Below are 47,193 nucleotides of genomic sequence, written 5' to 3'. Positions count from 1 at the left end.
TGTAGTCCGCTTCCGGCGTGTAGCTGAAATTGCCGTCGGGATACACCACCACACTACCGTGACTTGCGACACTGGCCAATTCCCAAACGTTTCCTCCGTCCGGACTTGGGGTGTCGTTACCGACTAAGGTGTCGTTCAACACGGCGTCTTCGTCCAACGTAAACTGGTCGTCTACCGCAACCGGTACGTCGTTGGCGGGATTGATCGTTAAGTTCACAACGGCTGTATCGCTGCCGCCATTACCGTCGACCATAACGTAGGTGAAGCTGTCAGTTCCGTTATAATTAGCGACTGGCGTATAGGTGACCGTACCGTCTGCATTGATCACTACGCTACCATTCTCCGGCTGAGTCACGCTTTGCACGCTTAGCGTATCGCCGTCCAGGTCGGTATCGTTCGCAAGCACTTCAATAACTGCGCTTGAATCTTCATCCAACGTGGCCACATCATCGACGGCGACCGGCGGATCGTTCTGAGGATTAACGGTTAAACTCACTAAGGCCGTGTCACTTCCTCCGTTTCCATCTACGACGGTGTAGGTAAAGCTATCCGTGCCATTAAAGTTCTCATACGGAGTATAAGTGACCGTACCGTCTTCATTAATCACCACAGTACCGTTTTCCGGCTGGGTAACGCCCTGTACGATCAACGTGTCCCCATCCAGATCGGTATCATTTGCAAGGATATCGATGACTTGACTGGCATCCTCATTAAGCACGGCCGAATCGTCGGCCGCAACCGGAGGAGCATTAACATCGGGTTCAACAACAAGGTCTCCGGCAGGAAATGTTCTGTCTGCTGTGGAACTGCTGATTCCCGCTGTATCGAATCCGCTGGTAACGGCACCTACCGAACCTAACCTCTCTACCAGGTTTTCGCCACCGGCATTGGCACTGGACGTTCCGCCGATATCCCCCGCTGCCGGTTCTTCCAGATTTTCAAGGTCAACATTGCCTTCAAGAATCGCCTGTTGCAGGGCTGCGACATCAGCTTCTTCTCCGCCCGCCGCTTGAATGCTGGAAGAGGCACCCAAGACATCTTCATCCAGAGCCATCTCGGAATCACGACCCAAGGTTAAAATTTCACCGTTATTCAAATCAATGGTCACCTGCCCATCCAATGAAGTATTGATGATTTCATTTGCAAACACTTCGTCACCGAGCAGCAATAAACGCACGCCCCCCGTTTCCGGATTAACTGCTTGCACTGTTCCGCTGACTGCGGCTACTTTTCCAGCTTGAATAGACATGATTCCACCCTCCTTAGCAAAACATGATTACCATTTAATATGAATGGTTATAGTTTTATATTACTCTTTTTAAGGGAATAAACCACTACCCCAAAGTACAACATAAAAAAATTCTATAAAACAAAGAGATAGTTTCTTTATAATTACTATAAATGAATCATTCCATTAGACGGACAGCCTTAACATGAGTACTCTAAATCCAGTTTTATCTTCTGCTTCTCTAAGCGCTCAGACCCAAGTTTCTCCGACCGTTGCTCAAGAAAACTTAAAAATGAACGACCAGACCAAAGCCAGTTCAAGTGCGGCAGGAAATAGTACCGTCACGCTGTCTGAACAAGCTCTAAAACTCAGTCAAGAGAGCCAAAATCTCGCCGCCACACAAACGGTACGCGAATCGGAATCAACTGAAAATGAGGGGATGGAAAGCAGACAAACCGATGCCGGCTTAACTTATGCCGATAGCTTAAATAACTCGTCCAACCGTTCCATGAGCAACGAAGAAGCTATTGAGCCGGCTTCGGATCGGTCATAAAATTTTTAATTGAACCCACGGCACAACAAGAAACCGTTTCGCAATGAAGCGCTTTGAACAAAACCAATGAACAAGTCCGCTTCATTTTTCTGAAAAAGTAGTTCAAGTGCTTCACAAACAACGAATTATCAATGGTCATTAATTTTTTTGATCTATGCATAAAAACTTCATACTTTCTCAATATTTCTTCAAGCATTGAAGATTGATTCTCTTGTTTCCTGACGTTAAACTAATCTCAACTTAAATAAATCGTTTATTTAAAGTTGGACTTAAATCCCTTTTAAGTCTTATTTAAGTTATTCATTGTCAAATAACTTAAATAGCTCCTCAGACATTCAGCACGGTACGGCCAATACCGTGCTTTTTTTTTCTCTAAAAAAAAGATTAGAATAGCTTTAACACTCTTCCCATATTGCCAGCCAATAATGATTTACATCATGGAGAAAGCATGCCAGATCATCAACAAAAAACCTATAAACACGGCCACGGCAGCGATGCACAGCATAAACAAGATCAAGCGCTTTTCAGTGAGCTTTTAGAAAAGCACTCTCAGCTCAAACGCGAAACTGTGAAATTGGAAAACGGTATTTGCAGCACCACCACGGCAACGACGCCCGAATTAGGCAAAATCATTCAACAGCATGTAGAAGGTATGGAAAAGCGCTTTGCCGGCGGGCGCGCAATTCGTTCATGGGATCCTTTATTTGCAGCCCTATTCGAATACAAAGACCAAATTAAAATGGAATACCGTAATGTCGAAAACGGCGTTGAAGCCACTCTGACCAGCGATGATCCGAAAATCATTGAATTGATTCACGCACACGACGACACCTTGCACGGTTTTGTCGATCGCGGCTATGAAGCCGGTAGAGAAGAAAGCCCAAAACCAAGTTGGCTATAAATAAAAAAGCTTGAATAGACGACAACACGACCCTATTAACTGCACACATTCAATCAAAACAGGAAGTGAAGCATGATTATTATGTGCCCTAGCTGCGGCGGACTGAACCGTGTAGCGGATGAAAAACTCAACAGTCATCCCACGTGCGGAAAATGTAAAAATCCACTGTTTTTAAACAAACCGATTGAAATGAACGGCCAGCAATTTATGCGTGCCTATCAAAAATCCGATCAACCTCTGGTGGTCGATTTCTGGGCGCCGTGGTGCGGACCCTGTAAAAGTTTTGCTCCCACGTTCACTCAAGCGGCGGCAAACTTTGAACCGCGAGCGCGTTTCGTTAAAATCAATACCGAAACCGAGCAGCAAATCGGCGCACAATTCGGCATACGCTCTATTCCAACCTTGGCAATATTCCAAGGCGGGAAAGAAATTACCCGTGTATCGGGCGCGATGGATCTCGGAAACTTCAGTCGCTGGCTGGAACAATATCTCTAAACCCAAACCTGATAAGGATGCACATGGAACTAGGCTCAAACGAACATAAACAAAAACTGGTCAACGGCATTCTAAAGGTCGCGATTAAAACGACGACACTGGGATTGATTATCGGCGTTCTGCTGATGGTACCGAGCCTTATCCGCGTCAATCTATTTTCGACCGGTCTGGCGTATGCCGGGAGCGCGGTGATTATCGGCTCTCTGCTTTGGTCCGGTTGGATTGCCTTTAAAAAATACCAACGAATCATCAAGCCGTTCGACAAAACTTTCAATCAGAACCGTTAACAAAAACGGGGGCATTAAGCCCCCGTTTTTTATCCACTTTTCGTATCTAAATCTTTATGGTTAAAACCCCTACCTCAACCCTTACGCCGATTTAAAGCGACTTAAAAGCCCTTTTAAATCCATTTTAGGTATTAACGGCAATCGTCTACTCCAGCTCCGCGCCGTTTGTCGCACGGCTTGCCAATTCACTTCGGAACGAAATTCCGGCTTCGCGTAAAGCCAGCTGTTTAATTGCTCAACAAGCTGATCCAATTCCGAGTCGGCAACAAATCGTTGTTGATACCAATCCGAAAACTGCGCCAGAGAACCAACACCAACCGGCCACGATTTCATATTGGATTCGCTACGCGAACCAGACCAAGCTTGCTGAGACTGCCACTGCCAAATAGCGGTACAGATCTGCCGGGCATCGTCAGCCTCACTGATCGCCCGACGTAATCGCCAATTAATGAACAACTGTTTCAACAACCATAATACGGCAAACATACTGAATAACAGTAACAACAATCCAACCCATTGCAACAACCAAATACTCCAAGGCGGAACGGCCAAGCCCGATTGCGCTGCAATCATTCGAGTCTGAATTTTGCCGCTTTGCGGATCAAAATAACGCAATTGCAACCCTGGGAGTGTAAACGGGCCGGAGTCCAAGATTCGATAAGGCACACTCACTGTCAGTTCGCTCATCAATCCTTGTTCCGTTATGGACTGCGAACCTTGGCGACTTTCGGTTAGCCATTCAATCTTAGGATCGTGGCCGATCTGCGAAATCAATTGATAAGCCACATTATTGAGTGACGTTTGATTCATTCCCAAACCGCGCAAATGCCAAATCCAATGAGCCAAATCCCCGGTTTGCTGCCCAAAACCGACACTGGACGCACTAAACTCAATTTTTCCCACCGATTGGGTAATCGGCAAAAAGCTCGGAAGCGGCGAAACCTCCATGTTTAACAATCGGTCAAAAAACAACCAACGTCGGTTACTGGTATTTTTTACGATCACCGTCGGCGAAGCGACCAACCACGCACTCTTTCTAGAATCATTAAAAAAGTCCTGTGACGAATCCAGATGATAATTGGCGGCCAATAAAACCATCTTTTGCTGATCCGACAAGATCGCTTCTTTCAACGGTTTCTCTGCCACCTCTGATTGCCAGCCATCGGTCTTACGGGCTTCGTAACTCACCAAATTGGCAGGATCATCCACCGTCACCTGTGCATTCCAGCTTAATTGTTGACTCGGATACGCCTGCTTGTCCGGTGTCTTCCATTCAATCGCAACATGGGGATTAGGCTTAACCTCAATCGTCGTATCGGGAATGCGAATCACCCCTAATCTTTGCGCCTTGATTTGAAACTGCCCTACGCCTAAAGGATATAAACGTAGACGAATTAAATCCGATTCCGTATCGACCTCATAAATAGCAAAATGCTCCCTCAGCGCATCCATATCCAACTTTTCAAAATCCCGAAACACGGTTGGACCCTGCATGGACAAGGTGATTTTTTCCCCTAGCATGACACTGGTTGGATAGATACGAACCTTGGGGGCTTCCGTCTCGGCATGGACCGCTGCTGCCAATAGAATCAAAAGCATCCCTGCAATACCGCTCAGCCATAATCGCGACTTTTCAAACCAAATCACAAAACCGCCTACCATGGTTGAACCCCCGGAATCGGATGCGCTTCTTCTTGCGCAGCCTGAAAGCCCTCTTCACGCTCGAAAAGTCGTTTCAACAATACGCCTTGTTGGTCGTCCAACTGCTGCAATTGATTTTCGAATGCCTGGGCGCGCTGTAATTGCTGTTGACGTTGCAAGATTGCCGAACCAGCCGCAACCTGGGCACGTTGATCAACGTTCAAGCGAGCGGAACCGGCTTGATTGTCAAACCGGTAATCGGTGATTTCTCCGGCTTGCGGCAAAATGACTTTGTCTTCTCCGCTGGAACCTTCGACATCATCCGCCCCAAAACCCGGGGTTTCAGACGAAGCACTCGGCTTTTGACCACCGTAAAAAGCGCCTTCGGAATCACGCCCCTCACCGCTGCCGTCGTCGTCTTCGCCTTTGGCATTTTTGCCGGCATCCTCGAACTGTTTGCGCTGTAAAGCCAATGCCAAGTTTTGTTCGGCCTTAACATAATGAGGGTGGTACAGCAAAGCTTGGCGATAAGCCTCGATTGCCTGCGGCAACAAATTCACCAAATAATAACCGTTACCTAAGTTAAACAACGCCTTAGCCCTTGAATCATCATCGTTAGCACTCAACGCAGCTTGCCTGAAGTACAACACGGCCGATTCCAGATCCCCGGCTTTATAGGCAGAGGTTCCCGCCCCTAAATAACCGTCATAATCGGCAACTTGATCATACAAAGAAGTGGCCAAATCGTACTGTTCCGCCTGAAATGCCTGATAAGCGCTCTGCTTAATGGATTGGGAACTCTCTGCGGCTTGTACGTCGGGAGACAGCGATACAGTTGAAAACAATATGGCAAATCCAAGCATAAATAACGAAGCAACACCGTTTTCGCTCTTTTTAACAGCGTCTTTATTTCCTTGACCCGTCAAACCAAACGCAAATGTCAGCGGATAAAACGCCCACAATAAAGCCAACAAACCCATCACCATGAACGGTTGTGAAAAATCCTGCCAAACCTGCTGACTACTAGGCAAACTTCGACTTTGCGCAGGCAGTGTCACTTCTTCCATCAATCTGGACATAAACGCTTGATCGGTCGAACCGTGCAGATAAATGCCATGCAACGTTTGCGCCCACTTTTTCATCACCGCTTCTTCCAAGCGACTCTGCACCAACATGCCATTGGCGTGTAAACGTCCGGTTTTATCCGTTTTGTCCGGCAAACTACTTGGTGTTGGCTTACCGATCCCAATCCAGATGGTTTTGACGTCGGTCTGCCCGCTTCTTAACGCTTGTGTTTCGGGCAATCCCTTAACCACTTCAGGTAAATTTTGCGGCTTCCAAAATGCCGGTGCGCCATTACTTAAAACCAGCATCACTTTCGCATTACCAGCGGTTTGTTGCAGATGGTGCAAGCCAGAAATCGCCGCCAGTTCCAACCAGCTTCCCTGTGTCGGTAACATATCCGGTTCCAATAAATTCAACGAATGCTGAAACAGATCGCGGTCAAAACTCAAGGGGCTGACCAGATGCGGCTGTCCGGCAAACCCCATCAATGCCACACGGTCATTCGGCTGTAATCCTTTGACCAAAGTTTCCACCAATGACTTCGCCTGTAAAAAACGGCTGGGATAGACATCCTCGGCGGTCATGGAGTGCGAAAGATCCATCATCACCATCACATCAACACCGGCACGACTCGTCTGATCCGGACTCGGCAACAAGCTCCGGGGACCGGCTAACGCAACAATCAGGCATAACCATCCGACGCTGAGCAATCGACTCGGCGAAACCAGTTGTTTAACCTTGTAATAAAAACCGACCGCCACGCTAAGCACACCCGTTTTAAAACCGGCAGACCTATCCAAATTTGATTTTGATTTCGATAATAAAGGATTCGCTTCCACCCACGGCCAAAGATGTGAATCCGCATAACTCTGTTTTTGAACTTTAATCCACCACTGTTTGAAAAACCATAACAACGGGGGTAACAATAAGGCCCACAACCACAACGGCGCACGCCACTGCAGGTCTCCACCGAACAAAACCGACCAGAATGCCATCATCGAATCCATTAGAGACCTCCTTGCGTGGCGGTCTTAACCGGCTTGGACAAATGCGAAGCCAATGCAATGCTCAACAACAGATAGACCAACAAACTTAACACACCGAACAACAACGGCCAGTGATACAGTGGAATCTTCTGTGGCGGACTGGGCGGTGCCAAATAAGGTACGCCTTCCGTTTGATCTATTTTATGCAACACTTTCTGTAAATCGTCTCCACTACCGATCTGATAATAGTGCCCGTTGGTCTCGGCGGCGATCCGTTTCAATGACTCCGACTCCAACGGCTGATAAAGCAAGCCGGAATAGAGACGTTGATCGGCCTCTTGACTGCTTGCACCGACACCCACTGTATAGATCGGCACATTCATCATCTGAGCGTAGTTAATCGCCTCGCTCACGTCGATTCGGCTAGGCTGTGCCTGGCCGTCACTAATCAACACCACCACACGCCTTAACGTATCTTCATCGCCTTTTTGCATGCCCTGTTCGGTCTGTTTTAAAGCCAGCCCCAACGCTTCGCCAAGCGCCTCATCGGTACGCCCCGCCAAATAAGGCTTGAGGCGCTTTAGATTCAATCTTGCAACCGTCTGATCGGCACTTAACGGCATCAAGGTATAAGCCTGCTGGGCATAAATCGTCAAGCCGAAGCGATTTCCGGCAAGGCCGCCAATGAATTGATCCAACACCGATCTCACCACATTCATACGCGTATCGTCCTTACCGTTTACCTGATAGTCAGGCAACAAAAAAGACGCCGAGCTTTCGATTACAAACACCACATCACGCACGGTTTTTTCTTGAGGTAACGGATCGGATGGTTGCATCTTTTGCGGTTGCGCCAAAGCCACGGCAAGACTGACGATTACCAAACCGCGCAACAATTGCAGAAACAATTTAAACCACGAAAAAATCGATTTGCCCGGCGACGTTTGAGACACGCGACTTTGCAAATGAATCAACGGGTGTCTGAACACAAACTGGCGTTGCGACTGCAACTGCGCCAAATCGTCTTCTTTAGCCTGAATCGGCCATAAACGTAGCGTTTGCAATAACCATAACAGAGGCCAAAGCAGAATCAGCCACAACCAAACCGGCGTTGCAAAGCTATCCACGTCTAAAGATAAGGCACTCAACCATGACATTACCAAGGATTCCATACTCAGCTATCCTTGCTCGTCATATTGGAATCAACAGGCGCGCTCAATCTCAAAAACGCACGCTTCTGCAACAACACCCGAGCTTGAATAACCAATTGTATGTAAGTTTCACGTGAAACATCCGCTTGCGAAAATCCAAGCTGGTTTAAGCGTTGCATAAAGGATTCCATCGAGACCATTTCGGCCTTTGTTTTACCCAAATGGCGCTGTAACAATTTCGCCCAACCATACAGACGCCACAACTGAGTTTTATCGATAATTAATTCGCCATCTGCCGATTCAGCTGCGGATTTAAGGGCTGAATGCTGTAATCGTTGCAGCTGCAACGACAACTGGAGCGGCAAGTAATAACGTCTGCCAATCCACAACAGCAAAACAATCATCAACAATCCAAGCACACTCCAACCCAATAACGTTGTCCAAAAACTCCAATCCACACCGGGCGGCGTTGGCATCTCGATATCCTGCAACGACAAACCCATCGTCGGCACGTTCGGCGTATTGGCCATTGAATCAGTCATCGAATCAGCCATTAACAGCCTCCACTTTCCCAGCGAGCTTGCTCAAAGGTTCGTGCGCCAGCAAGGTGGTCACAACTGCACCGGATTGCTGTAATAAGCTTTGAAGTTCTTCAAAATAACTTTCTGCCCAAGCATGGTATTGAGCGACCTGCTGAGAGCCGTGCAAATTGAACGTTTCCGCAGTCGCCACAGATTGAAGCTGCAACCCTTCGGTACTCGGCAAATTGCGTTCGGCGGCGTCCTCAATAAATACGGTTTTAACAAAACTGCGCTGTTGTAAGGCCGTCAAAATCGTCGTTGTCCGGGCATTGGCATCATGAAAGTCGCTGATTAAAATCACTCGGGAACCCGGCTGAATTCGCTGGGTAAGCTCCAGCAAAACATCATTAAGGTGAGGCTCTTGGCGGCTTTGCGATTGCGGCGGACAGGGTTGCGAAAAGATTTCCATCAAATGCTCGAAAGTACCGCGTCCTTCAAATATCGGCGTAGCCTGTAAATCTTCGGCTAAACGCGCTCCTTCGACGGGAATTGCGGATTGCTGCGCCATCCATAAATAATAACCGGCGACACGAAGTGCTTGTTCCGCCTTAAGGCGGGTTTTGGTGCCGAAGCGCATGCTTTGACGTTGATCGACGAGAATAAACCAATTTTCCTGGCGTTCTTCCTGAAACAGTTTGGTATAGGCTTGACCGCTACGCGCCATCAATCGCCAGTTGATACGGCGAATTTCATCACCGAGTTGATAAGGACGGCTCTCTTCATACTCCAAACCCGCCCCCATAAAACGGCTGGTCTGTTCACCCTGTCGCAAAGCCTCGCTTGGACGCAGGTTTCTCGGCAGGCGGCCGGCCAGATGCGACACTTCTTCGGCCAACTCATTGATCTGAACAGCGGACAGCAGTGGCTGTTGCAAGCGTTTTGAAGCGTCCATAGACGACTCCACTTGCTTAAACAAGCTCTGCAAGCCTAGCTTAACTAAACTTAACACCGACATATTTTCACGCGATCCCAATCGTCAATCCAATACAGTCAAGCGCAATTAAGCGTTCGCTTCCGTTAAAGGCACCGGTACTAACTCAATGATTTTCTCGATGATCGAATCGGCATTCCATTGCTGTGCGCGTCCGCTGAAACTCACGATCAAGCGGTGACGCAATACGTCCGGCAATAAAGTGATAACGTCATCCGGCGTCACAAAATCACGATCCTGCAACCAGGCATAGGCACTGGCAGCATGCAGCAATGCGATCGAAGCACGCGGCGAGGCCCCCACATCCAACACACCGGCTAAATTCGAATCCAACTCACCCAGTTTACGGGTCGCGCTGATCAGTGCGACCATGTATTTTTCAACCGGTTCGGACACATACTGTTCCGAAATCGCGTGACGCGCATGCAACACATTTTCCGGCGTTAGAAAAGCGGCGGGCTGCTCCTGATCTTCGCCAAAATGATGGGCGCGGTCACGGCGCAGAATCTCCAACTCTTCCACTTCGTCCGGATAATCCAACACAACATGCAGCATAAAGCGGTCAAGCTGCGCTTCCGGCAACGGATAAGTACCGCTCTGCTCTAATGGATTCTGCGTTGCCATAACCAGAAACATCTCCGGCAAAGCTCGAGTCTGCCCGCCAGCCGTCACTTGTTTCTCGGCCATTGCTTCCAACAAGGCCGACTGTACTTTAGGCGGTGCACGGTTAATCTCGTCGGCCAGTACAATCTCGTTGAAAATCGGACCCTTTACAAAATTCAACTGCCCACTGTTAACGTCCAACACCTCGGAACCCATAACATCGCCCGGCATCAAATCCGGCGTAAACTGAATTCGCTGAAAGCTGGCATGAACGCCCTTTGACAAAGCCTTGACGGCGGTGGTTTTCGCCAGGCCCGGCGGCCCTTCCAACAGAATATGTCCACCCGTCAACAAACCGATAATCATCTTATCCAATAAAGCTTCCTGACCGACAATCACTTTTTGCAAATGCTTTTTCAGCGCGTGAAATTCTGTTTGTGTAGACATGTTCCATTTCCTAGATAGGTAGTTTTTCTTATCATTATATTATGACATATTTCGCTTAATTGTTCTTAGTACACAAAAACAACAGCGATTAAATTGTTGTTACCGCACGTTGCCATTTGGCTCTTTGCCGCGCCTTATACCATTCGTGATTCAATACCAACAGCACGGGGAACGGAATCAGCAACCACAGATTTTCCAGAGGAACCGTAGCGGTATTAAAGACCGTCTGCACGGCAGGCACATACAGCACCGCCAAAATAAACAGGCCTTCGGTCGCCACCCCGAACCAGATCATCTTATTAATGCTTGTAATCTGCCAAATCCCGCCTTCCCACGAACGCAAGGTGAAAACGTTCGCCATCTGACAGGTGATCGCCCCCAACAGCGTCATCGTCATCGCCTGACGGTGAAACTCCGAATCGATCGACAGATCGCCGTACTGCCAACCATTCAAGAACAGAAAGCCGAGAAACGCGAACATCGCCGCCATCCCCTCAAACACACCGTTCATAAAATAGCCGCGCTTGAATACTTCCCAATCGAGGATCTTCTCGTCTTTGCTCATCGGCGGCCGTTGCATAATATGTTTTTCCGGCTTCTCCGATCCCAATCCCAACCCCGGCAGCTGATCCGAACCGAGGTCGATCAACAGGATTTGAATGACCGACAACGGCATCGGTATCTTCAAAAAGAACTGCAATACATAAGGCACGATTTCCGGCACGTTCGAGCTGAGGATGTAAGTCGTGAGCTTTTTGATGTTGAAATACACCGTACGCCCCTCTTCAACCGCCGCCACAATCGACTTAAAGTTATCGTCCAGCAATATCATATCCGCCGCTTCTTTGGCGACATCCGTACCCGATCCCATTGCGATCCCGATATCGGCCTGTTTCAATGCCGGCGAGTCGTTTACGCCGTCACCGGTCATTGCCACCACTTCGCCGTTCTCCTGCAATAGTCGGGCAATGCGCAGTTTCTGCGCCGACGCCATGCGTGCGAACAACAAATGATGATGTTTCAACTTGGTTTTTAAGGCCGTGTTCGACAAAGCATCCAACTCCTGCCCGGTCAGTACCTCGTCCACCCGTAAACCGATATTCTCGGCAATCGCTTTGGCGGTTACCGGATTATCGCCGGTAATCATCGTCACCTTGATATGCGCCGAATAACATTCGCCAATCGCCTGCTTGATTCCTTTTCGCGGCGGATCGATCATGCCGATCAAACCAAGGAAAATCAATTGATCTTCGCCGTCGCCCGATTTCATCGCCACCGCCAAAACCCGATACGCTTTCTCGGCCAGCATCCGGTTCTGCTCCACGATTTGTCCGCGACGCTCTTCCGTCATCGGCTCCAACGATTCGACTTGAATCTGGTTACACAAAGGCAGCACGCTTTCCAGGGCCCCTTTGACGAACAGTTGATTTTCATCGCCTTGCTTTACCAACGTCGACATCATCTTGCGTTCGGTCGAAAATGCATACTCGCGAATCTTTTCAAATTCCGGCATTTCAACATACTTTTTCGCGGCAACGACCAGAGCCGCTTCAGTCGGATCGCCGATCACTCTTTTCTCGGCTGCATCCACCGATGCATGCGTATTTACGGCGGCAACCGTCAAAAATTGCTGTAAATGCCGTTCACTTTGCGACGAACCCCGTTTCACAAATTGGCATTCACCCGAGCCGAAATAGCCGTTTCCGCTAATCTCGATCTCACTGCCGTCCGCCAAGTGAACCACTCTGGCGGTGATCTCGTTCTGGGTCAAAGTACCGGTTTTATCGGTACAAATTACCGTGGCCGAACCCAACGTCTGTACCGAGTTCAGGTTTTTAATCAACGCCTGGCGTCTCGCCATTCGTTGAGAAGCCAACGACAAGGATAAGGTGATGGTCGGTAATAACCCTTCCGGTACGTTCGCCACAATCAAAGACAGAGCGAAAATAGCCGAAATCAGCAAGCCCCGATCCGAAAACCACCCAAGGAAGAAGAACACCAATCCCGCCGCCAGCGCCAATAAAGTCAGCAGCTTTGTCATATGACGGATTTCTTTTTCTATCGGCGTCTGAATGGTGACCACTTCCGCCGTCATTCTGGCGATCTTACCGAATTCGGTGGCGTCTCCCGTGGTCACCACCACCGCATGTCCGTTGCCGTTGGTAATCGACGAACCGGCAAACACCATGTTTTTAGCATCCAGTTCGCGCTTCGCTCCGCCCGATTCCATTAAACGGGCGGAAGGGGTGGATTCCCCGTTTAACACCGACAAATTCAAATAAATGTCATTAGCGCTAAGCAGAATCGCATCCGCTGCGACCTTGTCTCCCTCTTCCAATTGAAGAATGTCACCCGGCACAATCTGACTGGCATCCACCGTCTGCACCTGCCCCTCACGAATCACATTGGCTTCCGACTTCACCAGTTTAAGCAGGGCTTCCATCGCCTTGTCTGCTTTGAATTTCTGCCAGAAGGTAAAGGTGGCGTTGAGGAACACCGCGCCAAATACAGCATAGGCCAAAACATCATTGCCTTGCCCGGGCTGAAAGTAATCAGCGATCAACGCCAAAATCGCCGCGACCTCCAGCAAAATCGGGAAGAAAGAGGTGTACTCTTTTAAATACTCGATGCGGTAATCTTTTTTAGCTTTTTGTTTAATCCGGTTTGGACCGAACGCTTCCAAACGCCGCATCACTTCTGCGTGCGATAAGCCGGATTCGCTGCTCTTAAGCGATCTTAATATCTCTTGAGGCGACTGTTCGAACAACATGGCTACGCTTTCCAGGGGTAGAAAATAATGCTGTTAACCGACGACTCGTCGGTTAACTGATTCAACATCTTCTGCGAATACGCGTTGGCGTCGTAGATCACCAAGTCCAGGCTGTTGGCGATCAAATAATTATTCATCTCTTCGGGATCAGCCGGTTGCATGGCATTCACCACTTCAACGTTTTGATGCAGCATCTTGGCAATCTGCACAAACGGTGCCGCCTCATACTTCAAACCCGACTTAGTAGACGCTTTAGCAGCCGAATGGCTATTTTGCAGATAGAGTTTTCCGAGCGAATCGCCGTCATTCAGCAATCCCAACCATAAAAGGTAGGCATGAGGGTTAATCGCCTTGCCCGCCGCCAACATCACGCGATGGTAAGAACGTACCTGAGGCACGTTTTTAACCTTAACCACCGCGACGGCGGTTTCCAAACCCGCCCGCACGATTTTTTCACTGAACGAGTGGCTCTGAGAAAGCTTTCGGGTCGCGCAAAACAAGGTATCAATCGCATAGAGCTGTTCGTAATGCTTCAACTGCGTCAGCATATCGCCTTGCAGAATGACGGTTTCAACCTCAACGCCCAGCGCGTCGGCCAATTCCTTCAAAGAAGCGACCGAGAGATGCAATTTCTCCACCGATTCGGCGCCATTATCGATGAAAAGAAGCGTCAGAGGGAGTTGCACCACCTGCGCATAAGTAATTGCATATAAACTGGCCGCTTCCGAAAGCAAAGAACCATTCACCAAAGATACAACGCGCATAAACTACCCCCTGCCAGACAACAAGTTTTAGAGGCTTTATCTTACTGCAAAAAAAGTCAATATCGACAATAACCTAATGGTCTTTATGTAAAAACTTTTAAACCACAATCTCCTCGCTTACGCAGCCCCCTATGAAGCCGTCTTTTTAGGCAGCACCCGCTGCACCCACAAACCGGATAACAACATAAGAATACCTACCAGCCAAAAGGCCATATCCATCGAATCAAACACTTGCACGATTGAACCCATCAACAAAGCGCCGATCGCATAGCCTAGATCGCGCCAAAACCGATAAATCCCAATCAGACTCGCACGATGTCTAACCGGGCTAAAATCCGAGATCGAGGCACCTAGATTCGGATATAGCATTGCCATTCCAACACCGATTAAAGCCGCCTCCATACTCCACAAAAAGCTACCTTGCGTCAGAGGAATCGCCAACACGCCCAAACCACACAACCACATTCCCCATACGACCAACCCTTTTCTACCGATCCTATCCGACAAAGGACCGGTCACCAACTGCAGAGCCCCCCAAACCACAGCGTAAATCATAATAACGGCACTGCCTTCCACTAAGCTGAGGCCTTGAGATAAAAAATAAACCGGAAGAAAAATCCAAATCAGCGCATCGGTAAATTTTTCCACTAGACCCGCCTGATTCAATGCCTGTAGATTGCCGTCCTGCCAACTAGCCGATTTAAACAACTGTCTAAGCGTTTGAGGCTCCACCGGTTCGGCGGCCTGCTGATGCCGTTCCATCCAGCTCATCGTATCTTTGATTAAAAACACTGCCATCATCAAACCTGTCAGAATCACCGCGCTACCGAAAATAAACAGGCCTTCACGCGCACCGTATAAATTCACAAAATAGGCGGTCACGACTCCGGCAATCCCTACGGCCGCATAACCGGAAAACTCATTTAACCCATTAACCAAACCTTTCTGCGTCGATCCAGCCAAATCCAACTTACTATTCAGTGCCATCGACCACGCCAAACCTTGATTCAACCCCAATAAAAAAGTCGCCGCAATCACCCAGTTCCAATCCGGTGCGTACAACAACATGAAAGGAATAGGTACCGCAACCAACCACCCCACCACCAAAACATTTTTACGACCATAGAGATCGGACAACTTACCCGCGAGCAGATTCATCACGGCCTTGACCAAACCAAACACCACCACAAATGAAGCCAATAAAAAGAACTGCTGCTTGGCTAAACCAAATTCGGTTTCCGCCAGACCCGGAATCACGATACGCATCGATCCGATTGTCAAACCGACCAGAAATACTTGCATCAACTGCAAAATGAATTGCATTTTATTGGCTCGAATACCGTGTTCGAGCAAGGCTTTAGTTGTCATTTTCAAAACTTGATGTATGTTATTAGGGCTGAAATAAAAACGAATGCTTAATCATTCACGGAATGCATTCTAATCAACCCAACATAACTATTCAATCAATTAATTGAATAGTTGAATACTATAATTTATACAGGTTTGCCTTGCTATGTCCTCGGTTAAGAAACAATTATTCGAACTTCTTGCACAAATCGCACAAGCTATCGCCTCACCTCAACGGCTTGAATTACTGGACTATTTAGCCCAAGCGGAGCGAAGCGTCGAAGAACTTAGTCAGCTAAGCGGTTTAAGCGTCGCCAATACATCAAGGCACCTGCAAGTTCTAAAGCAGAATGCTTTGGTAGAGGTCAGGAAAGAAGGTAATAAACGCCTGTATCTTTTAGCGGGCGACGATGTAATCAGTTTAATCGCCAGCTTAAGGAATACCGCCGAAACCCATCTGGCCCAAGTCGAAAATCTGGTGGACAGCTACCTGACTCAAAAAGATAAACTCGATCCTATCAGTGCCGATCAACTGATGAAAATGAGCCAAAACGGTGAAGTCATCGTTTTGGATGTCAGACCGGAAAAAGAATATCAACAAGGTCATATTCCCAATGCCGTCAACATACCGCCGGAAGATTTAAGTAAACGTCTTAGCGAGCTGGATAACAACAAAACAATCGTTGCCTACTGCCGCGGTCCTTATTGCCTGTTCTCTTTTGATGCGGTCGAAGCCTTGCAGAAAACGGGCGTTAAGGCACATCGTCTAGTTGACGGATTTCCGGAATGGAAAGCGGCGGGGTATCCGACTACGGTAGAAAACTGAACGACAACCAACAAATCCACTTAGTAAAAAGCCATCAAATCACTTTATTAACTGCGAAGAAAATACTTTTAGTAGAAGTAATTCGGCTCTGCTAATATAGCGATTCGACTGGGTTTGCAGTCATCCCGATTATTTTTGAGGAAACTAAAATGAAAACAAAATTCTCGATATTCGCTCTTTTCTGGTTCCTGCTGGCCACCGCGTTCAACGCGTCGGCAGAAGAGATTAAACAGACGTACAAAAACCTGACCGTCAACGCCAATCTAGTTATGGCAGAAGGCAAAACACTCGCCGATGACGTCGTACTGCTTACCCACGGCACCACCACTCATAATGGCCGCGAAACCTACCGCAGCATCCAGAAATTGTTGGCCGATCAAGGTATCAGCTCGCTGGCACCGAACTTAAGCCTGAACGTCAACGACCGTCACGGTGAAATCGACTGCGCCCTGCCGCAAACCCATAAACATGAAGATGCATTGGATGAAATCGGATTCTGGCTGGACTGGCTGAAATCGAAAGGCGCCAAATCCGTCACCCTAATGGGACACTCGCGCGGCGGTAACCAAACGGCTTGGTTCAGTATCGAACATGACGATCCGGTCATCAAAAAAGTCATCCTGATCGCCCCGCAAACCTGGAGCAAGGAAGCCGAGGAAAAAGACTACGCCAAAAAATATGACCTTCCTTTGGAACCCATCCTGAATTCGGCTGAAAAGCTGGTCAAAGAGGGCAAAGGCGATACCATGCTGGAAAATATCAACTTCATCTACTGTAAGGGCACTTCCGCCTCTGCCGATGCGTTTGTAAGCTACTACAAAAGCGAGCCTCGCATGGACACGCCGACCTTATTGAAAAAAGCGGTTAAGCCTACGCTCGTCATAATGGGATCAGCCGACACGGTTGTTGCCGATCTACCTAAAAAGATGGAATCGGTCGACAACGATTTGGTACAAACCTACACCATCGAAGATTCCGATCACTTTTTCCTAGACTTGTTTAGTGAAGAATTGGTCGAAAATGCAGCGGCATTTATTAAAGAATAAAAGCATCTTTACAGCAAATCGCATCATTTATTAATGATTTCTGTACAAAAGCCCGTGTTAACGGGCTTTTTTATTGCTTGAAAACGCCAAAACTTATGTCAAATAGGTCTAATGGTTTCGTCCTCCCTATTTCTATCCTTCACCGACCTTATTTTCCTTACCTCTTCCTGTGTATTTTCAGCCTGTTACCGTCAAATTCCGACTTTTTCTAGACAATACGCGAATTTACCGTTAACTTTACTATCAACAACCCACTAAAAAGGTAAAAGGCACGCTCATGGAATCGATCAATCAAATCCTATCCTCCGCAAGCAGTTGGGCATGGGGCCCGGCCATGTTAACCCTCTTGCTAGGCACCGGCGTCTATCTCACCATTCGTCTGCGCTTTTTACCTTTGCGCAACCTGTTTTACGCTTTCAGCCTGTTATGGAAAGAGCGCCACTCGAAACAGGAAGGGGATATCAGTCCGTTCAGCGCCTTGATGACGGCGATGTCTGCCACGGTCGGAACCGGAAACATTGCAGGGGTGGCCGCGGCCATTTTCATCGGCGGACCGGGAGCGATTTTTTGGATGTGGATTACGGCACTGGTGGGCATGGCAACCAAATACAGCGAAGCAGTACTAGCGGTGAAATACCGCGAAGTGGACGACGAAGGTCGCCACGTCGGCGGACCGATGTATTACATTAAAAACGGAATGGGCGAAAAGTGGAAGCCGATGGCGTTTGCCTTTGCCCTATTCGGCACCATCGCCGCCTTCGGTATCGGTAATATGGTACAAGCCAACGCGGTAGCCGGAGCCATGGAAACCGCCTTCGGATTCAATAACCAATACACCGGTATCGTACTCATGGTACTGGTCGGTCTAGTGCTGTTCGGCGGCATTCAACGTATCGCCAAAACGGCGACCGCCTTGGTGCCGTTGATGGCCGTACTCTATATCGGTTTCTCCTTCTACATTCTCGGAATCCACTATGATCAGCTGCCAAACGCACTGATGACCATTGTCGAAAGCGCCTTTACCGGTAGCGCGGCGGCGGGTGGATTTGCGGGAGCAAGCATCATTCTTGCGATTCAATTCGGCGTGGCGCGCGGCGTATTCTCAAACGAAGCCGGAATGGGTACAGCCCCCATCGCCCACGCAGCGGCCAAGACCAACGATCCGATCCATCAAGGGCATATCGCCATGCTGGGAACCTTCATCGACACCATCATTCTGTGCACCATGACCGCTTTGGTCATCATGGTCACCGGCGTTTGGCAAAGCGGCGAAACCGGGTCACCACTGACGGCTTTGGCATTCAGCACCGGCTTGGATTCCGATTTCGGTTCGGTGGTTGTCGCCATTGGTTTGGCCATCTTCGCATTCACCACTTTAATCGGTTGGAGTTACTATGGCGAACGTTGCGCCGAGTATCTGGCCGGCACCAAAGTCATCACGCCTTACCGTATGTTATGGGTGTTGGCGGTGTTTGCCGGGGCGGCGCTCTCCAACTATTTCAATACGGTGTTGATTCTAGCCGACGTACTCAACGCTCTGATGGCGGTTCCCAACCTGATTGCTTTACTGGTACTTTCGCCGATCATCATTAAGCTCAGCCAAGAACAAAAATGAACCAAGAGACCGTTCAGGCGGCGGCCGAATTTTTAGCAAAACGCCGCCTTAACCATCAAATCACGCCGCGCTTACCGGCGGAATTACGCCCGCAAAACAGCGAACAGGGCTGGTTGATCCAACAAGCGCAAACGATCTTACTTACGGCCGATAATCAGGACACAATCGGCGGCTGGAAGTGCTCCTTGCCGTTTGACGACAAACTCGTTGTCGCCCCCATTCTGGCGAGTACCATTTACACTCAATCGCCCTGTCCGATTCAGCTTGAAGACGGCATTTGCAAAATCGAACCGGAAATCGGATTTCGTCTTAAACGAGATCTTCCGGCACGAACTGAAGCCTATCGAGAATCCGAGATAATCGAAGCGCTAGAAGGGGCTTACCTCGCTTTAGAATTCATTCAAAACCGTTATTTAAGCGACGAAAAAGCATCTTTTTTTGAGCATCTAGCTGACTACCTGTTTAACCAGGGGGCCTATATCGGTCAATCAATTCCACTGGAAAAGGCTTTTACCGCCGAAGAGATCGACTTTACACTGAGCCAGAAACCCGAACCGAAAAAGGTCATCAAAGGCAAACACCCCAACGGTACGCCACAAGCGCCGCTATTTTGGCTGGTGAACTACTTAAGTCAACAAGGGATCGATCTCAAAGCGGGTCAGACCGTCATTACCGGTTCTTATGCGGGTGTGTTTGAAATCTTACCGCAACAGCCCTTCTCACTGGAATACCAAGGATTAGGGGAATTGAATTTACGTTTTGACGGGCAATAAAAAAGGCAAAAGAGAAACTCTTTTGCCTTTTTTACAATTAAAGCCTGATTTATCGCGTTTGAAAACGTTTAAATCAGCACTTACATTTCTACGTCGAAATAGACTTTTTGAACGTCGTCCAAGTCTTCAAGGCTGTCCAAAAACTTCTCGAACATTTCCAAATCTTCACCTTCAAGCTGTTTAAACATTTGCGGAATGAACTGAATTTCGTCTACTTCAAACTCGACGCCAGGGAAAGCTTCGGTCAAAGCCTGTCTGGTTTTGGCATACTCGGTGTTCGGAGCGAATACGCTGATTTTGCCATCTTCGCATTCGATATCGCTAACGTCCACATCGGCCATCATCAAAGCTTCCAATACCGCTTCTTCATCTTCCCCAGGGAAAACGAAAATCGCGCTGTGGTCGAACATATGAGTCACACTTCCCTGCGTACCAATCTTACATTTAGCTTTGGTAAAGCAGTGGCGTACGTCACCGAAAGTACGGTTTGGGTTATCGGTCAGACAGTCTATGATGACCATTGAGTTGCCCGGTCCGTAACCTTCATAGCGTGCCAGTGCAAAGTCTTCACCGCCGCCGCCTTTGGCTTTCTCAATTGCTTTCTCGATAACGTGGGCAGGAACCTGATCTTTTTTTGCACGTTCGATCAAACCGGCCAGAGCCAAGTTACTCTCGGTTTCGATACCGCCGTTCTTAGCGCACACATAAATTTCACGGCTGTATTTACTGTAAACTTTAGCCTTTTGATCAGACGTCTTCGCCATCGAATCTTTACGGTTTTGGTAGGCTCTACCCATTTCGCACTGCTCCGTTGAAAAATAATAAAACGTAAATTTTACACCATTACATTTGTTCATGGGGAGTTTGAATGTGCGCTTTTTCCGGATTTAAGCCAAAACAAAAATGAAGAGAGCTCTTCAAAATTATTTTTCAAACCAAGCGCTTATGAAAACCGAAATAAACACAATCACACGCTATTTACCGAGATTTTAGGCGGATACAAGGTGCAAAAGCGCTAGTCAAAGCGCTGTTTTGAACATAAAATAAATGAAATTGATTTTCATTTAAGGAATGGTCGAAATCATGCTGAAACCTTTAGCCCTGTTTCTGATTCATCTTATGGCGTTGGCCTATTCGGTGGGTGCCACGGCAAAACCGCCTGTAGAGGTCATTGCTTATCAAGTTACGAAGACATCGCAACCGCAGATGATTAAGGCGCTGGGTAATCTGCAAGCTAAACAGTCCATCGATATTTCCTCCAATGTCACCGAAATCATTAAGGCGATACACTTTACAGAAGGACAAGTGGTTCGTAAAAGCCAGTTGTTGTTGGAGCTGAATAGCGCCGAACAGCTGGCATTATTGGAAGAAGCCAAAGCGTTGGCGGAAGAAGCCCAACGCCAATACCGCCGTGTCAAAGACGTTGAGGGACGCGGCTCCGTAACCCGCTCTCTGATTGACCAAAAATACCGTGAATGGCAAACCGCCGTTGCGAAACGCAAGGTGATCGAAGCCCAGGTGGCCGACCGCCGTATTTACGCCCCCTTTGGCGGACAACTTGGTTTCAGCCATTACGCCGTCGGCGCATTGGTCTCGCCGGGCGATCAAATCGTCAGTCTGGACGACACCAGCGAAATGAAACTCGACCTGTATATTCCGATCAAATATCTCAGTTACCTTAAACAAGGCCAAAACGTTACTCTGCGCAGCAGCGCTTTCCCCAATCAAACATTTGAAGGGCATATCAGTGCGATTTCTCCGCGCTTGGAACAAGAAGTCCGTATGGTTCAGGTTCGCGCAATCGTCGGCAACCCCGATAATCGTCTAAAAACCAATATGATGGTGGAAGCACAAATCGATTTGCCTTCCAAAACCCAATTAAACGCACCGAATACCGCTATTCTGATGCTTGGCGACAATGAATTCGTCTATCGACTTAAAGCCTCGCAAGACGGACTCTACAAAGCCGAAAAAGTGGCGGTTGAAACCGGCGAAATCGGGGATAGCTTAACGGAGGTCTTAACCGGCTTAAACGAAAACGACTTGGTCGTCAGCCAAGGTGTAATGCGTGTCAACAGCAAGGTTTCGGTCAAAATCAAAGCCATGCAAAACGACGCAATTCAAGAGAAGCTGTTACAGCCAAGCAAACCGTCTTCTAAGCAGGAGCAGTAAGCATGTGGCTGTCTGATACTTCGGTCAAACGTCCGATACTGGCAACGGTTGCCTCCCTGCTATTACTTGCATTCGGCTTAATGGCATTCGACCGCATGAGCCTGCGCGAATACCCGAACGTGGATGCACCGATCGTCACCATCGACACCCAATACCTGGGCGCTTCGGCGCAAGTTGTCGAGAACCGCATCACCAAATTGATTGAAAACCGCATTTCCGGGGTCTCGGGCATCCGTTTCATCGAATCGACTTCCAGCGACGGACGTTCGCGAATCAAAGTGGAATTCTCCATCGACCGCGACATTGATGCCGCCGCCAACGATATCCGCGACCGCGTCGCCCGAATCGCCGACAACCTACCGGAACAAGCTCGTGCGCCTGAAGTCGAGAAAGTCGACGGCGACGAAAGCGTCATTCTATGGTTCAACCTCAACAGCGACCAGATGACCGTACCGCAACTGACCGATTACGCCGAACGCTATCTGGTCGACCGTTTTGCCGTACTGGACGGTGTCGCACGTGTGCGCGTCGGCGGCGGACAGTCCTATGCCCTACGCATCTGGCTAAATCCGCAGCAGATGGCGTTATACGGTATCAGTGCTCAGGACGTCGAGACACAGCTGCGTGCGTCCAATATCGAACTGCCGGTCGGTTCGGTACAAGGCAAACACATCCTGTTTACCCTGCAAGCCGACAAACCTTTAAGCAGCATAAACGACTTCAAAAATTTGATTATCAAACAGAACCAGCAGGTCGGACAGGTGACACTGGGCGAGATCGCCGAAGTCAAACTCGGCGCCATCGAACGCCGTCGCCTGTTCAAAGGTAACGGCGAACCGATGGTCGGCATCGGGATCATCAAACAATCCAATGCCAACACTCTTACTGTTGCCGAACTGGCGCGGGAGCGCCGCAAACTCGTTAACCAGACATTGCCGGAAGGCCTGCATCTGGCGGAAAGTTTCGATTCTTCGGTCTTTGTTCAACAAGCCGTCGACGAAGTCTACAAAACCCTGTTCATTGCTTTGGGCTTAGTCTCTTTGGTGATGCTGGCGTTTCTGAAAAACTGGCGCGCCGCATTGGTGCCGATGGTGACCCTGCCCGTCTCCCTAATCGCCACTTTCGGCGTATTGTGGATGCTCGGTTTCTCCATCAACCTACTTACCCTACTGGCATTGGTACTGGCGATCGGGTTAGTGGTGGACGATGCGATCGTGGTACTGGAAAACACTCAGCGCCACCTAGATATGGGGCACCCCCCTATTGCAGCTGCCTATCTGGGAACCCGACAGGTCGGTTTTGCCGTCGTCGCCACCACTTTGACTTTGATTGCGGTCTTTATGCCGATCGCCTTTATGGAAGGCCAGATCGGACGACTGTTCTCTGAATTTTCGGTGACTCTGGCGGTGGCCGTCCTCTTCTCGAGCTGGGTGGCACTGACACTTTCTCCCGCATTGGCCTCCAAACTGTTACTGCCGACAAAAAAACCAATCCAAGACGCGTCGGAAGACCGTCCGAAACCTTCCGGAAGACGCCGCTCCCATCGCTTCAAAAAACTTCTGGTCAAAAACCTCAGGCACCCTTGGATCAGTGTTTTGGCATTTGCCGCCGTGATTGCGGCCACGGTATTCTATGCCCAAAAAGTACCGCATGAATACGTGCCGAAAGAAGACCGCGGCGTGTTTTACGTGACGGTCAAAGGGCCGGAAGGCGCGACTTTCGAATATATGCAAAGCTATATGAACGAAATTGAAGAGCGCCTAATGCCTTTAGTCGAAAACGGCGAAGCCAAACGCCTATTGATTCGTGCGCCAAGGTCTTTCAGCAGTACCGAAATCTTCAACACCGGTTTTGTGATCGTCGTTCTGGAAGACTGGTCCAAACGCCGTTCCGCTTACGATATCATGGAAGAAACCCGCAAAAAACTCGCCGACCTGACCGGTGTCAAAGCGGTACCGATTATGCGCTCGCCGATCGGCGGACGCGTTCAGAAGCCGGTACAGTTTGTTATCGGCGGTTCCAGCTATGCGGAACTGGAACAATGGAAAACCATGATGGATCAGGCCATTCACGATACCAACCCGGGATTAAGCGGGTTGGACTGGGATTACGAGGCCAGCAAGCCTCAACTGCGTCTGACGGTCGATTACGCCAAAGCCAAAGCGCTGGGAATTTCGCATCAAGACCTGACCGAAACCTTACAAATCCTGCTCGGCAGCAAACGCATCACCACATACCAATATCAGGGCGAAGAGTATGACATTCTGGTCAAGGCGGATCATAAATGGTTCCAATCCCCACAGGATCTGGAACAAATTTATCTGCGTTCGTCCAGTACCAACGGCATGATTCCGCTGTCCGCGATCACGCATATTGAAACCTCCGGCGTGGCCTCGAGCCTCAACCGCTATAACCGTGTGCGCTCGATGACATTGTCGGCCAAACTGGATGACAACCTGTCGTTAGGTCAGGCGTTGGATTACCTCAACAAACTCACTCGCGAAACGTTGCCACCGGAAGCAATCATCGACTATAAGGGGCAATCACGCGATTTCCAGACGGCCTCTAATTCGTTCTACTTTGTCTTCCTGTTAGGCGTAGTCGTGATTTTCCTGGTACTGGCAGCGCAGTTTGAGAGTTTCATCCATCCTTTCGTGATCCTGCTGACAGTACCCTTAGCACTGGCAGGCGGGCTGTTCGCACTTCTTTCGTACCACATGAGCCTGAACATCTACAGTCAGATCGCGTTGGTGTTATTGCTCGGTCTGGCGACTAAAAACGGGATTCTGATCGTTGAATTCACGAACCAATTACGCGACCGCGGCCTGCCTGTCTACCGGGCTTTGGTATCCGCTACTCAATTGCGTCTGCGGCCGATCTTGATGACCGCCATCACCACCATCGCCGGAACGGTTCCGTTGATACTGTCGAGCGGAGCCGGTGCGGAGACCCGTTACATTCTGGGCATCGTGCTGTTCTGGGGGGTGGCTTTCTCGACGCTGTTGAGCCTGTTCATCATTCCGACCGCTTACGCGCTGCTCGCCAAGCGTAGCGGCTCTCCGCTGGCTTCGACGCATGAGCTGGAAAATGCGCTCGAAAACGGCTTAAAGAAAGACCAGAACTGATAAGATTTATCAAAACAAAATAAACAAAGGGGGTCGTAATGGCTTGCGAATGTCATATTGAGGTCACCGACGCCTCGCAGAAAAAAATCCTGATTACCCTTCTGTCGATCAACGCGGCGTTGTTCGTGATTGAATTCATCGTCGGCTGGTATGCTCAGTCGACCGGTTTGACGGCAGATGCATTGGATATGCTGGCCGACGCCATCGTATACGGAATCGGACTCTACGCCATAGGAAGAGCGGTACAGACTAAAGCCAAAGCTGCATTGGTCAGCGGTTACTTTCAGATGATGCTGGCGGCGTTAATCGGTTTGGACATCGCCCGCCGCGCGATCTACGGCAGCGAACCACTGTCGGAATGGATGCTTATTATGGGGTTCATCGCTTTGATCGGTAACACCTACTGCCTGAAGCTGATCCACGCCCACCGAAACGGCGAAGTCCATATGCGAGCCAGCTGGATTTTCTCTGCCAACGACGTCCTGGCCAATTTAGGCGTAATTTTAAGCGGTCTGCTCGTCTGGTGGCTGGGAAGCCGATTGCCCGATTTGATTATCGGTTCGGCGATTACCCTGCTCGTATTTTGGGGCGCAATGCGGATTCTCAAAGACGCCAGATCGGAACTTCAATCCGCCAACGCCTGCGAGCCGGAAAAGGAAGAGACTTGTTGTGCGGACAATACCTGTTGCGAGTCTTCTGAAAAATCGGAAAAAAAGCCTGAAAAAACTCTCAAAGAAAGTGACACCCAAACCCAATTCAGCGACTAAACCGGTTTATGGAGCGATAACCGGCGCATCGTAAATTTCCGGTTCGTCGCTGTAAACGCAGACATTCCAGTCCGCCGCCAAGCCATCTTCAGCCAGACAAAAATTCTGGAAAAAGTCGACAATCTCCTGACGCTGGCAATGTGCTTCAAAAGCAGCCATATCCGCCCAGATTTCATTAAATACGATCGGAAAACTCTTACCTTCGGCAAACGGGCTGGCAATCTGACGAGTTACCCGATACTGCAAACAACCGTCTTCCCTCAACGTGTTTGGTTCAAGACTCTGCAAGACCTTGAATAATTCGGCTTCTTTGCCAGGTTTAGGCTGAAATTGCGCCAGACAATAAACTTTCGATGACATGGACTCTCCAATCGATTCAAATAATTTAAACAAGATGGTTTACATCAGGCCTCTAAGATACTCAAAGCCGCACGAATACTCAAACTTTGGCTACGATAGACCGACACAATCTTCAAAATACAAAAAATTCACGTCATTCACCGCTTCTGGCTAAAATAAACCCATGAAAAATACTCCTCCCCAAAAAGCCGACCGCAATTTCGACAAACTGGTCGATAAATTCGAAGCCAAGATCTATAACACGGTCAAAGGCGAGTGGCGTCTAAAACTTCTCAAGGAAGACTTAGCAGACCTGCATTCTCCCGAAAGCAACTCGACAAATCCTATTGAAAAGCAAACGTCGCTGACGGTTTGGGATGCCGGTTGCGGCTTTGCGCAAATCAGCCAATGGTTTGCCGAGGCCGGACACAAAACGACCTTATGCGACCTTTCACATCAGATGTTAATACGGGCTCAAAGAAATTTCGAAGAGGCCGGCCTGGAAGCGACCTTCATCAACGGTCCCGCCCAAGAAGTTGCAGCAACCTTACCGGAATTTGATTTAGTACTGTTTCATGCCGTTCTCGAATGGCTGGGCGAACCCAAAGAGACGTTAAAGACCGTCACCGACAAAGTCAAACCGGGCGGCCATCTTTCCCTGTTGTTCTACAACCGTAATTCGGTCGTTATCCGCAATACATTGCGCGGAGGCTGGCGCCTACCCTACATTCTCAACGACGACTATCTCGGTAAAGGCAAAAAGCTTACACCGCCGAATCCACAGATACCGGAAGAAGTAATTCAGTGGCTTGAAGTCTGGGGGTTCGAAATCGAAGTGCACACCGGAATTCGCGTGTTCCACGACTACATGACCCATGAAGTGCTGGAACAAAGTGACCTGGACGATCTGCTGGCTTTAGAATATCGTTTCTGTCGCGAACCCACCTACCGAAACATGGCACGATACATCCATATTCTTGCCAAGAAAAAGTAATCTAAGGGGGGCTATTCCGATGGACTCTGCCGGCTCTGACGGAAATCGGCCAAGTCACCTTTTTGGCGTTAACGGGATTACCCCATGATTTTTTCATCCTTTCGAAAAACGCCTCGAATGCTTTCAGCTCACCTTTTTCCTTCGCCTTTTTATAGGCACTCCAAGTTCTTATGGAGCCTATCATGTCATCAAACGACAAATTTTTTTGAATAAAATAATCCGGAAAAACAATCCCTTCAAATAGGTTCGTTCCGTCTTTTGTCGCCTTTTGGTCTTGTTGCTCTTTCATCAAATCAACCTTACCTCCATCGCAATAAATTCTATTTTTCAACCTAAAGACTTTAGCCTAAAAATGGATAGAAAGCCTGTTCTTCAATTTTAAGACGCTTTTCAACAAAAAATAAAATTCGAAATGATCTAAGAAAAAAAACTTAATAAATTTAATAACCACATCAAATTTTAAACTGAATAAAAACCACATAACCCATGTTAGAATCGAAATATTCTATTAACTTGTGGTTCTGAAAGCCGTGCCGACATCAAGCCTGCATAAATTCTGCAAAGATCTGATCGAATCAATGGAAAGCGACCTGATCCAGCAATCTTCAATGACACATGTCATTCATTCTTTGCACGAAATGAAATGTTTGTTTCTTCAAGAAGAAAAATGGCTAAAAAAGCTGTTGATTGATGAACTGACCGACGAAGACTGTAATGAGCTTGAAAACGTCGGTAAAACCTTACAGCAAATCTATCATCTGTCGTTACACGATGTCTTTGATCTGATTGATATGGCGCAGGAAAATGCCTTATCCGGTTTAGCGCACTTTAAGCTTAAAAAAACGCCCGAAGCGGTTCTCTATTCAATCAAACAAGCCAAAAGTCATCTCGCCCGCGGTTATTTTCTTTCGACAGTCAAAGAATTTGTCGACCATTTTAAAAACGAAAATTTTATCTGTCATAACCAAACCATGACTCTGCACCAGAGATGGTTGATCCAACTTGAACACTTCTTTACCCACATCGAAGAAGGCGGGTCGCCTCCTCAACTCGACCACACTCTGTGCGATTTCGCCCACTGGTTAAAAACCCTGGAAGCCAAATTGATTTTGCATGCCACCGGTGACAAAGCGTTTGACCTGCAAGGCAATATTCTTCTGATCCATCGCTCGGTACATCAAGAAGCGAACTATGTTTATGTCTACTTGATGCAAAAGGAGTACCTTAAAGCGCTCTCTCATTTCGAAAATCTCAGTCAAGATTTTCTGTTATTAGACAAGTACATCAATGAAGCGCACTTCAACTACCTGGCCGATCCATACCATAACTTCATCGATTTTGTGATGGCGGAAAGTAAACGCCAGAAGAATCTAAGTTATTACTTTGTCATCCATTACGGTATCGTCGAAGCATCCGACATCCAATATGAACAGAAAAAACAATTGCTGAATATTTTCTCTAACGAATGTATGACATGCTTAAAACAAAACGACATCGATTTCATTCACCTGGAACGCGAAGAAAGCTTGCATGTCGTACTTAAGGAGGAGAAAGGGCCAAATACGCTTCCTTCGGTCATGGAAGACGTGATCACTTCACTTGGTGAGAGATTCGGTAAAAGCCATAGTCAACAGCTTTACGTTAACCTGTTTAACCTATCCGATCTGCCGGTTTACGAAACCCAGCAATTCGCTTCAATGCTGAACAAAATCCTAAAGGACAAATGCCACGAACACATTTGCCACATCCAGTCGCATGAATTGGTTCAATACCATCAGCAAGTCGAACAGGATTTGGAACTTTTAGAAATCGTACATAATCATTTACAAAACAAAAGTTTTTGCCTGTTCTATCAACCGATCGTTAATGAAAGCGGTAATATCAAAACCCTTGAGGCATTGATTAGAATGTCTGTCGACGAGCAAATCATCGCGGCTAAAGACTTTTTAAGCATTGTGGAAACCTATAACTTAACCAGTCAAATCGACGAACAAGTATTCGAACTACTGGAACGGGACATTCCGCAGCTGCAAGGGCTGACCGAAATGATCAACGTCAACATCTATCCGCAATCGCTTGCCAGCCCACAGATCATCACAAAACTGATCGGTTTGAATAGCGTTTGCAAGCAGCATAACATTCAGTTGCTGGTGGAAATTACGGAACACGAAATCCTCATGCACGATGAAGTGTTGAGAGAACTGAATCAAAAATATCAGATCATCTTCGCAATTGACGATTTTGGGACAGGCTATTCCAACCTTTCTAGTTTGGTCGACCTAGCCAGCAGCCACACGGTTCAAATTGCCAAACTGGACGGCAAACTCATTCAAAACATCGAGAACGATCAAGCGAAATACCGTATGGTGGAATTCATCACCAATATGGCCGCCAACCTTGGCCTGCAACCGGTTATCGTCGAATTCGTCGACACGGCCGAAAAACTCGAAACTTTACGCACGCTACCGAGTGAACTGCTTTACCAGGGTTACTACTTCAACAAAGCCATCCCGCTAAAAAACCTGATTAAAGAGTATTCCTAAAGCCGGGCTTCGCAATTTCGCTTTTAAGCCATATAATTGCGTCTCTTTTTAGCCCGATTGACACTTATGACTACACGACAGGTTTTACGTCTTCTTAGACCCGCTCTACAACTGATTATTCGCAAACCTATATACCTTATCGCCGTCTTTTTAGCCGGGGGGATCTGGTACGGCTATGAGGTCACTGTTGCCCGTCCTGCGATGACTTACATGGGGGTTCCGCAAGAAATTTCTGCCCCCGCCGACGCTAGCTGGACTCATGTCTTACGTAATCAGGCATTTATGCTCGGCTACTCTGAGAAACTGGCCAACCCTTTATGGGTCACCTATCAGGTTAAAGCCAAACAGTTCGACAGCGGCAAGCGCCCCAGCAGCTTCTCGCGCGACTGGCGCGGACTGTCCGGCATCACCCATCAGGATTACACTGGTTCCGGCTATGACCGGGGACACATGGCGCCAAACTATCTAATTGCCAGCCGTTACGGCCGATCGGCGCAATTAGAAACCTTTTTAATGACTAACATTACCCCCCAAAAACCGAATCTGAACCAGAAAAGTTGGCAACGTTTGGAAGAGTTGGTGGCCAATGATTTCTCGGACTGGTTCGGTAATTTCTGGGTCGTAACCGGGCCGATTTTCGACACTAATCCGAAAACCATCAAAAACACCCGAGTCGCGATCCCCAAGGCTTTTTATAAAATCCTGATCAAACCTGGCAGCCAAGATAGCCCGGCTAAAGCATTGGCATTCATTTTCCCCCAGAATGCCAAGCCCAATGCCAGCTTAATGACATTCGTGACTACTATCGACGAAGTTGAGAAACAAACCGGATTGGACTTTTTTTACAAACTGGATGACGACTTTGAAACCCGTCTGGAAAGCAGTCAAACCCCGGAGGCCTGGCGATTGTCCGAAGTGGCAAACCGACCGTCCCGTTACTGACATATGGCTCGTCAATTCCGTTTTATTGGTTTTGACGGGTAATTTCTTTAAAATACAATCTTTGCGATGTCATCGTTCCCTATAACCTAAGCCAGGCTTGAACAGGTTCACCAATATGAAAGATACCATTTACGCCCAAGCCCATGAAGCGGTTGGCGCCTTCCAATTTGACGAATCGGTCGTTGCGGTTTTCCCCGACATGATCCAGCGTTCCGTTCCCGGTTACCAAACCATTCTCACCGGAATCGGCGAATTGACCGAAACCTACGCCCAAGCCGACAGTAATTTGTATGACTTAGGCTGCTCATTAGGTGCGGCCACTTTAACGATGCGCCGCAAGGTGGCACAGCCCAATTGCCGAATCGTCGCGGTCGATAATTCTGAAGCGATGATAAACCGTGCAAGCGAATATTTACACGCCTATCATTCCGACGTCGAAGTCGATTTGCAATGTGCCGACATCACCCAGATCAAAATCGAAAACGCTTCGGTGGTAGTCATTAACTTCACCTTGCAGTTCATCGATCCGGATCAACGTCAGGCGCTATTGGATAATATTTATCAAGGTCTTAAGCCTGGTGGAATCCTCATCCTTTCGGAAAAAATCCACTTTGAAGACGATGCCCTGCAGTCGGCAATCGAACACCTGCATTTACAGTTCAAACGCGCCAACGGTTATTCCGAACTGGAAATCAGCCAGAAACGCAGCTCGCTGGAAAACGTATTAATCAGCGATACCGCCGACTTCCATATCCAACGTTTGAAGCAAACCGGTTTCGATTCCGCCGGCATCTGGTTTCAGGCATACAACTTCGCTTCTTTTATCGCCATCAAATCAATTTGATGGTTTTAAATCACAGTTAAGTTCGTTGAATTCGTACGGTTCTGTTAATCCGTACATTTCAATCCTGTTCAATTTCACAGAACCGAACGGTATAATTACGCCCTTATCCATTTGCCAACAACAGGAATAGTTTCACGTGAAACAGCATTACGATACATTTTGGGAAAGACTCGGCGACTCACGCTTTGATGAGTGGAGAAAAGTGCTGCCCGATCTGATCGACCATGCATTGCATCCCGAAGGCAATGGCAACTTACCTCGTTGGTTAGCCGCATTGGAAATTATCCATGACTATCCGCGCGACCAAGTCACCCATCTAAATCAATCCGTCGTCACAACCGGAAATGACGATTTGGACGACGGCCATAGACATCAACTGGAAAGTGCTTTACGGGTTCTAATGCCTTGGCGCAAAGGCCCGTTCAGTATTCACGGCATCCACATAGAAACCGAATGGCATTCCGATTGGAAATGGGATCGCGTACGCCCCCATCTTCAACCGCTTGAAGGCAAACGCGTATTGGATATCGGCTGCGGAAGCGGTTACCACCTATGGCGCATGGCCTCTGAAAACCCAAAATTAGCGGTCGGTGTCGACCCAAGCCTACTGTTTATGAGCCAGTTCTTGACGCTCAAACACTTTATCGGCGAATCCGTGCCCGCTTATTTCCTGCCGTTAACACTGGAAGATTTACCGGTGTCTCCTAAAGGCGGGGCTTTTGATACGGTTTTTTCAATGGGCGTGCTTTATCATCGCCGATCGCCGATCGATCATATCTACGATCTTAAAAATCAACTTACGCCGGGTGGTGAACTCGTACTGGAAACCCTGGTCGTTCCCGAAGAATTCGGTCAGCTTTTGGTTCCGGAAGACCGTTATGCGCAAATGCGCAATGTTTGGTTTCTACCGTCGGTTTCGGAACTGCAGCGCTGGATGGAACGTTGCGGATTTACTGAAGTCCGTTGCGTTGATCTCAACCAGACTTCCATCGAAGAACAACGTTCGACCGATTGGATGCAATGGAACTCTCTAAAAGACTTTTTGGACCCTGACGACCTGAATAAAACCATTGAAGGCTATCCCGCTCCTCTACGTGCGGTGATGGTTGCAAACAAACCCAAATAAATCCCGTTAAAACCTACCCGTTTAATGGGACTTCTCCCCCGTAAATAATCAAGACTAACCCTCACATCAGTATTAAATAGTATTATTTAACCAATTGATAATATTAGATAAATTTTTCATTTTAATTATTAATTCTTCTCGTTTTCCATATCAAACCTATGTATCATTACCTGTATAACTTTAGGGTTAATATACGCAAATGAAGTACAAAGGGGTATTCATGTTCAAATCTCTCGGCCTACAATCCAAAATTATTTCCAGCATCATCATCGTTTCCAGCATTGTCTTGGCAGTACTGATATTGGTTGAATACCAAAAGTATCAATACGAATATAAACAGACGGCGGCCGATGTTGCGAAAGAATTACGTGGGGACATGGATCGTAGTTTGAATACCAAAATGGAAATCGGGATCAGTAACGCCGTAAGCTTTTCAAGCAATAACCAAATCATTGATGCCGTTGCCGACCAAGATCGCGATTCCGCTTTAACTGCGCTACAAAACGTCAATCAGACGTTTGCCCATAACACCAGTTTCAAAAACATCAAAATTCATATCCATACCCCGGAAAACCGTTCTTTTTTACGAGCATGGAAACCGAATAAGCATGGTGACGATCTTTCCTCTTTCCGCTTTGGTGTCGACAAAGTCATCCAAACCAAAAAAGCCATCGCCGTTTTGGAATTGGGCCGTGCCGGTTTAGCGGTACGCGGCATCGCCCCGCTTTTTAAAGACGATCGCTACATCGGTTCGCTTGAATTTATTCAAGGCATGGGAAGTGTGGCTCGAGACTATACTGCCCGTAACATGCAATACGCTTTATTGTTGAACGACTATGCCCTGACCATCAGTACCAATGCCAAAGACAATACGAAAGTCGGTGATTACGTATTAGGCAGCCAAACCTCGTTTAGCAAAGAAGCGGTTGCCATGACACAGAAGATTGATTGGGACACCTTAAATAAAAACGGTTGGTTGTTACAAGACGGCCTACTGATCACCCAATCGATCGTTAAGGATATGCAAGGCAAAGAGGTCGGCGTACAGATTCTGGGCGCCCCACCGATCGAACTTGAAAACCGTATGCTGGTGATACAGCAAGCCGTCTTTAAAGAATTGGGAATTCTCGTCGGGATTGTCATTCTAATGGGTATCGTGATCATGTTGATCATTCGAAAAGTCGTGTTGCTGCCGGTTATCAACCTTCAACAAACCATTCAAACCGTTACCCACCAAGGTGATTTTTCGGCACGCGCCAAGAAGTCGGAGCATCAGGACGAAATCGCCTTGATGGCAAACGATTTCAACCACTTGCTAGAAAACACCCATCAGGTTCTGAAAGAAACTTGCGATACCATGCAAGCCATCGGAAACGGCGATTTGAAAAAACGCATTCAAATTTCTGCGGTAGGTGATCTGGAAAAACTAAAAAATCAGATCAACCAAAGTACCGATACCCTGGAAAACACCATGAACTCGCTTGGTGAAACCCTAACGGCTCTCGGACAGGCTAATTTCAGCGCCAAAATCGAAAACAACATAAATGCGAAAGGCGCGTTCAAAGAGGCGATGGATAACGCACAATTCACCTTGAATTCATTGAACTCGGCTGTATCCGAAATCAATCAAGTGGTTGCCGATATGGCCGATTCCGATTTCTCGAAGCCGATCACGATTGAATTGAGCGGCGACTTGAACACCCTGAAACAAAACATCAACCAGGCGCTGGATAATTTACAAACCGGTTTTAACAGCTTTACCGGCAGCTTAACCAACTTGATCGACGGCGATTTAACGGCGCACGTCATCGGCGACTACAAAGGCGAATTGGCAAGATTGCAGGCAACCATCAATAGCGCTTTGAATAATATTGCCACCATCTTCATCGACATCAAGCAAACCTCAGAATCGGCGTTGATGAATATTCAACAACTATCGAACGGCAATATCGATTTGAACGACCGTACCCAAAATCAGGCCGCCTCTCTGGAAGAAACCGCGGCTGCTATGGAAGAAATCGCTTCCACAATGCAAAACTCGGTCTCCAGTGCAAGGGAAGCCAACGCGTTTACCGCACAGGCTAAAAAAGATGCCGATCAGGGCGAAAAAGTCATGGAACAAGCCCAAAAAGCCATGCAGGGGATTCATGAATCCAGTACCAAGGTATTCGAAATCACCACTTTGATCGATAGCATCGCATTCCAGACCAATTTATTGGCATTGAACGCCGCCGTTGAAGCGGCACGTGCCGGCGAACACGGTCGCGGATTTGCGGTTGTGGCCGGAGAAGTACGCGTTCTGGCACAACGCACCGCCGATGCCGCTAAAGAGATCGGCGCTCTGGTGACCGAAACCACCGACCAGATCAACCACGGAACCAAACTGGCTTCGGAGTCGGCGGACATGCTGAAAAAAATCAATCAGCAAGTCACCTCAATAACCGGTATGGTCAGTGAAATCAGCCGCGCTTCCGAAGAGCAATCCGTCGGTATCACGCAGATTAACCAAGCCATCAGCGACATGGACGGCAACACCCAACAGAACGCGATTCTGGTTGACACGGTTGCTCAAGATACACAGCGTATGAGCAACGAAATCGGCCGCTTGGTCGAGCTTATCGGTTCGTTCAAAATTGATACCAGTAAAATACTGCCTAAAAAATAAGCATTCATCTGTTAGCCGGGGCGCTTATATCGTCCCCGGTCAAACAGAAATTTTCACTCCCACTCCATTCTCCGAATTATTTCAAAACTTCCTCCATTGTTAAGCGTTTGTAACCCTTCCTGATGTCAGTATAATGAAAACCCTTTCCAATTAAGACAACAGCGAAGTTCAGGGATATGATGGAACCTAACGATTCGACCTTAGCCGCACGATTCCAAACCTTACAGGCACACATCAACCAACAGATTATCGGACAGCCGCACTTGACTCAACGCATGCTGATCGCCCTACTTTCTGACGGCCATCTACTGGTCGAAGGACCGCCGGGGTTGGCAAAAACTAAAGCGATCAAAGTTTTGGCGGAATTGATAGAAGGCAGCTTTCACCGTATCCAGTTCACGCCCGACCTACTGCCCTCCGATATCACCGGAACCGAAATCTACCGTCCGGAAACCGGCGTGTTCGAATTCCAACCGGGGCCGATTTTTCACAATCTGGTTCTAGCCGACGAAATTAACCGTGCACCGGCCAAAGTTCAATCCGCCTTATTGGAAGCCATGGCGGAAGGTCAAATCAGCGTCGGTAAGCACACCATGCCGTTAGACAAACTGTTTATGGTCATGGCAACCCAAAACCCGCTCGAACAAGAGGGGACCTACCCGCTGCCGGAAGCGCAGCTCGATCGATTTATGCTGCACGTTAAAATCGACTACCCGTCTGCGGAAAGCGAATATCAAATTCTGGAATTAGTGGAAAACGAAGAGCGCAGTCATCAGCCAATCAAACCCGAGAATCTCAGCCAAGACGACCTTTTCAAGGCGCGCGACGAAATCCTGAATATTCATATGGCCGATGCCGTCAAAACCTATCTGGTGGAGCTGGTGATTGCCACCCGTAATCCAGCGGCGTACAGTGCCGACCTGGCAACCAAAATCAACTATGGCGTCAGTCCGCGCGCCACCTTGGCTTTATCGCGTTGCGCACGTGCCCACGCATGGTTGCAAGGTAAAAACTTCGTCAGTCCCGACGACGTGCAAGCCGTAATTCACGATGTCTTCCGTCACCGCCTGTTGCTGAGTTTTGAAGCCGAAGCCGAAGGTTTGAGCACCGACGACATCATCGACCAACTACTGAGTTACGTTCCCGTTGTCTGATCAAAGGGTTCCGTAAGCAATGACGATCTCTTCGCAAGCCCAAACCGAAAGCTCGATGCAACCTCGCACGAACATTTCCGAGGACAGTCTATACAGTTCGCTTGACGAGCTGATTGCCTTTCGGTTTCACGTGAAACATCGTAGCCTCAACAGTCAACAGAAGGTGATGGAACAATTCAGCGGCGGCCATCACAGTTTACGTAAAGGCAGCGGCATGATTTTCAGTGAGGTACGACAGTATCAAGCTGGAGACGATATCCGTCACATCGACTGGCGCGTCAGTGCACGTACTCAAAAAGTTCATACCAAAGTCTTTACCGAAGAACATGAGAAACCGGTCATAATCGTTGCCGAACAGACTCCGGCACTATTTTTCGGCAGCAAGGTGCGTCTAAAAGCAGTTCAAGGATTGAATATCGCCGCCATTTTAGGTTGGACGGCTCTGCAGCAAGGCGATCTGATCGGCGGTTTGAGTTTCAACCAAAACCACCAGACCTGGTTGAATCCAAAACGCCAAAAACAGACTTTATTGACCTGGTTACAACAGGCCATTCAATTACAGCACGGGCTGAATAGACCGGGAACGGTACAGCCGCACCTTTGGCAGCAAGCCACACAACAGTTATTAAAAATGGTCAAACCCGGCAGTAAGCTGTTTTTAATCGGCGACATGCTCAACCTCAGTGAAGCCAGCCAACAGCACTTACAAAGCCTACGCAAACACACCGAAATCACGGCGATTCATCTATACGACCCTTTGGAAAAAGAGCTTCCCAAGTTAGGTTGGCTAAACCTCAGTTCCGATTGGCTAGGAGAACACCTGTTACCGATTAACAGCCTTAGAAAAAAAACTCGCCAGGAATACCGTGACAGCTACGTAAACGCTTGGCAAGCAGCGGAAAAAACCTTCCGCAACTTGCAAATTCCATTGATTCAAATCTCGACCGAGGACAAACCGATGGAAGCCTTACTCAAATACAAAATCATCCAATAGAGACGACAGCGAAATGAATCTGAATAATCTAACGGATAGTAACAACCCACTCAACCAGCTCAAAGACATTCACCTGCCCGATCCAATCGGTTGGTGGCCGCTGGCATTCAGCTGGTGGGTGCTGATATTCAGCTTGAGCGCCATTGTCTTTGCATTGGTGTGGTTCCTGTTGGATCGTCATAAACGCAACGCCTACCGCCGCGAAGCGCTGGCGGAAATAAAACGGATTCAAACAGGCACTCAAACGGACGTCGCCGAACAAATCCTGCACATCAACGCCCTGCTAAAACAGGTGGCGATTACGGTTTACGGGCGTCAGACGGTTGCGCATCTGAGCGAACAGGCCTGGTTGGATTTTCTTCACGAAACCGCCAACTTCGTCCGCCAACCCGACAATGCTCTGGAGATTCTGCAACAAGCCTATCAAGGAAACGCTCAAAAAACAGACGCCGAACTGAACGGCTTAGCGCTCTCGTGGCGAAACTATGCGCAGCAATGGATTAAGGGGCATCATCTCTAATGCAGTGGTTGAACGTTTGGCAAAACTTTGAATTCTTATGGCCGTGGATGATTGCCTTTTTACCTCTTCCGTGGCTGGTGCGTTTGCTGATGAAGCCGGTTCAACAGCAACAAACCGCGCTGCTGGCACCGCAAATCATGCAACGCGTTTCGACGCAGTTTGCCAAAGAATCCCTAATTCAACCGGAAGTCAAAACACGTAAAATTCCATGGCTGTTCGTTCTATTATGGGGACTGTTTATCCTCGCGGCCATGCGGCCGATTTGGTATCTGACGCCGACGCCTTTCACCACCAGCGGTAAGGACATGATTTTGGCGGTCGATCTCTCCGGCTCCATGCAGAAAGCCGATATGTATCTCGACGGCAAAGATGTCGACCGTTTGACCGCAGTCAAATCGGTGGTCGCGGAATTTATCGAACAACGTCAAGGCGATCGCATGGGCTTGATCGTTTTCGGCTCCCAAGCGTTTTTGCAAAGTCCTCTGACATACGATCTGAAAACCGTTAAGACCTTGTTGAACGAAACCGAAATCGGCATGGCCGGTAACAATACCGCGATTGGCGATGCCATTGGTTTAACCCTGAAACACCGGATGAAGAACCACCAGAATGAATCGGTATTGGTGCTGCTGACCGACGGATCCAACACCGCCGGCGAAGTCGATCCAATCAAAGCGGCGGAAAAGGCGGCGCAACTCGGTTTAAAAATATACACCATCGGCGTCGGTCAGGTTAAACATCGAATCGGCCTGGATGCTTTCTTCAACGGCGGAAAATCGGATATGGACATCGACAGTCTTAAAAAGATCGCCGAGTTGACCCACGGTCAATTCTTCCTTGCGAACGACACCCGCCAGTTGCAGGAAATTTACCAATCGATCAACCAGCTTGAATCGGTCGAACACGAAGTTCATAGCTACCGTCTGCGCAGCGAACTCTATGTCTGGCCTTTGGGGTTGGCCTTTCTAATCAGCCTGCTATTAGGCTGGGTTCAACTAAGAAAAGCGGGAGGCTAAAATGGAAATTCACTTTTTACGTCCGTGGTGGTTCCTAGCGTTGATTCCGGTCGTCTGGCTTGTTTGGAAAGCCTGGCACATCAAACTCCAGCAAGGTGCATGGCAGAAAGTCATCGCCCCCAAATTCCATAAATTACTACTCAATTCTCAAAACCAAACCCAAGGCCTCAGTTCCAACCGTCTGGCGGTCATCGGTTTGGCATGCTTGTGGATCATGGCGATTCTAGCCTTGGCGGGACCCAGCCTGAAATCGGTTAAACTACCGGCCGAAAAAACCCACCAGGGTACGGTCATCCTGCTCGATCTTTCACTTTCGATGCTGGCCGAAGACATTAAACCCAACCGCATCAGCCGCGCGCGCTTTAAGTTGATCGACCTGTTGAAAAAGCACCCGGAAACCGCATTCGGACTGGTTGCTTATGCAGGCACGGCACATACCATTGCGCCGATTTCGGAAGACAACCAAACCCTGTTGTCGCTGGTGCCGACGCTTAACCCGATGATGATGCCGAAATACGGTTCCGAGCCGTTGTTGGCGATGCAGCAAGCCGACCTTCTTTTTAAAGGCGCCAACGTCACTCAGGGGCACATTGTCTGGGTAACCGACGATCTCGAAAACGAACAGCGTCAAGCGATTGCGGACTGGATTCAGAGCAAAGGTTATAGCTTGAGCATTCTGGCCGTCGGCACGCAAAGCGGCGGCGCAGTCAATATCCCGAATTACGGTTTGCTTAAAGACGACAACGGGGCGATCGTACTTCCTAAACTACCGTATGCGGAACTGGAAAAATTAAGTCGTCAAAGCGGTGCCGCCCTGACCCCGTTAACGGTCGACGAAACCGATTTGGATCGCCTCATGCCAAACCAACTGGAAGCCTTTGCCAAACAGCAAGCCGAACATGAAAAAGACAAAGAAGTTTTGCATCGTTTAGACGACGGTACCGCCGTTATTATGGCCATGTTGCCGTTATTGGCGCTCGCTTATCGACGTGGCTGGCTGTTCAGTTTAAGTCTGTTGCTGTTGATGCCGATCGGTAGCCTGTATTCACCGCCGAGCTACGCCGACACCAAGCTTTCCGACTTTGCCGATGTGTTCCAAACACCCGACCAGCAAGCGTATAAAGCCTGGAAAAAACAGGATTACCAAGCGGCGGAATCGCTGTTCAAATCCCCTCAATGGAAAGGCAGTACCCTATACCGCAACGGAAAATACAAAGAAGCCGCCGAACAGTTTAAAAAGGATCCAAGTGCGTCGGGACTGTACAACCTAGGCAATGCACTTGCCAAACAAGGCCAACTCAAAGAGGCCAAACAAGCCTATGAACAGGCTTTGCAAAAACAACCCGACTTGAAGGACGCGCAGAGCAACCTCAAACTGGTGGATCGAATCCTTGACCAACAGCAGCAGACGGCCGATCAATCGATGAAGTCGCCGCAACAGTCGAAATCGAAAGACTCGCAAGACCAACAAACGAATTCGTCTTCTAATCAGTCTTCGTCGGGTCAACAGAAAAAGAACGGCGAACAAAACCGTGCTGAAAACGGTTCTACAAGCAAACAGGATCAAGATAAAACTGCACAATCGCAAGGCCAAAGCGACAATCAACAGCATGACGGAACCCAAAAACAATCCGCCAAACAGCAAAAACAGCCGCCAGCGGCCGATAAAGAAAAATCAAAAGAACCGTCTCAATCGGACGGCGAACAATCGGATGGAAAAACCGCAAAAGAATCCGCCGATTCAAAACAGGAAAAAGCGTCACAAGCACAAGAGCTGGCGGACAAATCAAACGACCCTAATCAACCGGCTGAATCGTTAAAAAAGACCGAACAGCAGCAAGCCACCGAAAACTGGTTGCAACAAATTCCCGATCAGCCGGGGCTGTTTTTGAAACGCAAATTCGAATACCAATTCCAGAACCAAACAAACAATGCGCCCGATAAACCGGGTGAACAGGCAACGAAAAAGATATGGTAAGCATGCTAATCCAAAAAAGATTTCACCTAGATCCGATAAAAAGACTCGCTGTTGCGCTCATATTTAGCCTTCTCAGCGTTTTTTCGACTTCATCCTGGTCAGACTCCCTCACAGTGGAAACGGACCGCCAGACGGTCGAATTTGGCGATATTATCAATCTCTATGTCACAGCCGACTTTCAAAGCACTCTGGGGCAACTCAATCTGGATGAACTCAAGGATCAATTCGAAATATTAGGTTCCCAACGCAGCAATAATATCCAAATGGTCAACGGCGATTTTCAATCCAGTACTCGCTGGCTGATTCAACTGTTGCCGAAACAGGTCGGTGAATTGATCGTGCCGCCCTTCAAGGTCGGCGACGTGACTAGCCAACCATACAAATTAACGGTTATGCCGCTGCAAAAATCATTGCAAAAGGGCAATTTAAAACCCTATTTCTTCGAAGCCAAAGTCAGTACCGACTCGCCCTATGTACAAGGACAAGTCATCTACACCCTGCGCTTCTACTATCAAGGACGCTTGATCTCCGGCAATATCCGCCCGCCGGAATTCGGCAATGCGTTGGTGGAACCGCTTAAAAAAGAATCGGTTTTCAATAAGCAAATTAAAGGGCAAGCCTATACCGTCTATGAATGGGTTTATGCGATCTATCCGCAAAGTAGCGGCGAACTTAAAATCGCCACCCCTCAATTCGGCGGGCGAATTCAACTCGGCAGTCACTTGAAACAGATTCAAGAAGAGGCTAACCCGATTAGCTTGCGGGTCAAGCCGGAACCGAAAGTCTTTAAGGATAAATCCACTAATGCCTGGTTACCGGCCAATAAGGTCAGCGTTAGCCAACAGTGGAATCTTCCGGACGGCGCAATTCATGTCGGCGATACTTTAACCCAAACCCTGACTTTAAACGTCGACGGGCTGATGGCGAATCAATTGCCGACCCTAAAAATCGATTCGCAAAGCGGGTTCAAAGTCTATCCGGATCAACCCAGCACCCAAGAAGATAAACAACAAAACGGCATTATCAGTAATAAGCAGCTTAAACGCGCCATCATTCCTACCCAAGCGGGCAGCTTAACCCTGCCGGAGCAGACGCTCTACTGGTGGAATACTCAGACCGACAAGCTGGAAACAACCCTGATTCCGGGTAAAACCTTTGAAATTTTACCCGCCGCGGACACCGCAACGTCTACCGCCACGCCGGGAGCCGATATGCAGGCACACGATCTCACAACCGTACCGCCTCATTCGATTGTCAAACAATCCGCAAACAATCTGCCATGGCAGATATCAACCGCCGTATTTGCTTTTCTATGGGTGGCGACACTGGCACTGTGGTTAAGAACCAGACGTCAGATTAAAGCGATCACAATTAAAGAAAAAGAAAGCACCGACAGCGATTCGAAACCAACCGAACCGGTCTGGTCGGAAATAGACGATATTTGCAAACTGCCAGCGCAACAACTCTACCCCGCCCTAAGACAGTGGCTGCGTGAACGGCATCGGATTCAAAGTTTCGCGGAATTGGATGATCGGGAATTGATCGCCCGACTTCAACAACTGGAAGCCAGCCTGTTCAATCAAGGTGAATTTACGGACGCCATGCGCCTGGCACTTTGCGAATCGTTGAAGAAGCTGGAACAAACATCCGGTTCAATCCGACAAGAGAGCCAATTAAAAGCTCTATACGCCCGTTAAAACCCCCACATCCGCAATTTGCTTGTCGAGTGCCCGGTGCCCGTTTTAAGAACCGAAATGGCGCTCGGCGATTTTTTGAACTTCCGGATAGTTGGTTTTACCGGTACCGGAAACCGGAATCGACTCGACCAGGATAATGGTTTTCGGAATCATGATATCGGCAACCTGTTGCTGTTTGGCGGCTTCGGTAATCGTACTGCGGCTTAACTCGCAATCATCGGTTACCAACACCAACTGCTCGCCTCTGCGCGAATCGGGAACCGCAACCACCACATGATGCCCGTTCGGACTCGACTGATTGATATAACTTTCAACTGCGGTCAAAGAAACCATCTCGCCGCCGATCTTGGCAAATCGTTTCGCACGCCCTTTGATCCACACAAAACCGTCTTCATCCACCGAGACGATATCGCCGGTGTCATGCCAACCCTCCGGTGGCGCCTGTAGCACACCCGGTTGATCCGGCATCAAATAACCCAACATAATATTAGGCCCTTTAACCTGCAAACGTCCGCCTTCGGCAATACCGGGAACCTCTTCGAGACGGTATTCGACAGCCGGAACCAGTTGACCGACCGAACCGTTCTTGAACGAAGTCGGAATGTTCACCGACAAGACCGGCGAGGTTTCGGTAACGCCGTAACCCTCATAAATCGGCGTATGGAATTTTTCGGCATATAGCTGGCGGGTTTCGGGGCGTAAACGCTCCGCCCCGGCCACCATCGCCCTGACGCTATAGAAATCGTATGGATTGGCTTTACGCGCATAGCCGTTAAAAAACGTATCGGTACCAAACATCAAACGCGCATTGGTCTGGTAACACATCTCCGGTACCAGCGCATAGTGCACCGGGGACGGATATAAAAACACTTTGGCGCCCTTCAAAATCGGCCAAAGCATACCCGCCGTCAAACCGAAGCTATGGAATGTCGGTAACGCATTAAACAACCGTTCACCCGGCAATAGGGTCAACATAGAACTGATCTGCTCGATATTGCTGACGATATTTTGATGCGACAACACGACCCCTTTCGGAACCCCTTCCGATCCCGAAGTAAATAACACCACCGCCTCGGAATGTGCGTCTTTTTGATAGCCCGGCAATGCTGCCGTACGGCTGAACAAGGCGCCTAATTTGTTTAAGACACCGATATTTGCTCGCACCTCTTCCAAAATCACAAATCGAACCTTATCCTGCATCTCGTCAATCAGCGGCTGCAGACCAAAGGCATCGACAAATTTACGCGACGTGATAATGGTTTTAAGTTCGGCGGTATCGCAAGCCGACTTGATCGCTCTGAACCCTGCCGTAAAGTTGATCATCGCCGGCACGTAACCGTAGGCTTGCAAAGCGAAAAAGGTCGCCGGCATGCCGGAAACGTTGGGCAACATCACTCCCACCCTTTTTTCATCCGCCAAAACCTTCTGAAGCTGTTTACCTAAAACTTTCGATGCCAGCAGCATTTTTTTCAGACTCAACGACTGATCGTTGATGTCTTCGACGCACGTCTGGTTGGCATGGTAACTCTGCTTCGCCTTAACTAATGTCTTAAACAGGCTCTTCTCTTCGATCAAACCGTAATAAGCCAGATCTCTCATCAAGATATAGATATTCTGCTTTAAGGAGTGATGGCGGCTATGACCCTTTAAACGTGCCGGAGGGTTGATGTTTTCGGCCGGTAAAATAGTCAACGTGATTTTAGGAAACCAGAATTGTTTGATATAGGCATAGAACTGGCCGTTCAAATAGGACAACTTGCTCAACTCCGCTCCGCGGATATGTACCGGAAGAATCGCCGCATGGGTTTTATCGGCCACCATGGCCGTACCTTCGTAAACCTTCATTAAACCGCCGGTCGTGGTAATGCGGCCTTCCGGAAAGATCATGCACTGCTTGCCTTTTTTCAATTCGGCGATCATGTGTTTGGCAGCATAAGGGCTGTGCAGATCGACGGTAAAGAACTTACCGAAATACAGCACAAACTTGCCGTACCATTTTTTGGCGTGGTTCATGCCGACCATGAAGGTCGTTTCACCCGGAACGAATAAATCGATCAACGGCCCGTCCAACAACGAAACATGGTTGGCGACAATCAAAAGCGGTTGTTTACTCTGATCAACGGCATGGTAGTTTTCCAATCCTCTGACTTCCACGCGATAGAAAACTTTAAACAACAACCTAATAAAAGATTTAACCAACCACTTCATTGTGACTCCTCAACTTTCCAATACTCTTCTTCAATCCACGACGCATCTTATTTTTTATTCGCAACGGCTTTACAGCCCGTCATTCAACGTGGATCGGCGGTAAAACAATCCGGCAATCGCCAAATTAAACACCGCCAATATCAACAACATGATCGGTAACGTCAGATCAAACATATACCCCACCATGATTAAAATCGATGACAACACCATCAAAAACGCATTGACGATGTTATTAACGGCGATCATTCTAGCACGAGTGTTTTGCGGGGTCTTTATCTGCAACTGGGTGTATAAGGGCACAATATAGGCTCCTCCTGCCACCGCCAAGACAAACATAAACACCAAAGACAGGCTTTCAGGCCACAACCCTAAAAACTCACCCAATCCCATCAAAACGGACGTATCGTGAATGACCGTCGGTGACGCAATGGAATCGGCCACCCAAACACTAAGCATCAATAATAAAGACATCGATACCAACAACCACGGGTGATACTGCAAGTTAACCCGTTGTTTGGACAATTTAGCGGCCAGGCCCGCGCCTACGGCAATACCAATGGAAAACATGGTCAAAAACGCCACCACCACATCTTCATTGGCAAAAAAAGTGTATTTAACAAAGGTTGGAATCTGACTGAGAAGGACCGCACCGATGAACCAGAACCACGAAATCGCCAACACGGCCGAGAACGCCTGGGAAAATTCGCGGCAAGATCGAATGATCTGCCAAGTACTTCGGAAGATGTTTTTATCGATCTTAACATCGGCCGTTTGTTGGGATGTAGCCGGAACCAATAGACTGGCAACGTATCCCAAAACCGCAACGCCCATGACCGCCGACGATATCCATACAGTGCCGTTTTCCATCACGACACCGCTGCCTCCGGCAATCGTACCCAATAAAATGGCGATGAAAGTAGAGCCGCTAAACCAACCGTTACCGCGTAACAATTGATTTTCTTGAAGCACCTCCGGCAAAATCGAATACTTAATCGGCCCGAAAAAAGCCGACTGCGTGCCCATTAAAAACAGCGACACATAAAGCCACTCCAATTGCAGACTTAACAGCCCCAGAACGCCGGTCGCCATAATCAAAATTTCGGCTAATTTGATTTTTCGAATCAAAACGGATTTCGGAAAATGATCGGCAATTTGCCCGGCAAAAGCGGAAAACAGGAAAAACGGCAAAATGAAGATACCGGCTGCCAATGTGATGTATAAACCGGTCTGCTCGTCGGATTGACTGAGCTGGAAAGCGATGAGCATCACCATCGCATTTTTATAAAGGTTGTCGTTAAACGCGCCTAGAAACTGCACCCAAAACAACGGAAAAAAACGTCTCGAAAGAAAAAAAGAGGAGGTCGACCGCGTCCGGGAATTTAGCATACAAAGCTTCTAATTCATTTTAAAAAACATGCGCTAAGTATACCCCGAATCGATCCATATCAAAAAGGAACCGGTTTGTTCAAACCGCAAATCAAATCTTGATGTATTTCCAACCCTCGTTTAGGCGTTCCACCACCGCATCGATCGCCGGTTTATCGTGTTTGACCATTGGAAGTACATTAACCTTTTCGCCTCTTTCCAACGCTCTTTCCAACGCTCTTTTACACGCATACAAGGTTAAATTATCGTAATGGCTTAACAGGTTCTCCAGTTGTTTGTGATTCGGGTTATCGGCGTCGAACATCTTCACACCATGATAATTGGAAATGAAATCGACTTTGACTTTTGGCCCGCCCTCTTTCAACAACTGTTCGATCTTCTGCAAAGCTTCCGCCTGTTTGACCAGGTCGTCCGAATCCAAATGCACAATGTATTTGTCTTCTTGAGGTACTGCTTGCGCCAATGTTTGATATGACTCGCCGCTGTTTTGACCGGTCAGCAGACTAAGCATTCCGGCACCCAATACAACGCCCAAAAACAGAGAAGCCGCTGCCGTTTTAGGAATCGACCAAACTCGTTTAGACACCGGGGCACTCGATTTTCTTTCCGGCACCGGAATATCCGCATAAGCCTCTTTCACTTTGGATTTAAGAGTACGAAGATGACAAACCTCATCCTGTAATTTTGAATCTAGCCGCATTGCCTCTTCAACC

At 48.3% G+C, this 47,193-nt stretch carries 39 protein-coding genes and 1 pseudogene (1 of these 40 only partly in view); 24 read left to right on the top strand and 16 right to left on the bottom strand.

Annotated elements, in window-relative coordinates; translation table 11 throughout:
* Positions 1–1,249: retention module-containing protein (locus ABY044_RS04650; protein ID WP_373018656.1), on the bottom strand; the 1,249-nt coding region annotated here is incomplete at its 3' end.
* A 184-nt stretch (positions 1,250–1,433) separates the two neighbouring features.
* On the opposite strand from ABY044_RS04650, the gene ABY044_RS04645 reads away from it, so the two are divergent.
* The 4 genes from ABY044_RS04645 (at position 1,434) to ABY044_RS04630 (ending at position 3,464) form a co-directional block, all read left to right on the top strand.
* Complete coding sequence (locus ABY044_RS04645) at positions 1,434–1,781, top strand: hypothetical protein (protein ID WP_373018654.1); 348 nt, start codon at positions 1,434–1,436, stop codon at positions 1,779–1,781.
* A gap of 448 nt (positions 1,782–2,229) precedes the next feature.
* A complete protein-coding gene (locus ABY044_RS04640; RefSeq protein ID WP_373018652.1) occupies positions 2,230–2,682 on the top strand; it encodes a hypothetical protein in 453 nt (150 codons plus the stop codon).
* A 72-nt stretch (positions 2,683–2,754) separates the two neighbouring features.
* Positions 2,755–3,177 (top strand): thioredoxin TrxC, encoded by a 423-nt coding sequence (gene trxC, locus ABY044_RS04635; protein WP_373018650.1) that lies wholly within the window; start codon positions 2,755–2,757, stop codon positions 3,175–3,177.
* Positions 3,178–3,200: 23 nt separating this feature from the next.
* Complete coding sequence (locus tag ABY044_RS04630; RefSeq protein WP_373018648.1) at positions 3,201–3,464, top strand: hypothetical protein; 264 nt, start codon at positions 3,201–3,203, stop codon at positions 3,462–3,464.
* An 81-nt stretch (positions 3,465–3,545) separates the two neighbouring features.
* Here ABY044_RS04630 and ABY044_RS04625 read toward each other — a convergent pair whose 3' ends face one another.
* From ABY044_RS04625 to ABY044_RS04585, 9 genes are all read right to left on the bottom strand, one after another.
* On the bottom strand, positions 3,546–5,126 hold the full coding sequence (locus tag ABY044_RS04625; protein WP_373018646.1) for a hypothetical protein: 1,581 nt from the start codon (positions 5,124–5,126) through the stop codon (positions 3,546–3,548).
* Entirely contained in the window at positions 5,120–7,177 is a 2,058-nt protein-coding gene (locus ABY044_RS04620) for a VWA domain-containing protein (protein ID WP_373018644.1), read from the bottom strand. The genes ABY044_RS04625 and ABY044_RS04620 overlap by 7 nt, the downstream gene beginning before the upstream one ends.
* The gene (locus tag ABY044_RS04615; protein ID WP_373018642.1) at positions 7,177–8,328 is read right to left on the bottom strand and encodes a VWA domain-containing protein; all 1,152 of its coding nucleotides are present in this window, start codon (positions 8,326–8,328) and stop codon (positions 7,177–7,179) included. Before ABY044_RS04615 ends, ABY044_RS04620 begins: the two co-directional genes overlap by 1 nt.
* A 2-nt stretch (positions 8,329–8,330) precedes the next feature.
* Complete coding sequence (locus ABY044_RS04610; protein ID WP_373018640.1) at positions 8,331–8,861, bottom strand: hypothetical protein; 531 nt, start codon at positions 8,859–8,861, stop codon at positions 8,331–8,333.
* The gene (locus tag ABY044_RS04605) at positions 8,854–9,843 is read right to left on the bottom strand and encodes a DUF58 domain-containing protein (RefSeq protein ID WP_373018638.1); all 990 of its coding nucleotides are present in this window, start codon (positions 9,841–9,843) and stop codon (positions 8,854–8,856) included. The genes ABY044_RS04610 and ABY044_RS04605 overlap by 8 nt, the downstream gene beginning before the upstream one ends.
* A gap of 45 nt (positions 9,844–9,888) precedes the next feature.
* On the bottom strand, positions 9,889–10,869 hold the full coding sequence (locus tag ABY044_RS04600; protein ID WP_373018636.1) for an AAA family ATPase: 981 nt from the start codon (positions 10,867–10,869) through the stop codon (positions 9,889–9,891).
* 88 nt (positions 10,870–10,957) lie between these two features.
* Positions 10,958–13,639: a cation-translocating P-type ATPase gene (locus ABY044_RS04595; protein WP_373018634.1), complete on the bottom strand. Its 2,682-nt coding sequence runs from the start codon at positions 13,637–13,639 to the stop codon at positions 10,958–10,960.
* Positions 13,640–13,641: 2 nt separating this feature from the next.
* A complete protein-coding gene (locus tag ABY044_RS04590) occupies positions 13,642–14,403 on the bottom strand; it encodes a universal stress protein (RefSeq protein ID WP_373018632.1) in 762 nt (253 codons plus the stop codon).
* Positions 14,404–14,532: 129 nt separating this feature from the next.
* Positions 14,533–15,771: an MFS transporter gene (locus ABY044_RS04585; RefSeq protein ID WP_373018630.1), complete on the bottom strand. Its 1,239-nt coding sequence runs from the start codon at positions 15,769–15,771 to the stop codon at positions 14,533–14,535.
* Positions 15,772–15,916: 145 nt separating this feature from the next.
* On the opposite strand from ABY044_RS04585, the gene ABY044_RS04580 reads away from it, so the two are divergent.
* The 4 genes from ABY044_RS04580 (at position 15,917) to ABY044_RS04565 (ending at position 20,010) form a co-directional block, all read left to right on the top strand.
* Entirely contained in the window at positions 15,917–16,576 is a 660-nt protein-coding gene (locus tag ABY044_RS04580; RefSeq protein ID WP_373018628.1) for an ArsR/SmtB family transcription factor, read from the top strand.
* 149 nt (positions 16,577–16,725) lie between these two features.
* The gene (locus tag ABY044_RS04575; RefSeq protein ID WP_373018626.1) at positions 16,726–17,622 is read left to right on the top strand and encodes an alpha/beta hydrolase; all 897 of its coding nucleotides are present in this window, start codon (positions 16,726–16,728) and stop codon (positions 17,620–17,622) included.
* Positions 17,623–17,899: 277 nt separating this feature from the next.
* Positions 17,900–19,237, top strand: coding sequence for an alanine/glycine:cation symporter family protein (locus tag ABY044_RS04570; RefSeq protein WP_373018624.1), 1,338 nt, complete (start codon positions 17,900–17,902; stop codon positions 19,235–19,237).
* Complete coding sequence (locus ABY044_RS04565; RefSeq protein ID WP_373018622.1) at positions 19,234–20,010, top strand: hypothetical protein; 777 nt, start codon at positions 19,234–19,236, stop codon at positions 20,008–20,010. The genes ABY044_RS04570 and ABY044_RS04565 overlap by 4 nt, the downstream gene beginning before the upstream one ends.
* An 80-nt stretch (positions 20,011–20,090) precedes the next feature.
* Here the strand turns inward: ABY044_RS04565 and ABY044_RS04560 are convergent, their stop codons facing one another.
* A complete protein-coding gene (locus tag ABY044_RS04560) occupies positions 20,091–20,807 on the bottom strand; it encodes a YebC/PmpR family DNA-binding transcriptional regulator (protein ID WP_373018620.1) in 717 nt (238 codons plus the stop codon).
* Between the two features lie 286 nt (positions 20,808–21,093).
* Between ABY044_RS04560 and ABY044_RS04555 the strand changes: the two genes are divergently transcribed.
* The 3 genes from ABY044_RS04555 to ABY044_RS04545 are packed head-to-tail and all read left to right on the top strand — an operon-like array spanning position 21,094 to position 26,074.
* A complete protein-coding gene (locus tag ABY044_RS04555; protein WP_373018618.1) occupies positions 21,094–22,182 on the top strand; it encodes an efflux RND transporter periplasmic adaptor subunit in 1,089 nt (362 codons plus the stop codon).
* A gap of 2 nt (positions 22,183–22,184) precedes the next feature.
* A complete protein-coding gene (locus ABY044_RS04550; RefSeq protein ID WP_373018616.1) occupies positions 22,185–25,307 on the top strand; it encodes an efflux RND transporter permease subunit in 3,123 nt (1,040 codons plus the stop codon).
* Positions 25,308–25,345: 38 nt separating this feature from the next.
* Complete coding sequence (locus tag ABY044_RS04545) at positions 25,346–26,074, top strand: cation transporter (protein WP_373018614.1); 729 nt, start codon at positions 25,346–25,348, stop codon at positions 26,072–26,074.
* A 6-nt stretch (positions 26,075–26,080) separates the two neighbouring features.
* Here the strand turns inward: ABY044_RS04545 and ABY044_RS04540 are convergent, their stop codons facing one another.
* Positions 26,081–26,434 (bottom strand): putative quinol monooxygenase, encoded by a 354-nt coding sequence (locus ABY044_RS04540; RefSeq protein ID WP_373018612.1) that lies wholly within the window; start codon positions 26,432–26,434, stop codon positions 26,081–26,083.
* A 163-nt stretch (positions 26,435–26,597) separates the two neighbouring features.
* On the opposite strand from ABY044_RS04540, the gene ABY044_RS04535 reads away from it, so the two are divergent.
* Positions 26,598–27,407 carry a methyltransferase domain-containing protein gene (locus ABY044_RS04535; protein WP_373018610.1) on the top strand — a complete coding sequence of 270 codons (810 nt, stop codon included), beginning with the start codon at positions 26,598–26,600 and terminating at the stop codon, positions 27,405–27,407.
* A 1-nt stretch (position 27,408) separates the two neighbouring features.
* Here the strand turns inward: ABY044_RS04535 and ABY044_RS04530 are convergent, their stop codons facing one another.
* Positions 27,409–27,696 carry a hypothetical protein gene (locus ABY044_RS04530; RefSeq protein ID WP_373018608.1) on the bottom strand — a complete coding sequence of 96 codons (288 nt, stop codon included), beginning with the start codon at positions 27,694–27,696 and terminating at the stop codon, positions 27,409–27,411.
* Between the two features lie 241 nt (positions 27,697–27,937).
* On the opposite strand from ABY044_RS04530, the gene ABY044_RS04525 reads away from it, so the two are divergent.
* The 12 genes and pseudogenes from ABY044_RS04525 to ABY044_RS04470 all read left to right on the top strand — a co-directional run bounded on the left by ABY044_RS04525 (position 27,938) and on the right by ABY044_RS04470 (position 42,886).
* The gene (locus ABY044_RS04525) at positions 27,938–29,950 is read left to right on the top strand and encodes an EAL domain-containing protein (RefSeq protein WP_373018606.1); all 2,013 of its coding nucleotides are present in this window, start codon (positions 27,938–27,940) and stop codon (positions 29,948–29,950) included.
* 66 nt (positions 29,951–30,016) lie between these two features.
* On the top strand, positions 30,017–30,892 hold the full coding sequence (locus tag ABY044_RS04520) for a DNA/RNA non-specific endonuclease (protein WP_373018604.1): 876 nt from the start codon (positions 30,017–30,019) through the stop codon (positions 30,890–30,892).
* Between the two features lie 115 nt (positions 30,893–31,007).
* Positions 31,008–31,736: a carboxy-S-adenosyl-L-methionine synthase CmoA gene (cmoA, locus tag ABY044_RS04515; RefSeq protein WP_373018602.1), complete on the top strand. Its 729-nt coding sequence runs from the start codon at positions 31,008–31,010 to the stop codon at positions 31,734–31,736.
* Positions 31,737–31,872: 136 nt separating this feature from the next.
* Positions 31,873–32,862 (top strand): tRNA 5-methoxyuridine(34)/uridine 5-oxyacetic acid(34) synthase CmoB, encoded by a 990-nt coding sequence (cmoB, locus tag ABY044_RS04510; RefSeq protein ID WP_373018600.1) that lies wholly within the window; start codon positions 31,873–31,875, stop codon positions 32,860–32,862.
* A 199-nt stretch (positions 32,863–33,061) separates the two neighbouring features.
* Positions 33,062–34,591 (top strand): annotated as a pseudogene (locus tag ABY044_RS04505) (cache domain-containing protein); the annotation flags it as partial.
* 189 nt (positions 34,592–34,780) lie between these two features.
* A complete protein-coding gene (locus tag ABY044_RS04500) occupies positions 34,781–35,527 on the top strand; it encodes a methyl-accepting chemotaxis protein (RefSeq protein ID WP_373018662.1) in 747 nt (248 codons plus the stop codon).
* Between the two features lie 179 nt (positions 35,528–35,706).
* Entirely contained in the window at positions 35,707–36,681 is a 975-nt protein-coding gene (locus ABY044_RS04495; protein ID WP_373018660.1) for an AAA family ATPase, read from the top strand.
* 19 nt (positions 36,682–36,700) lie between these two features.
* The gene (locus tag ABY044_RS04490) at positions 36,701–37,675 is read left to right on the top strand and encodes a DUF58 domain-containing protein (protein ID WP_373018598.1); all 975 of its coding nucleotides are present in this window, start codon (positions 36,701–36,703) and stop codon (positions 37,673–37,675) included.
* Positions 37,676–37,688: 13 nt separating this feature from the next.
* A complete protein-coding gene (locus ABY044_RS04485; protein ID WP_373018596.1) occupies positions 37,689–38,195 on the top strand; it encodes a DUF4381 domain-containing protein in 507 nt (168 codons plus the stop codon).
* A complete protein-coding gene (locus ABY044_RS04480; protein WP_373018594.1) occupies positions 38,195–39,211 on the top strand; it encodes a VWA domain-containing protein in 1,017 nt (338 codons plus the stop codon). Before ABY044_RS04485 ends, ABY044_RS04480 begins: the two co-directional genes overlap by 1 nt.
* A 1-nt stretch (position 39,212) precedes the next feature.
* Positions 39,213–41,189, top strand: a complete 1,977-nt coding sequence (locus ABY044_RS04475) for a VWA domain-containing protein (protein WP_373018592.1) — start codon at positions 39,213–39,215, stop codon at positions 41,187–41,189.
* Positions 41,190–41,302: 113 nt separating this feature from the next.
* Complete coding sequence (locus ABY044_RS04470) at positions 41,303–42,886, top strand: BatD family protein (RefSeq protein WP_373018590.1); 1,584 nt, start codon at positions 41,303–41,305, stop codon at positions 42,884–42,886.
* A 45-nt stretch (positions 42,887–42,931) separates the two neighbouring features.
* Here the strand turns inward: ABY044_RS04470 and ABY044_RS04465 are convergent, their stop codons facing one another.
* The 3 genes from ABY044_RS04465 to ABY044_RS04455 form a co-directional block, all read right to left on the bottom strand.
* Complete coding sequence (locus tag ABY044_RS04465) at positions 42,932–45,094, bottom strand: AMP-binding protein (RefSeq protein ID WP_373018588.1); 2,163 nt, start codon at positions 45,092–45,094, stop codon at positions 42,932–42,934.
* Between the two features lie 69 nt (positions 45,095–45,163).
* The gene (locus tag ABY044_RS04460) at positions 45,164–46,411 is read right to left on the bottom strand and encodes an MFS transporter (RefSeq protein WP_373018586.1); all 1,248 of its coding nucleotides are present in this window, start codon (positions 46,409–46,411) and stop codon (positions 45,164–45,166) included.
* 160 nt (positions 46,412–46,571) lie between these two features.
* Positions 46,572–47,193, bottom strand: partial view of a hypothetical protein gene (locus tag ABY044_RS04455; RefSeq protein ID WP_373018584.1) — the 3' portion only. Its footprint extends 74 nt past the window's final position; only the last 622 of its 696 coding nucleotides appear in the window; its start codon lies beyond the right edge, outside the window; the stop codon is at positions 46,572–46,574.

The sequence above is a fragment of the Thiomicrorhabdus sp. genome, from assembly GCF_041583835.1.
In the GTDB taxonomy this organism is placed as follows: domain Bacteria; phylum Pseudomonadota; class Gammaproteobacteria; order Thiomicrospirales; family Thiomicrospiraceae; genus Thiomicrorhabdus.
This window is presented reverse-complemented; position numbering and strand designations above follow the sequence as displayed.

Bases quoted from the DNA above. Each gene is read 5' to 3' on its own strand.
- ABY044_RS04625 (WP_373018646.1), bottom strand. From the start codon at position 5,126: ATGGTAGGCGGTTTTGTGATTTGGTTTGAAAAGTCGCGATTATGGCTG.
- ABY044_RS04580 (WP_373018628.1), top strand. From the start codon at position 15,917: ATGTCCTCGGTTAAGAAACAATTATTCGAACTTCTTGCACAAATCGCA.
- ABY044_RS04585 (WP_373018630.1), bottom strand. From the start codon at position 15,771: ATGACAACTAAAGCCTTGCTCGAACACGGTATTCGAGCCAATAAAATG.
- cmoA (WP_373018602.1), top strand. From the start codon at position 31,008: ATGAAAGATACCATTTACGCCCAAGCCCATGAAGCGGTTGGCGCCTTC.
- ABY044_RS04545 (WP_373018614.1), top strand. From the start codon at position 25,346: ATGGCTTGCGAATGTCATATTGAGGTCACCGACGCCTCGCAGAAAAAA.
- ABY044_RS04465 (WP_373018588.1), bottom strand. From the start codon at position 45,094: ATGAAGTGGTTGGTTAAATCTTTTATTAGGTTGTTGTTTAAAGTTTTC.
- ABY044_RS04640 (WP_373018652.1), top strand. From the start codon at position 2,230: ATGCCAGATCATCAACAAAAAACCTATAAACACGGCCACGGCAGCGAT.
- ABY044_RS04645 (WP_373018654.1), top strand. From the start codon at position 1,434: ATGAGTACTCTAAATCCAGTTTTATCTTCTGCTTCTCTAAGCGCTCAG.
- ABY044_RS04570 (WP_373018624.1), top strand. From the start codon at position 17,900: ATGGAATCGATCAATCAAATCCTATCCTCCGCAAGCAGTTGGGCATGG.
- ABY044_RS04520 (WP_373018604.1), top strand. From the start codon at position 30,017: ATGACTACACGACAGGTTTTACGTCTTCTTAGACCCGCTCTACAACTG.
- ABY044_RS04610 (WP_373018640.1), bottom strand. From the start codon at position 8,861: ATGGCTGATTCGATGACTGATTCAATGGCCAATACGCCGAACGTGCCG.
- ABY044_RS04630 (WP_373018648.1), top strand. From the start codon at position 3,201: ATGGAACTAGGCTCAAACGAACATAAACAAAAACTGGTCAACGGCATT.
- trxC (WP_373018650.1), top strand. From the start codon at position 2,755: ATGATTATTATGTGCCCTAGCTGCGGCGGACTGAACCGTGTAGCGGAT.
- ABY044_RS04485 (WP_373018596.1), top strand. From the start codon at position 37,689: ATGAATCTGAATAATCTAACGGATAGTAACAACCCACTCAACCAGCTC.
- ABY044_RS04500 (WP_373018662.1), top strand. From the start codon at position 34,781: ATGAATATTCAACAACTATCGAACGGCAATATCGATTTGAACGACCGT.
- ABY044_RS04555 (WP_373018618.1), top strand. From the start codon at position 21,094: ATGCTGAAACCTTTAGCCCTGTTTCTGATTCATCTTATGGCGTTGGCC.
- ABY044_RS04550 (WP_373018616.1), top strand. From the start codon at position 22,185: ATGTGGCTGTCTGATACTTCGGTCAAACGTCCGATACTGGCAACGGTT.
- ABY044_RS04540 (WP_373018612.1), bottom strand. From the start codon at position 26,434: ATGTCATCGAAAGTTTATTGTCTGGCGCAATTTCAGCCTAAACCTGGC.
- ABY044_RS04565 (WP_373018622.1), top strand. From the start codon at position 19,234: ATGAACCAAGAGACCGTTCAGGCGGCGGCCGAATTTTTAGCAAAACGC.
- ABY044_RS04615 (WP_373018642.1), bottom strand. From the start codon at position 8,328: ATGGAATCCTTGGTAATGTCATGGTTGAGTGCCTTATCTTTAGACGTG.
- ABY044_RS04560 (WP_373018620.1), bottom strand. From the start codon at position 20,807: ATGGGTAGAGCCTACCAAAACCGTAAAGATTCGATGGCGAAGACGTCT.
- ABY044_RS04535 (WP_373018610.1), top strand. From the start codon at position 26,598: ATGAAAAATACTCCTCCCCAAAAAGCCGACCGCAATTTCGACAAACTG.
- ABY044_RS04620 (WP_373018644.1), bottom strand. From the start codon at position 7,177: ATGGATTCGATGATGGCATTCTGGTCGGTTTTGTTCGGTGGAGACCTG.
- ABY044_RS04495 (WP_373018660.1), top strand. From the start codon at position 35,707: ATGGAACCTAACGATTCGACCTTAGCCGCACGATTCCAAACCTTACAG.
- ABY044_RS04575 (WP_373018626.1), top strand. From the start codon at position 16,726: ATGAAAACAAAATTCTCGATATTCGCTCTTTTCTGGTTCCTGCTGGCC.
- ABY044_RS04475 (WP_373018592.1), top strand. From the start codon at position 39,213: ATGGAAATTCACTTTTTACGTCCGTGGTGGTTCCTAGCGTTGATTCCG.
- ABY044_RS04605 (WP_373018638.1), bottom strand. From the start codon at position 9,843: ATGTCGGTGTTAAGTTTAGTTAAGCTAGGCTTGCAGAGCTTGTTTAAG.
- ABY044_RS04490 (WP_373018598.1), top strand. From the start codon at position 36,701: ATGACGATCTCTTCGCAAGCCCAAACCGAAAGCTCGATGCAACCTCGC.
- ABY044_RS04530 (WP_373018608.1), bottom strand. From the start codon at position 27,696: ATGAAAGAGCAACAAGACCAAAAGGCGACAAAAGACGGAACGAACCTA.
- ABY044_RS04600 (WP_373018636.1), bottom strand. From the start codon at position 10,869: ATGTCTACACAAACAGAATTTCACGCGCTGAAAAAGCATTTGCAAAAA.
- ABY044_RS04595 (WP_373018634.1), bottom strand. From the start codon at position 13,639: ATGTTGTTCGAACAGTCGCCTCAAGAGATATTAAGATCGCTTAAGAGC.
- ABY044_RS04480 (WP_373018594.1), top strand. From the start codon at position 38,195: ATGCAGTGGTTGAACGTTTGGCAAAACTTTGAATTCTTATGGCCGTGG.
- ABY044_RS04590 (WP_373018632.1), bottom strand. From the start codon at position 14,403: ATGCGCGTTGTATCTTTGGTGAATGGTTCTTTGCTTTCGGAAGCGGCC.